General features: G+C 38.1%; 39 protein-coding genes (2 of these 39 running past the window's edge). 25 read left to right on the top strand and 14 right to left on the bottom strand.

Annotated features, from left to right (window positions below; translation table 11 throughout):
- The 3 genes in view from FJR04_RS05050 to FJR04_RS05040 are tightly spaced (at most 23 nt apart) and all read left to right on the top strand, a layout consistent with a single transcriptional unit that may run on beyond the window.
- A protein-coding gene (locus tag FJR04_RS05050) for a Uma2 family endonuclease (RefSeq protein WP_168492369.1) crosses the window boundary here: on the top strand, window positions 1-649 show its 3' portion. 5 nt of this gene lie to the left of the window's left edge; only the last 649 of its 654 coding nucleotides appear in the window; its start codon lies off the left edge, out of view; its stop codon occupies window positions 647-649.
- Window positions 650-672: 23 nt separating this feature from the next.
- Window positions 673-1119 carry a Panacea domain-containing protein gene (locus FJR04_RS05045; protein WP_168492367.1) on the top strand — a complete coding sequence of 149 codons (447 nt, stop codon included), beginning with the start codon at window positions 673-675 and terminating at the stop codon, window positions 1117-1119.
- Window positions 1112-1534: a hypothetical protein gene (locus FJR04_RS05040; protein ID WP_168492366.1), complete on the top strand. Its 423-nt coding sequence runs from the start codon at window positions 1112-1114 to the stop codon at window positions 1532-1534. The genes FJR04_RS05045 and FJR04_RS05040 overlap by 8 nt, the downstream gene beginning before the upstream one ends.
- Window positions 1535-1655: 121 nt before the next feature.
- On the opposite strand, the gene FJR04_RS26065 is transcribed toward FJR04_RS05040, so the two are convergent.
- From FJR04_RS26065 to radA, 6 genes are all read right to left on the bottom strand, one after another.
- Window positions 1656-7790 (bottom strand): choice-of-anchor I family protein, encoded by a 6135-nt coding sequence (locus FJR04_RS26065; RefSeq protein ID WP_254445199.1) that lies wholly within the window; start codon window positions 7788-7790, stop codon window positions 1656-1658.
- A gap of 428 nt (window positions 7791-8218) precedes the next feature.
- Entirely contained in the window at window positions 8219-10942 is a 2724-nt protein-coding gene (locus FJR04_RS05025; RefSeq protein ID WP_168492364.1) for a bifunctional metallophosphatase/5'-nucleotidase, read from the bottom strand.
- A gap of 247 nt (window positions 10943-11189) precedes the next feature.
- Entirely contained in the window at window positions 11190-19175 is a 7986-nt protein-coding gene (locus FJR04_RS05020) for a phytase (RefSeq protein ID WP_168492363.1), read from the bottom strand.
- Between the two features lie 401 nt (window positions 19176-19576).
- Window positions 19577-19900, bottom strand: coding sequence for a Txe/YoeB family addiction module toxin (locus FJR04_RS05015; protein ID WP_079290402.1), 324 nt, complete (start codon window positions 19898-19900; stop codon window positions 19577-19579).
- On the bottom strand, window positions 19893-20174 hold the full coding sequence (locus tag FJR04_RS05010) for a type II toxin-antitoxin system Phd/YefM family antitoxin (RefSeq protein ID WP_168492361.1): 282 nt from the start codon (window positions 20172-20174) through the stop codon (window positions 19893-19895). Before FJR04_RS05010 ends, FJR04_RS05015 begins: the two co-directional genes overlap by 8 nt.
- Window positions 20175-20706: 532 nt before the next feature.
- Window positions 20707-22251, bottom strand: a complete 1545-nt coding sequence (radA, locus tag FJR04_RS05005) for a DNA repair protein RadA (RefSeq protein WP_168492360.1) — start codon at window positions 22249-22251, stop codon at window positions 20707-20709.
- A 170-nt stretch (window positions 22252-22421) separates the two neighbouring features.
- Between radA and rpaB the strand changes: the two genes are divergently transcribed.
- The 3 genes from rpaB (at window position 22422) to FJR04_RS04990 (ending at window position 24477) form a co-directional block, all read left to right on the top strand.
- Window positions 22422-23150, top strand: coding sequence for a response regulator transcription factor RpaB (gene rpaB / locus FJR04_RS05000; RefSeq protein ID WP_015079764.1), 729 nt, complete (start codon window positions 22422-22424; stop codon window positions 23148-23150).
- A gap of 98 nt (window positions 23151-23248) precedes the next feature.
- Entirely contained in the window at window positions 23249-23890 is a 642-nt protein-coding gene (locus tag FJR04_RS04995) for a cofactor assembly of complex C subunit B (RefSeq protein WP_168492359.1), read from the top strand.
- Window positions 23891-23958: 68 nt separating this feature from the next.
- Window positions 23959-24477, top strand: a complete 519-nt coding sequence (locus FJR04_RS04990) for a DUF456 domain-containing protein (protein ID WP_168492357.1) — start codon at window positions 23959-23961, stop codon at window positions 24475-24477.
- A 107-nt stretch (window positions 24478-24584) separates the two neighbouring features.
- Here the strand turns inward: FJR04_RS04990 and FJR04_RS04985 are convergent, their stop codons facing one another.
- The 7 genes from FJR04_RS04985 to FJR04_RS04955 form a co-directional block, all read right to left on the bottom strand.
- On the bottom strand, window positions 24585-25259 hold the full coding sequence (locus tag FJR04_RS04985; protein ID WP_168492355.1) for an LEVG family PEP-CTERM protein: 675 nt from the start codon (window positions 25257-25259) through the stop codon (window positions 24585-24587).
- A gap of 496 nt (window positions 25260-25755) precedes the next feature.
- A complete protein-coding gene (nblB, locus tag FJR04_RS04980) occupies window positions 25756-26418 on the bottom strand; it encodes a phycobilisome degradation protein NblB (protein WP_168492354.1) in 663 nt (220 codons plus the stop codon).
- A 184-nt stretch (window positions 26419-26602) separates the two neighbouring features.
- Window positions 26603-27061, bottom strand: coding sequence for a CBS domain-containing protein (locus FJR04_RS04975; protein ID WP_168492352.1), 459 nt, complete (start codon window positions 27059-27061; stop codon window positions 26603-26605).
- Between the two features lie 325 nt (window positions 27062-27386).
- Window positions 27387-28676 (bottom strand): Glu/Leu/Phe/Val dehydrogenase, encoded by a 1290-nt coding sequence (locus tag FJR04_RS04970; RefSeq protein WP_168492350.1) that lies wholly within the window; start codon window positions 28674-28676, stop codon window positions 27387-27389.
- Between the two features lie 171 nt (window positions 28677-28847).
- The gene (locus tag FJR04_RS04965; protein WP_168492348.1) at window positions 28848-30320 is read right to left on the bottom strand and encodes a carotenoid oxygenase family protein; all 1473 of its coding nucleotides are present in this window, start codon (window positions 30318-30320) and stop codon (window positions 28848-28850) included.
- 66 nt (window positions 30321-30386) lie between these two features.
- The gene (locus FJR04_RS04960; RefSeq protein WP_168492347.1) at window positions 30387-31226 is read right to left on the bottom strand and encodes a class I SAM-dependent methyltransferase; all 840 of its coding nucleotides are present in this window, start codon (window positions 31224-31226) and stop codon (window positions 30387-30389) included.
- A 28-nt stretch (window positions 31227-31254) separates the two neighbouring features.
- Window positions 31255-32607, bottom strand: a complete 1353-nt coding sequence (locus FJR04_RS04955) for a folate/biopterin family MFS transporter (RefSeq protein ID WP_168492346.1) — start codon at window positions 32605-32607, stop codon at window positions 31255-31257.
- A 516-nt stretch (window positions 32608-33123) separates the two neighbouring features.
- On the opposite strand from FJR04_RS04955, the gene FJR04_RS04950 reads away from it, so the two are divergent.
- The 8 genes from FJR04_RS04950 (at window position 33124) to FJR04_RS04915 (ending at window position 46225) form a co-directional block, all read left to right on the top strand.
- Window positions 33124-34617 (top strand): mannosyltransferase, encoded by a 1494-nt coding sequence (locus FJR04_RS04950; RefSeq protein WP_168492344.1) that lies wholly within the window; start codon window positions 33124-33126, stop codon window positions 34615-34617.
- A gap of 48 nt (window positions 34618-34665) precedes the next feature.
- Window positions 34666-35862, top strand: coding sequence for a 1-deoxy-D-xylulose-5-phosphate reductoisomerase (locus FJR04_RS04945; protein WP_168492342.1), 1197 nt, complete (start codon window positions 34666-34668; stop codon window positions 35860-35862).
- A 260-nt stretch (window positions 35863-36122) separates the two neighbouring features.
- Entirely contained in the window at window positions 36123-36956 is an 834-nt protein-coding gene (locus tag FJR04_RS04940) for a DUF4007 family protein (RefSeq protein ID WP_168492340.1), read from the top strand.
- Entirely contained in the window at window positions 36940-37377 is a 438-nt protein-coding gene (locus tag FJR04_RS04935) for a hypothetical protein (RefSeq protein ID WP_168492338.1), read from the top strand. Before FJR04_RS04940 ends, FJR04_RS04935 begins: the two co-directional genes overlap by 17 nt.
- Window positions 37378-37441: 64 nt before the next feature.
- The gene (locus FJR04_RS04930; RefSeq protein ID WP_168492336.1) at window positions 37442-42139 is read left to right on the top strand and encodes a hypothetical protein; all 4698 of its coding nucleotides are present in this window, start codon (window positions 37442-37444) and stop codon (window positions 42137-42139) included.
- On the top strand, window positions 42132-44348 hold the full coding sequence (locus FJR04_RS04925; RefSeq protein ID WP_168492335.1) for a PglZ domain-containing protein: 2217 nt from the start codon (window positions 42132-42134) through the stop codon (window positions 44346-44348). Before FJR04_RS04930 ends, FJR04_RS04925 begins: the two co-directional genes overlap by 8 nt.
- The gene (gene brxL / locus FJR04_RS04920) at window positions 44338-45774 is read left to right on the top strand and encodes a BREX system Lon protease-like protein BrxL (RefSeq protein ID WP_168492333.1); all 1437 of its coding nucleotides are present in this window, start codon (window positions 44338-44340) and stop codon (window positions 45772-45774) included. Before FJR04_RS04925 ends, brxL begins: the two co-directional genes overlap by 11 nt.
- A 253-nt stretch (window positions 45775-46027) precedes the next feature.
- Window positions 46028-46225 carry a hypothetical protein gene (locus FJR04_RS04915; protein WP_168492332.1) on the top strand — a complete coding sequence of 66 codons (198 nt, stop codon included), beginning with the start codon at window positions 46028-46030 and terminating at the stop codon, window positions 46223-46225.
- 29 nt (window positions 46226-46254) lie between these two features.
- Here the strand turns inward: FJR04_RS04915 and FJR04_RS04910 are convergent, their stop codons facing one another.
- A complete protein-coding gene (locus tag FJR04_RS04910; RefSeq protein WP_168492330.1) occupies window positions 46255-46749 on the bottom strand; it encodes a thioesterase family protein in 495 nt (164 codons plus the stop codon).
- A gap of 171 nt (window positions 46750-46920) precedes the next feature.
- Between FJR04_RS04910 and FJR04_RS04905 the strand changes: the two genes are divergently transcribed.
- From FJR04_RS04905 to fabD, 11 genes are all read left to right on the top strand, one after another.
- Window positions 46921-48393, top strand: coding sequence for a leucyl aminopeptidase (locus FJR04_RS04905; RefSeq protein ID WP_168492328.1), 1473 nt, complete (start codon window positions 46921-46923; stop codon window positions 48391-48393).
- Window positions 48394-48519: 126 nt separating this feature from the next.
- Window positions 48520-50547, top strand: a complete 2028-nt coding sequence (locus FJR04_RS04900) for an N-6 DNA methylase (RefSeq protein ID WP_168492326.1) — start codon at window positions 48520-48522, stop codon at window positions 50545-50547.
- 4 nt (window positions 50548-50551) lie between these two features.
- Entirely contained in the window at window positions 50552-51241 is a 690-nt protein-coding gene (locus FJR04_RS04895) for a restriction endonuclease subunit S (RefSeq protein WP_168492324.1), read from the top strand.
- Window positions 51242-52168 carry a hypothetical protein gene (locus FJR04_RS04890; protein ID WP_168492322.1) on the top strand — a complete coding sequence of 309 codons (927 nt, stop codon included), beginning with the start codon at window positions 51242-51244 and terminating at the stop codon, window positions 52166-52168. It abuts the gene before it with no gap.
- 44 nt (window positions 52169-52212) lie between these two features.
- Window positions 52213-52698, top strand: coding sequence for a DNA-binding transcriptional regulator (locus tag FJR04_RS04885; RefSeq protein ID WP_168492320.1), 486 nt, complete (start codon window positions 52213-52215; stop codon window positions 52696-52698).
- A gap of 79 nt (window positions 52699-52777) precedes the next feature.
- A complete protein-coding gene (locus FJR04_RS04880) occupies window positions 52778-53167 on the top strand; it encodes a hypothetical protein (protein WP_168492318.1) in 390 nt (129 codons plus the stop codon).
- A 138-nt stretch (window positions 53168-53305) separates the two neighbouring features.
- Window positions 53306-53554, top strand: a complete 249-nt coding sequence (locus FJR04_RS04875; protein WP_168492316.1) for a hypothetical protein — start codon at window positions 53306-53308, stop codon at window positions 53552-53554.
- Window positions 53544-54362 (top strand): DUF4351 domain-containing protein, encoded by an 819-nt coding sequence (locus FJR04_RS04870; RefSeq protein ID WP_168492315.1) that lies wholly within the window; start codon window positions 53544-53546, stop codon window positions 54360-54362. The genes FJR04_RS04875 and FJR04_RS04870 overlap by 11 nt, the downstream gene beginning before the upstream one ends.
- A 289-nt stretch (window positions 54363-54651) precedes the next feature.
- Window positions 54652-55677, top strand: coding sequence for a phosphate acyltransferase PlsX (gene plsX / locus FJR04_RS04865; RefSeq protein ID WP_168492314.1), 1026 nt, complete (start codon window positions 54652-54654; stop codon window positions 55675-55677).
- Between the two features lie 215 nt (window positions 55678-55892).
- Window positions 55893-56894 (top strand): beta-ketoacyl-ACP synthase III, encoded by a 1002-nt coding sequence (locus FJR04_RS04860; protein WP_174763500.1) that lies wholly within the window; start codon window positions 55893-55895, stop codon window positions 56892-56894.
- 88 nt (window positions 56895-56982) lie between these two features.
- Window positions 56983-57671, top strand: partial view of an ACP S-malonyltransferase gene (gene fabD / locus FJR04_RS04855; protein WP_168492312.1) — the 5' portion only. Its footprint extends 193 nt past the window's final position; 689 of the gene's 882 nt are visible here — the first part of the coding sequence; it begins with the start codon at window positions 56983-56985; the stop codon falls past the right edge of the window.

Genomic DNA, 57671 nt, shown 5'->3' with positions numbered 1-57671 from the left:
TACTTTATCCCTTGTCATGAAACCCGTTAGCCAAATGCAGTTAGCACCGGGTAGTGTCGTGACTATTCAAGATGTCAGTTGGCAAGAATTTGAGACGATTTTGCAAGAACTGGGAGAAAAGCGGGCTGCGCGACTTGCGTACAGTAATTTTACTCTAGAAATCATGGTTCCCCTACCTGAACACGAAAAGCCCAAAGACTTAATTTCTGATATTGTCAAAATCTTACTGAAACAGATAGGCAAAAAATACGAACCTTTTGGTTCAACAACTTTCAAGGGGGAAAATACAGCCGCTGTAGAACCAGATGCGTGTTTTTATATTCAAAATTACCAAATAATGATCAATAAGCGGAGATTAGAAATAAATGATCCGCCACCTGATTTAGCTATAGAAATAGATGTAACTTCTAAAACAACTTTGGAAGCTTATCGAGTTATAGGTGTTCCTGAATTATGGATTTATGATGATGGGAAGCTGGCTATTTATTTATTCAGTGATGGAAATTATATTAAATCTGATAGCAGTAGCATTTTTCCTTATATTCCTGTAACGCAAATTATTCCTGCTACAGTTGCACGCGCTTGGGAAGTAGGAACTGTGCAAGCATTAGAGGAGTTTGTAATAAAGATTGGTGGAAGTAGTTTTTAATTTAAAGATGGAAGGAATTAAGTATGCTCAATTGTCATGATATTGCTAAATATTTTCTAGCTCAGACGGATGAAGATGCAGGGGATTTAATGTCTAATCTCAAGCTGCAAAAGTTACTTTATTATGCTCAAGGGTTTCATTTAGCATTGTATGATCAACCCTTATTTTCAGAATCTATAGAGGCTTGGACACATGGACCTGTAGTGCCTGAAGCTTATCATATATATAAAGATTATGGTGCTAACGCTATTCCTATTCCTGAAGATATTGATTTTTCAAAATATGATCAGCAAACTCGTGAACTACTAGATGAAGTATATGCTGTTTATGGTCAGTTTTCTGCATGGAAATTATTAAGTTTAATTCATGAGGAAGAACCTTGGAAAGATGCACGTCAAGATAATCTAATTATCGGTCATCAAGCTCTCAAGAAACACTTTAAGACTCAGCTTGTGATTGCAAATGAGTAGTAAAAAAAGATTTAAACCACCGACAAAGGAAAGAGGAAATAAACTAGCTACTCCACCTGATAAACAAGAAATTCCTCCAGAACAGCAACCTCCAATATTTTCTCTACGTTATCTAGAAGGTGAATATTGCATAACAAAATGTGAAAAAGATGATCAAGCTGCATTTTCACTAAAACTATATAGATTGAGTAAATTAACTTGGAGTCAAATACAGTCGCAAGATAGACATAAACTTGGTTATGAGAAAATTTCTAGAGATGCTATCAAAGCACCAATTCCTAATTTTATTACAGAAGATGTAAATTTTATTGCTTTTCGATTCTCTGGTATGAAACCAATGGTTGGCTATAGAGATGGAACTATATTTTATGTTATTTGGCTAGATAGGAATTTTACTCTTTACGACCATAGTTAATTAATGACTTTTAACGTAGTTAAATTTCTGTGAATTTCCAATTTTTACCTATCACTTGCCGCTCGGAAAGGGCGGATTAAAAAACCCACCCCTACCTAATAGCTAAACTTCTAAATGCTGGTTAAGCAAAGAGAAACTGGTTAGTATTAGTCAGACTCAAACTGCTGGCTTGAATGCCAGTGAGAACAGCGAGAGTTTGATTATTGAAGACAATCGTGGTATCAGCACCAATTTGATTTAAATTGAGTGTTGATGTCGTGATGCCTAAACTGACAGCACCATTAATACCGATGACATCAGTACCAACTTGGAAGTCAAGAATGGTATTAGCAGCTTTTGGTAATTCAGCATTGACAATCCAGAATTGATCAGCACCAGCACCACCGGAAATCAAGTTACTTCCACCTAGACTAACTCTGAAGATATCATTCCCGTCGCCACCTAAAGCCCTGTCATTGCTCCCTAACCAGAATTGGTCATCACCAGCACCACCGGAGATGCGGTTGCCACCTTGACCATCTCTAGCATCAAAGGTGTCGTTACCATCACTACCGAAAATGCGATCGCCTTTGTTGACAAAAACAGTATCATCACCGCTACCAAGATCAATGTTATTGTTACCTGCATCTGTAAATGCGGATACGGTAGTGATCTCTACAATGTCATTTCCTGCACCTGTAAAGAGGATGTCTTGTTTGCCATCAAAGCTTTGACCCCTAAAGGCTAAGATATCGTCATTGCCAGATGTACCAGCGATTAACGATTGAGCAGTGCTAGGAGTTATTTTCAGAGCAGCTAGGATGGGATCATGATCGCTGGCTCTTTGGGCGTTATCTACAAACTCACTATTAATGTGAACAATATCCACTTGGGCGGAATTACCCAAATTATTGCTCACCAAAATATGATCGAGGGATTGGGAATTACCATCGAAAATGTAGGTATAACGTTCGTTTTCTGGCAGAGTATTAGAAAGATTGGTAAGGTTGCCACCTGCGAGAATGCTTAAAGGAGAAATAAACTCAAATTCATTTAAATCACCCACAACAACCACATGAGGATTGAGTTTTGTGGCAAAAACAGAATCCACAAAATCCTTCACCGCTTCAGCTTGGGCGCGACGCTGATCTAAAGAGCCGTTAATGCTGTTATTTTCTTGTCCATTCCCTCCAGATTCACCACCAACTGAGGGTTGATTAACTCCGAACAGGGGGCTACTACCGCCTTTAGAGGAGAAGTGATTATTGACAACTGTCACCTCTTCACCGTTGAAAGTAAAGTCTGCAATTAGAGGTAGTCGGGTGTCTGTAAAAGCTGTAAAGGAAGATGCTGGAATGGTTTTGACAGAGCCTGCTACTAAACTAACGCGGCTATCATTGTAGAGGTAGGCATTACGGATGTTTGCGCCTGGTTCTCCGCCATTGGTGTTGTTGGTGATGAAAGTATTGTCAATGAATTTGTAAGTTGGACCACCTGCGGCAACGATCGCATCAATGAGAGTTTGTAAGGTGACGCTGGCACTGACAATGCCATTATTGGTACTACCGCTATTGTCTTGAATCTCCTGCAAACCGATGATATCAGGAGTTTTGAGATTATTGACAATTTGCTGGGCGATCGCTGTAAACCGACCATTGGCAATATCTGTATCAGCATCAGCATCATTAGGATCAAGGTTGAGGACGTTGTAACTAGCAATCACCAAAGTATCACCACCCTTATTCAGAGTCGTTACTTCCGGTTGCAAGGTAGAAGGCTGAATATTGCTGACAAAAGCTTGAGTAGGAATGATTTCAAAGTTACCGAAGTTGTAACCCACTACCCCCGTTACATCCCCCAACTTAGCCCCAACATTGACATTGGGGAAAGCAAAATCAAACACCCCATTGTCGGCATCAATTTGAATGCGTTCGGGGTTGAAGTCGTTGGGTGAGATATTGATTGTGCCACGTTGACTTAAACCTGTTGCTCCCACACCATTATCTACAACGGCGTAAATTTCCCCAAAACGATTGGTAGGACTAACTGCAACTAAGTTTTTGGCAGTGACGCGCATTCCTTCCAGAGATTCAAAGAAATCAATCCCGTCAGTGGTGGGGTCAAAGGATGTCAGTCCATCGTTGTCAATGACTTGTGTAGGTGGAATCCGTCCCCCCGCACCGATAATAGTGGCAGCAGGTAGAGAATTATTACTAGAAAGGATGGTAATTGTGGGATTGCCACCAATCTGAGTAGTTGATAAATTCCCTGTGCTGACACCACCAGGAGTAAATTCGCTGACTGTACCCGTGACAGTGATGGAGTCACCAACTTTAACCGTAGGGGCGCTACTGGTGAAGACAAAGATAGCTTCAGATGTGGCAATATTGGTGTCAGAGTGGGGATCTTGGAGATAAAACCCATTGGAATCTACAGCAGTAACAATACCGGGAACTGCCGTTACCACTTGACCGACAAAAGGTGATGTATGACTTGTACCTTGAATGTCACTAATGCGAGTCGGTGTATTGACTTCAAAAATGGCAGTAGTTTTGCTAATTTCGTTAGCAACAACTAACAAAGGTTTGCTGTTAGGGCTGTCGTTTGCAGAAATAAACGCTAGTCCTTCGGGTCCTGAATCAGTTAAACCGGAAGCAGCATTAACGCTGAAATCGCGGGTATTGACATATTGGACAAATTGGGGGGAGTTGGGATTGGTGACTTCATAGACCATGACACCGCCGACACGCTCTAAACCAATGAAAGCATATATGCGATTTGCGATCGCTCCAATAACTACACCTTCTGGTTCTGGTCCTTTGTTATCACTGCGATTATCGAAGTTGTTACTATCGTTGTTGGAATTGTAGTTTCCAGGTAAAGCCGCAGCCGTAATTCGCTCGAAATCTGCACCGCTATCATAAACCCGTTCACCAGCACTATCCCAAATTGTGAAGGAACGAGCGCCGAAGGTATAGAGTTGATCATAGTCCCCGTCGCCATCAGTATCGCCCAAGGTCTTCGTAACTAGCAAACGACCCAAATTTTCAGGAAGTTTGAGGGTAGCTGCATCAGAGAAAGCTATGGGGTCAAGATTGAGACTAGAAACGGTGGCTTCTTCACTAAAACCGTCATAGTCGCGGGTATCACCTTCATTGGCGGTGACATAGTAGGTTTGACCATTAACTGTGTAAGAGGCGATCGCATCGGGTTGATATAATCCGATTACGGGCTGGTTTTGAATATTGACTTTTCCACCACCACCAGAAGTACCATCCACATCGCGATCGCTCGCATCCAAGGCATTAGAGGTGATGTTATAATCTTTGACACCTAAAGGCAAAATTGACTCTACTGTGGCTGTGGCGACATTTACGACAGCGATCGCATTGTTTTCTTGCAGCGTTACCCAAGCTTTTGTACCATCGCCAGAAAAGGTAATATATTCTGGTTCTAAATCTTGGGCAACTGATGAACCCGGTCCAAAGATTCTCACGCCTGAAGCTTTGAGGGCATCAATTTGGCTATTGAAGGGAGTAAAGGATGCTTCTTGGACGCTAGGAGTCGCAACACCACCAGCTAAGTTAATGATGCTGACTGAACCGACAGGATCGGTGGTATAGGCATCGTTAGGCTGACCTTCATTAGCAGTTAAAACCTTTGTGCCATCGGGGGTAAAGGCGAGCATATCTGGCAAAAAGCCCACATTCACCTTACTAATAAAAGCACCGGTTGTGGCATTGAAAAACTGAACTTCCCCTGGATTGTTATCAGCCGTGGTTTGATTGGTAATAGCGATCGCTACAGCCACGATTCCAGCACTCACAGTCCCCGCTTTACCGACGGCGACACTGTTGGGAATCAGGGCAAAACCACCGGCAGTTGTCCCATCAGGATCACCCGTGGTATTAAATGCCAAATCACCGATTTTCGTAGGGTTAGCGGGGTTAGCGAGATTGAGAATTTCGACTACAGAACCGGAAACCACAAATAGGCGATCGCTAATGGGATCAAAAGCCGGAATTTCGCCACCATTGCTGCTAGTGAAACCACCAATTTTGGTAAGAAGACTCGAATTATTATTGGTAATAGCGATATTTTGGGTGGTGGTTGTACCCAGAGTAATTCCTGAAGCTGGGTTACTGAGGCTTAATACAGCAGTTTCTGTTCCTTCCGCGATTCCATCATCAGTGGCGACAAAGGTAGCTGTGGCGGTAGTTTGACCATTAGGAATGGTTAAAGTTCTGGTAGAGACAGAATAATCACCAGGAGTAATCCCAGTTCCCCCTACGTTTAAGGTAACGGTTTGATTACCTGATACCGCCGCCGAAGCTGTTGCTGTGACGGTGATTTGATTGCGGCTAGATTCCGAAGTTGTGTTACTACTGACAGAAAGATTGACTGTTGGTAATACTCCAAAGTCGTTATCAGTAATGGCGACTGTAATTGGGGCAATGGGAATATTGTTATATTGAGCATCGGCACTGGTGACAGTTTGGGTAATTGTCCCTACATGATTCCCTTCCACAACTGCATCATCTATAGCAGTTACTGTCACCACTTGGGCAATATTCCAATTAGCAGCAGTGAAGGTGAGGGAATTGGTACTGGTTGTCACCTGTGTGCCACCGTTTAAGGCAATAGTGACATCGGCCGTCGGTTGGACAGAAAGGACAAATACTAGGGAATCCGTTGCCCCACCTTCTGTAGCAGTCGTTGTCCCACCACTTTCCACAATTCTGACAGTGGGTGCAACAACTAGATTGGCATTGTAAGTACCGGGATTACCAACAGCACCACCAACGGAAGCACGGGAGTTTTGAGTGTCACCAACAGCAGAAAGTTGCCAATTTGGATTAATTGCTAAAGGAGCGAGGTTTGCTTTATCGGTGGAAGCACTAAATTCTTGGGTGCGGACAGTACCTGGGAAAAGTTCATCACCGTAGCTGAGACGATCAACCAGGACATTGCTGGCATCATAGATATTAATTTCATCGCCGCGTCCGAGTCCAGGGTTTGAATCACCAATAACTTTAACGGAATTCGCCAGACCCCAAGCAGTGCGGAAGGCAGCAACGTCAGCAGTTTCTGTAAAAATGACGGATTCCCCTGGTTGGACAATTCCGAAGGCACTCAGGGAGAAAGAGCCGGGGTTACGCCCACTATCAGAGTAACTCCAACCAGTCAGATCAATGGCATTAGGGCTGAGGTTTGTCAACTCCACAAATTCGCCATCTGCACCACTGTAAAGATATTCGGTAATTTGCATGGTGAAATTGGCAGGGGAGGCAACATCGTTATCAGTGATGTTTGCAGTCACGTTTGATATTGCCAATCCGTTGTAGTTAGCATCTGCACTGGTGACACTGTGGGTAATTGCACCACTATGAGAACCTTCTAGTACGGCATCATCAAACGCCGTCACTGTCAAATTTTGCGCCACATTCCAATTAGCAGCAGTGAAGGTGAGGGAATTTGTACTGGTTGTCACCTGTGTGCCACTGTTTAAGGCAATGATGACATCTGCGGTTGGTTGACTGTTTAAAACGATTGTATAGGTGTCCGTTGCGCCACCTTCGGTGACATTGGTTGAACCACCGGTCTGATTCAGGGTAATGCCAGCATTGGATACTGCACCTAATGTAAATGCTGTGCTACTAAATGGTACATCTGGGGCAATAGTATCAATACTCTGATCCCCTCCACCATCTTGAACAATCCAATTAGTAGGATTATTGATAATTGGCAAATATGCTGAGAAGTTAGCCTGTCCACTACGATCGCCATTAAAGGCTGCTACATCGGCATCATCATCTAAAGTAGATAAATCCAGCGCATTCAGTCCAGCCGTTAAGCCTGTATTGGTTAGTAATCCATTAGTAGCATTAAATCCGCCACTAGCGATCGCTGTAATAAAGGTGGGTGAAGCTGCACTTCCCTGATAAGCATAGATCACTTCATCACCTGCACTAATCCCGCGATTTGTACCCCGTGATGGTGATAGAACAGAAGCATCTATGACTGTTCCCTGGTTGGCTGTAATTGTTCCACTACCAATGTTATCAATGCGGACAATTGTTCCTGCGGTGACTAAAGATGTGGCTGTCCAACTAAAAGCACCTTCGTTTGTATCAACCCAAGCCGTACCATTCCACTCGTTATCTTCAAAAATAATTACTTCACCGGGATTAATGTCAACTAATGCCACAAAAGCAATGTTGTCATTACCATCTGCATTATATCCAACAAATGCGATATTTCCTGTTGTTAGTGCCATAATTTAAATTTTCCCTGTGATTTTAGAAAATCACATACAAATAATTGGTTATATCCTATCTAGTAGGATTCACTAAATAGGTTAAGATGCTGATAAGTGGACATTATCAAAACATTATTTAAAGGATTATTTTTGCCAGCATCAGTGTTGCTGAAAAAGTTTTCCTGTGATAATTGGTATCTGTTTAAAAATTCTGGCGTTGCTAAAACCAAGGATGAATTTAGTAGAGACTTTCCATGGAACGTCTCTACAAGAATGATAGAAAACAAAGATTTAATTTCTATCAGATGCAATACCTTCGCCATTTTTGTGTAGGTTGGGTTGAGCGGAGCAAAACCCAACAAATGCGTTGGGTTGCGTGCCTTAACCCAACCTACTACGAATCAAGAAATTTTTGAATTTGGCTACAATATTGAGATGGTTTTGAATTAACTCAAAATAAACTGGTTAGGGTTTGTTAAACTCAAACTATTGGATTGAACTCCAATCAGAATCGCTATGATGTTACTACCAAAGATAATTTCTGTATCACCACCAACTTGATTTAAGTTGAATTGGGATGCAGTAGAGCCTAAAATAGCGATTTTATCAACACCAATTTGGAAGTCCAGGATAGTATTAGCGGCTTTTGGTGGTTCAACATTAAAAATCCTGAATTCATCAGCACCCGCACCACCTGATAGCAGGTTGCCACCACCGAGGCCAACATAGAATTTGTCGTTACCATCGCCACCTAAAGCCCGGTCATTGCTACCGAGGAAGAAGGTATCATCACCAGCACCACCAGACATCCGGTTGCCACCTTTACCATCTCTAGCATCAAAGGTATCATTACCATCGCTACCGAAAGCGCGATCGCCCTTATTAACAAAAATAATATCGTCACCACTACCAGTATCAACATTGTTCTTACCCGCAAGCCCTAAAATAGGTGCAGTTGCTAGGTCTACTTCATCGTTTCCAGCACCGGTAAAGACAATATCACGGATACCATTAAAGTCAGTTCCAGCTATCAATATATCTGCACCGGGAGTTCCGGAAACGAGTTCTCCAGGAGCGCCTAAAACCGTATCTTCCCGGAAATTGAGGTTTTGGATTCTGGTATCTCCTTCTGGGGGTGTTTCCACAATATTGAAAGTTTTATTCCCACCTATGGGGAAGTTTGCAGCTAAAAATTCAGCTAGTGTATCCTGTTCCGAACCATCCGCAGCAAAGGTAGCAACACCAGTTCTAGTAGCATTATTAGGTTGGGTTAAATCAACGCGATTTTCACCAAATTCAGGAAATGGGTAGTTATCACCACCACCTGCTAAGAAATCAAGGGTAATTAGGCGAATTTGCCGATTTGCATCTCCTACCAACTGCCCATTTTCCACAATTACATCTAAGACTTGACCATTGTTAGGATCAACAATAGCTAAACTACGAATGCGATCGCCTTCTGTTTGTACACCAGTCACTCTACCATTGGCATTTCGTTCAAAGACAATAGCCTGTTGACTGGAGTCAAAACTAAACTGAATCCCACTAACCTGGGGAAATTGTCCAGGAGTCGCACCTTCAGCAGTTGCAGCTACACCATATTCTAAAATTTGCTCTAATTCTGCTGCGGTTACAGTCAACAAAGATAAGCCATTATTGAATCGCAAACTATCCAGAATATCTAGCTGGGAAATCTCCCCCGTTTGCTTACCAGAAAAAGGGTTTTCTTGGGTAGGAAGAAGTGTTCCATTTGCATCTACTTCACCAATAGCTGCCCGAATACCACCGCCATTTTTTATGGATACTTGCACAGTAGCATCAATCGTTTTAGCAAAGGACAAATTAGCATCCGCAGACAAATTACCCAAAGTTGTTTCTTGGGTTCTTACCTGTTCTCGACGACCTTCGATAAATACCTCACTCCGACCAAAAACATTACTATCTTGTACTGCAACCAATCCTTCAACAGCGTCGGTTAGCTGTTTAACCAGATTACCTTTTGTCCCTTCAGCAAAAGCAGCTTCTGTACTACCCCATAAAGCAATTACTTGATCCTCTGTAGTCGCAACTGGACCATTAATTACTAAATCTAAATCACTGACTTCATCCAGAGGACTACCATTAGCATCTACTAAAATGCCATTAGCATCAAAATCTACTACCAATCTTCCTACATAAGAATATTCGCCATCAGTGCTAACAATAACTGCGGGATCTCCATCTGCATTAGTAGTGACGATGGGATAGGTATTTGTCGGTGTATCTCCAGAACGCAAATTATCATCACCATTAGCCAGGATAGTATCAGAACCACCAGCTATAATTACATCTACACCCCTTAACTTGGTAATTAGTTGTTGTTCTAGGGCAATTTGTTGCAGATGTGAAACTACAATAATTTTATTAATGCCTTGGGTTTGCAATTGATTGATCACAGGCTGCAAAATAGCAGCTAAGGCATCCATATCATTTGCTTTTGTTCCCTGTACCTTTGTCCCGGTGGGAGAAGAAATACTTTCTAATAATTGGGTGGTAGCACCAACTACACCTATTTTTTCACCACCTCTTTCAATAATTGTCGCCGGGGCAATTTTTGGGGTGGTTGTTCCTGCTAGGGACGCTGTGGGATTTGTTTGAAAGGCTGTATTAGGGAGAATATTAGGAGTAAATAAACCAGATAAATTGCTATCTGCGGCAAAATCTAAGTTAGCGGATAGGTAAGGAAATTGAGTGCCTACCCATCTATCATCGGCTAAACCTGCACCCCGATATTCTGCTTCTATAATGGTTCTTAAAACTTCCGAACCCAGATCAAATTCATGATTACCAAGGGCAGAGGCATCAAAGCCAATGATATTCATAATTGAGATATCAACTCGACCACTACCTTCTCTTAAACTACTATAGCTATTATTGATGGTTGCATTGGGTAAACCGAAAAGTTGATTGTAGATATTATTAAATAAGCCACTGTTACGGAAAGTTATATCTCCTGCGGCGCTAAAAAATGGTCCAGCTAGGTAGTTATCTCCCGCAGATAGGGTAATAGAGTTGTCAACTGAGTCTTCTAAGCTATCAACAATTGCTGCAAAGTTAGGTGCATCAGAAATTGCATTTACACCACCTTCTAGGTCAGAAGCATGGAGAATTTGCAGTCTAAAATCTGTCATGGGATCACCTCAAAACCTTTTAGAACTAGGATTGAATAAATAACTTAAGATAGAATTAAGAAAGTATAGGTAAATAGTTAAATTTATTAAGGTCTCTAGAGGAAAAATTAAACGCAGATTATTTTTTAGATCATGATATTCAACATCTCCGGTAATTAAGTAGGTATCACCTGAAACTGTTGTAGGGACAATTCATGAATTGTCCCTACAATAATTTTGCAAGAGGTCTATTTAGGACTTGCTGATTTTATACAAAAGCGAAATTAGCAGCAGTCAAACTTGAGGTATTGACACCACTTAAAGTAGTAACGGTTGTTGTACCGATCGCAATACTATTACCATTGAGAGTTAGATCACTAAAGTCAAAACCTGCGCCTTGACCAGAAATACCTAAGACATCAGTACCGATTTGGAAGTCAAGAATCGTATTAGCAGCTTTGGGTAATTCACCATTGACAATCCAGAATTGGTCAGCACCAGCACCACCTGATAGCAGGTTGCCACCACCGAGGACAACATAGAATTTGTCGTTACCATCGCCACCTAAAGCCCGGTCATTGCTACCGAGGAAGAAGGTATCATCACCAGCACCACCAGACATCCGGTTGCCACCTTTACCATCTCTAGCATCAAAGATGTCATTACCATCGCTACCGAAAGCGCGATCGCCTTTGTTGACAAAGATACTATCATTACCACTACCAGCATCAATGTTGTTGTTGCCAGAGAATGGAGAATTTGCCCCAAAAACGGTATCTATTGTGTCATTGCTTGCACCAGTAAATACTATGTCGTTGATGCCGTCAATTCCACCATTGACAAATAGATCATCTATGCCAGTTGTACCTGCAACAACTTGGGCGGTTTCCGCAATAGCGGCAGATACACCTAAACGAGAATCGAGGTTTAGGGGTTTGTCTAGTTCCAAGACAACGATTTCATTATTATCAATCGCTGGGGGACGACCAATAGAGAAGGGATAGTTGTTATCATTGGCAACTAAAATGGTTTTGCTATCCAGTACCAAGACATCTTCAATGGTTTGGAATGGCATATCATAAGTAGTTTTGCCATCACCATTGAGATCGTTGGGATCTTGAATATTCAGCAAGTTGGCAATTTCCTCTTTGGAGACGAATCCATTAGCATCAATCTTGCTAAAATCAACTTTGAAAATTTTCTTGAAAGCCGCAGTGCTACCTTGTCCGTTATCCCGTTCAATAATTAGAAACTCGTTGTTATTGATGGGGGTAAAATCACCGATCGCATTACTAGGATTTGTTAATTGATAACGTCCTACTAATCCTTGATAGCTTTCGCTGGCTACATCGAATTTATAAATCCGTAATGAGCCAATAGGATCGCCGACAACAGTCCCTTCCAGCAGAGGATAAAGAGTTTGACGGTCAGGACTAAATGCCATGCCTTCAAAGCCTTGGGAACGGTTCAGATTGGCTGTTACTAAGTCGCCGTAGTAGGGTTGATTAGGATCGAAATAGTTGGGAGAAGTGGAGAAGTAAGGACTGTTAAGATTGGCGTTAGGATTAGCGTAGCCTGTACCAGCAAGGTAATCATTAACTAGAACTTGTCGCCCTGTTTTGGGGAAGTCGGTAAAGAAACCATCTACGCCCAAATCAATGAATCTACGGAACTCCGCACCAGGATCGTTTTTGTAAGTATCGGGAAGGAAGAACTCGTCATTTCTTAAAGTGTAGAGATGGACGATTAAACCTGCTGTGTGGGCATCTTGAATTAGGGTTGTAGGTGTGCCTAAAACGCGATCGCCATCACTAATTTGTCCATCACCATTCAAATCATCAGCCTGGCCGTCATTATTGGCATCTACCGTCAACTGGGGAATAATCCGCTGTTTATTTGGTCCAATACCTTGGGCATAAGTAGCAATTTCCGCTAAACCTGCGGGGGTGGAAAGATTGGTATAGGTGCGGGTATCACCAGCAACTACAAAGTCATAAGGTTGACCTGAACCGCCAAATAATTGCACCAGAGGAATATCAATCCCTGCTGTGGGCATAATCGTGTTGTTAAGTGCCTTGAGGTTAGCAACTTCAAAGGATTGAATGAAGATCCGGGATGGATCAGTAAAGTTTTCGGCTTTAAGGGTATCTACCAATAGTTGGCTAGTATTGATACCTTGTTGTTGGAAGAAAGTGGGATGTTTGGTTTCAGGATAAATACCGATTTTGCGTCCTGTTTCTTGTTCGACTTGTTTCACCAAATCAATTACTTCTGCCAGAGTGGGTACTTTTAGCCCGTCGTTGTTGAAAGCCGTACCACGTAAAGCAGGAATCCGCTCAATCGCATTTAATTCTTTAACTTCTGCTAGGGTAAAGTCTTCCGCATACCAACCTGCCACATTGCGACCATCTAAATTTTTGATTGTCAGGCGATCGGCAAATTTGTCACGCAAATAAACATCGGTACTGGTGTCAGTAGTATTGATAACTGGTTTACCATTGGCATCCCGTTGAATTGTGCCATCAGTGTTGAGAACTGCGACGGCTAATAAGGGTTCGTGACGGGCAATTAAGATACCGTCTTTTGTTACCACTAAATCGGGTTCAATGAAATCTGCACCTTGAGCGATCGCTAATTTGTAGGCTTCTATTGTATGTTCTGGGCGATCGCCACTTGCACCACGATGTCCGATCACAATGGGTGCTTTGCCTGTGAGTGTATCAAATTTAGGAGTAGAAAGCACAGTGGGATTTTGGGGCGATCGTACTTCATCACCAGTAATCTGATCACGGACTAAATCACCTGTCCCTGGGAAGTCGGTAAAGTAACCATCTACACCCAAATTAATGAATTGACGGAACTCCAATTCAGGATTGTTGTTGTAATTTGATGCCAGGTATTGACTCTCGTTCCGGAATGTGTATGGATGAACAACCAAACCTTCTTTATGAGCATCACCAACTAAGCTGGAGGGTGCTAGGGTAACTTTGTCAATATCGTTAATGACACCATCATTATTCAAATCGTCAGGTTGACCATCATTATTATTGTCTACCGTCTTCACGGACACAATCATCCGTTTCCAAGGACCTATCCCATCAGCATAAGCAGCAATTTCCGCTAAACCTGCTGGAGTTTGTAAATCTCCATAGGTGCGGGTATCACCTGCGACGGTAAAATCGTAAGGACGAGCATTGACATCTTGATATATCAATGTTCCATCATTTGCCACATCATAAGCATCAAGCAATTGTACCAAGGGCAAATTGGTGAGAGTATTCAGTTCTTTAAGATTACTGACTTCAAAGGATTGAATGAAGACTCGTGTTGGATCTGTGAAGCCTTTTTCATTAAGGACTGTAAGGAGCTTTTCTTCCAGTGACAAACCCAAGTTATCGTGGAAAGTGGGGTGTTTGGTTTCTGGGTAAATACCAATTTTCTTACCCGTTTGTGCTTCCACTTCTTTGAGTAAATCAATGATTTCACTCAGGGTGGGAATTTCCAGAAGACCATTGTAAACTTGATCACGGAAACCTTGAGGCATAATAGCGCGGAGGGTTTTGATTTCTGCCAAGGTAAAATCAGAAGCAAAGAAACCTTCTTCCGCAACACCATCTACTATCTTCGTGGTTTTCCGACTAGCAAATTCGGGACGACTAGCAACATCAGTAGTATTGATGAGATTGGGTTCATGACGGGCAATTAATATACCATCGCTGGTAGATACCAAATCTGGTTCAATAAAGTCTGCACCGCGTAAAATCGCCAGTCGGTAGGCTTCAATTGTGTGTTCTGGTAGTTCTCCACTAGCACCACGATGTCCGATCACAATAGGATCTTGACCGTTGAGTGTATTTAGTTGGACGGGGTTAGGAGTAGCGAAGGGTGCATCTAATAAAACGCCATTACTATTGAAATGCAGTAAGTATGTTCCAAATTCATCACCGACCCAAATATCACCTTTAGCATCAATGACAAAGGACTCTACATCAAAATCAGCCCCTGTCAATTCACGGTTGGCTGTGTTTTTATTGACAATATCAAAGGGGATTAATTTATTGGGGTCAGAGAGTTGAATAAAGCTTTGAACTGCTACACTACCATTACCGTTTTCTGTACCAGCAAAATTGGGGTCAACTTGGTAAAGTCGCAAGAGAAAATCAGCACTATTATTTTTCGCCCCAAAGCCATTATCTGCTAAAAACCAAAATACAGAACCACCACCATCAGGTGCAAACTGCACACCACTAAAACCTTGTACTGGTTGACCATTGAAAGGTGTAGGGCGACCATTTGTAGGGTTAGTCAATGCAGAACCGGATGCGGGTCCAGCAGCGAAGGTATCAGCAGGAAGAGAAGCAAAACCTTTGAGTGTCACCATATTAGAAGCAATATTTAAAGTAGTTGAAACTTGGTCATCTTCTTGGGCGTTGTTATTACCCGCAACAGAATCAAAGTCAGATTGATTTTGTCCGGTAATTTCGGCCTTGTTAATCACTGCACCACTTTGGGCGATTTTGGCGTTAATTGTCAGGGTGCGGGTGGTGTTACCAGCAATTTCTCCCACATTCCAAACACCAGTTTGACTGTTGTAAGTTCCCTGTTGTGGTGTCGCAGAGATGAAAGTTAATTGTTGTGGTAACAAATCTGTGACTTTAATGCCATTAGCCAGTAGAGAACCTTTGTTGGAAAGGGTTAAGGTAAAAGTTACCTGTTGTCCTACAACTGGGTTAGTGACATTTGCAGTTTGACTCAACTCTAAATCAACAAAATTAGGTTGAGGAGTGCGAGGATTATAGCTGGTGGTATCTATGTTTAGGGGAGTGGGGAAAGCATTGGCGATATTTTCCCAAGGTACTAACTTAAAGTTGCTGCTGATGTTCTCATCATCAACAATGGTGGCGGGATCATTTGAGCCATCTTGGGTGATAAATACACCATAAGGGAAGTTCGGACCCAAGGGCAAGTTAATAACATCTGCACCGTCGGATTCTTGAACGCTGTCAATTCCTCCATTGTTCCCAACTCCAAATCTTCCTAAAAATTCGTTGTTGCTTTCACGGGTATAAACTGCAAAGGTGTTATCGCCTTGACTTGAGGCTAAAAGGTATCCTGTACCGTTTTTACCGTAGTAAATTGTTAAGCCTTCAACGTCATTGATGAGATTTTTGCCACCTTCGGCTTTGACTTTCTCAATTAATGTTCCGGTTGTTCCCCCATTGGGTTCGGCTTTGAATTTCCAAATCCCTACATCTTCTTGACCAATGTACAGAAATCCTGTTTCTTGGTCTACAACCATTCCCTCTGTTTGGGCTGAAGCGTCTGGTGTGGTAGGGGCAGGAATCGTAAAGTTACGCACTAGCTCGTAACCGATTGTACCATTGCCTTTGTCTACTAATTTGAGTTGGGCTACATCTCCAGTTTGACGACGACTGGTGAAGACGTAGTAATCGTTGGTGACGGGACTGCGATAGATTGCTAATCCATAAGCACTGCGAGTAGATTCAGAATAAGGAGTAGCAAAAGGTAGACCTTGGAAAATTGTGGCTGCATTGCTATCAGTAATATTTTCTAGGAAATTGCCATTTGTGCTGTTGGGGTTAATTTTGAAGATGGCTAGTTTATCATTGTTGCGATCGCTCGCCACAGCAATATCAATTTTCTGACCACCTAATGTAAACCCATATTGCAAATCAACGTTGTTGTAACGAATATCTGGATTACTAGGATTAATGGTCTGCAACAGGTTTCCAGCTAAATCATAAATCCGCAAACCACCATTTTTGACGCTGGTGAAAACTAGGCTTTTGCTAGAATCGGTAGCATTTACATAAATTGCCGGATCATCAGCATCGGCTCTTTGACTAAAAGGTAAACTATCATCATCTAAAAGCGCCGGACGGGTTTCTACAATAGGGGTGACTGTGGGAACTACATCTGCACTCAAGTTGATAATTTGAGTAAATTGGGTAGCACCAAAGTTATTATCACTCACCAAAACAATGGATTGACTACCATCTGCCAATTTAGGACCAAAAGCTAAACCTTCAATATTGTCTGTTCCTGTGGGGTGATTTCCGTCACTATTCGGCAAATTCAAGGAATCCAAATTCAATATTAGGCGTTTTTGGGTTGGTTGAATTGCTGCTAATTGTTCACTACTTAACCCACTCAGAGAATCAATTGTATTGATGTCTGTTGCCCCTTGGAGACTAATTTCATAGATTTTGATGGTGTTTCCTTGTCCAACAGCAAAGGAACGTTCTAAAGCCAACAGAGTGCCACGATTATCAATTGCTAGTAAATCTACCAAACCGTTATCAGCAAACCCAGTAATAGGGTTAGGTGCTATAGCAATGGGGTCAGTAACATAGAGATATTCTTTCTCTGGTTGTCCTGTCACCAAATTGTATTGAATAATCCGAGAACGAGCGCCTGTGGTAGTTGTAGCAATTGCACCATCTTGAAATAGACCGCTTTCTGTCGCTGTGAATAGGGTTTTTTGGTCGGGTGAAATTGTTAAACTTTCAAATGCTAAGTTGTTCCGTATCCCTAATGTTTGTTCACCGGGATTTAAAACACCATTGCTGTTCAGGTCGTTAAAAATCGGTTTAAATTTAGTGGGAACAGCGAGTGATTTAATCTCCTGTCCGGTCGTCAGGTTAAACTCTTTGATGAAAGGATCAATAACACGATTAGCACTAACTTCTCCCTCAGAAGAAATAAACACTGTCCCATTTTTAGTTAATGCAATACCTTCTGGGTCAAGACTATTGGCTGCAAAAGGATTACCATTGCTATCCTTGAGTTGGACAACCTTAGTAAACGTGACTGCGTTAGTGACAGGATCGAGAGTAAAAGTGTAAAATCGGGCATTGGATGAGCGATCGTCGGCAATGGCATAATATTGATTATTAGCCGCATCATAGGTTACACCAGACAACCCACCAACAGGTACATCCACTCCATTAATTGATTGTGCTGCACCAGTGGGAATAAATCCTGTATTGAAGATTTTTTGTCCTGTAAATTCTGCACTGACAACGGTTTTACCTGCTTTTGTTGCGCCAACTTGTACATCTGCAAATACTAACCGATGGTCAGAACTAGGAAAACCACCGGGAAGACTAGAGTTAAATGTACCTACTAAGGGGAAATTTGCATCTGTATTGCTAGGCCAGTACACTCCTGAATTACTAATTTGTAAGTCTGTGGAGGGGAGTACATAGTCTGTTCTCAGGTTGCCAGGAGCAGTATCATTAAAGTCTGCGGTGTCGAAAGCAGGATTGCCTTTTTGACTGGTGTTTGCCCCACCTTGTGAGGTAGCTTGTTGAGGAGCGCCTAAACTTGTGGGGATAACATTGGTATTAATACTGGGATTCAGTAACAGTTGGTGAATGGCATTGTTATAACTATCACCATCCAAGGGATCAGCATTCTGATCACCCATAATTACAAAGCTTGAACCACTAGGAAGATTACCTGTTTTTCCCCCATCATCGTAGATATAATCACCTTTACCGGGAGTAATATAATCTGCCCAAAAACGGATTTCATCACTATTGCGTTTACCGTTGCGGTCTTCAGTTCCGTCAAAGGTGGGTGGTGTCGGGTGACTAACGAGAACATGAACGGTTTCCCCATTTACCTGAATAGGTACATCCCAATGACTCTTGGAAGATAAGCGCAGAACGTTAATTTCTTCCGGTGAATAAAAACCGTTTAAATTTTCATCAATTGCAGTAGTAGAATTATCTAAAGTTGGGTCATTTGTTAATAAGTTTCCTGGCATATCCTTCCACAAGAAATTTTGGAAGGTGCGAATATTAGTGGTATCAATGGGATATTTAGAAAGTAACAACATCCCAAACTGTCCAGGGAAATTCCCAAAGCCAAAAGCATCATCACCGTATCCTGTTGTGCCTTGAGTTGTAACTGTTGTACCATTATTATTTAAGTCAAAACCGGAAGCAATACCTGTGTTACTAGGAGCAATATAAAAGTAGGGGTAGTTAACTGGTACAACACCATTTTGGCTGATTTGGAGATAATTTTGTCTAAAAAGATTTACTGCTGTTGGGGAATAGTCAAATTCATTAATTAGTAATACATCCGGGTTGTTGCGTTGAATAATTTCCGCAACTGTTTTTGCTTGAGCGTTGTTAGGGGTAGATAAATCAGTGAGTAACTGACCTTCTGTGTTGCGATTTAGGGACGCATTAAATTGGGAAAAGCGGACTGTGGTAGATGCCATTTTTATTTCTCAAGTAAATGCAGAGTTGGCTTGAGTAAAGAAAATCTGGTAATTATAAATTCCAGATCATGGCATTAACATATCAGTCGAAAGTTAAGATATTATTGTCTATTGTTGAGATTTATTTAAGTCCTGATTAAGCTTCTCATAAGCTGTTAAATGCCTGATTTGACCTCACGCACTGGACAAGTGATAACAGTAACAGCTTTGGAGGAATTTTTTGATCGAGATTGCGATCGCTAGATTTTTTGCGCGAAATCTGGTATGGGAACAAAAAGTAGAACTCTTTGCTATTCTTGATCGTGCAATTGCATTAAAATTCAACGTGGTCATTTTCCATATCCGTCCTACCTGTAATACCTGATAAGATTACCACTACGATTCTTATTTTGATTTTAATTTTAATCTGATTCATAATGATAACGAGCTTGTAAAAAATAAACTTTATTTTGTGTTACTTTATAAACCAAACGATGTTCTAAATCAATGCGTCGTGACCAAGTATCAGGAGCAATATATTTAAGAGGTTCAGGTTTACCTAAGCCTGTAAACGGTTGACCATCAAGAATATCCGCTACTAAATCTAATATCTTATCTCCTTTTTTTCTATCATGATTATACCACCAAGCCAAATCTGCTTTAAAATCAGGACTGAAAACAGGAAAATAACCAGATAATTCTTTTTCTTCATTATGAGTATCTGGCTTTTTTTTCTTACTACTCAATTCCTAACTCCTCTTTTAATTCAGCCAATGTTTGAGGAGTTTCCGTTTCTGTTTGTGTCCATTCTAAAGCCCGAAATAAACGTTTAGCATTTTTAGGTGATCTTAATAAATAAACACATTCTAATAAACTGGAAAGTTCATCTTCGGCAATTAACGCCACGTTTTTCTCATTACGACGTTTAATTACTACGATTTCTCGTTGATCACACACCTGATCTAAGATAGTTGCTAAATTCAACCTTGCTTGAGAGTAAGTGGTTTCTTTGCTTAACATTCTCTTTTTTAAGAAGTTGTACAACTATATTGTACAATATTCTATTTTTGTTGTCAAAATTGCCTTTATTTATACATTAAAAAATAAGTATTTAGGGTTACAAGCAAAAACGGGAAATGATATGTAAGTCAATACTGTTCGGTTAAGGATTTTGGTAGGTTGGGTTAAGCGACAGCGCAACCCAACAAATGCTTATAAATGTTGGGTTTCCTAACGTCAACCCAACCTTGTATCTTAGAGGTATGAAATTCCTAAATTGAACCTTGAAAACTCTTACCTTTGCGTCTTTGCGCCTTTGCGTGAGACTAAAATTCATACCGTTAATCAGCAACGCCCATTTTTCCTTGTCGGATCTGGGAAATTGAGGATATCCAGATAGTTGAACCAGATAGTTAGTTGAAACTGTTCCCTGTTCCCTGTTCCCTCTCCTCACAGACAACTTTTATGGCTAACGCCACGCTACGCTATCAGCAAACCCTACTTAGCTTCCTAAAATCGTTATTTCCTGGAAGTCCCTTATTTTGGGTATATTTTACTCATCCTCATCTGGTTCTAAATCTTCTTCTGTCAATTCCTGATGAGGTACAGCGGCAATAATGGCATCTATGACTTTACCTACTGGTAATATCTCTATACCAAGATCGGGGAATTTTGTGCCTTTGGGGACTATGGCTCTTTTAAATCCTAGTTTTGCGGCTTCTTTTAATCGTAGTTCCATTTGGGAAACCGATCGCACTTGTCCCCCTAATCCTACTTCCCCAATTAAGACTGTCCCAGGATCAACTATCTTATCTCGGAAACTGGCAACGATCGCTACGGCAATTCCTAAATCTACGGCTGGTTCTTCTACGTTTAATCCCCCCGCAGAAGCTACATAAGAGTCTAGTTTAGACATGGGTATACCCACACGCTTTTCTAATACGGCGAGTATCTGCACTAAGCGGTTGTAATCTATGCCTGTACCAGCCCGTCGAGGAGATGGGTAACTGGTAGGACTAACTAAAGCTTGTAATTCCACTACGATTGGTCTTGTTCCTTCACAGGCAACAACAATAGCTGTACCAGGAGCGGGATCGTCACGGTTGCCTAAAAATAGCTCGGAAGGGTTATCTACTTCCTTTAATCCTTGGGATACCATTTCAAATATACCAATTTCGTGTGTCGCTCCGAAACGGTTTTTTACAGTTCTTAATAATCTGTGAGAGGCAAAGCGATCGCCTTCAAAATATAATACAGTATCTACTAAATGTTCTAATACTTTGGGACCTGCGATCGCTCCTTCTTTGGTAACATGACCCACGATTAACATGGTAATATCTTCGTGTTTTGCCACTTTCATCAAAGCTGCGGTACATTCCCTGACTTGAGCAACTGAACCCGGTGCTGATGTCAAAGCTGGAAAAAACACCGTTTGGATACTATCTATTACCGCTACGTTTGGCTTGAGGGAGTCTATTTCCCGCAAGATTTCCTCTAAATCCGTTTCTGGTAACACATATAAATCTGCACCTATACTATCAGGATCTATGGGTTTCTCAGTCTCTTTGGCTAGATTATCAGGATCTTTATTTTTATGATCTTGATCTTCCGTGATCACTAGAGGAGTGTTTGACATTCCCAACCGAGAAGCCCGTAATTTTACCTGTTGTCCTGATTCTTCTCCCGTGACATAGAGGATACGGTATTTTTGTGCCAATTGATGAGAAACTTGCAATAATAAAGTTGATTTACCGATACCCGGATCACCACCAATTAGCACCATCGAACCGGGAACTATACCACCGCCTAAAACTCGATCTAATTCCCCATAGCCGGACTCCCAACGGGCAATTTGGCGATCGCTAATTTGATCAAAAGTCAAGGCGGATCTGGCTTTAGCTGGTTTATTATGAGACTTACTATGACCTCCAGCTTGCCAATTTCCTACACCTCCCCGGCTGGGTATATCCCCTATGTAAGCACTAATGTTCTGTTCTACTAAAGAATCGTAAGTGTCGCAATTTGAACATTTTCCGAACCATTGGGAGAATTCCGCTGCACAATTACTACAGATATAAATGGTTTTTGGCTTTGCCATGCTGAAATTTTATTTAAGAATCTTAATTTTTTCTTAATTCTTGGAAAAAACGAAAATTTAATAATAGTAATAGTTAGAGCTTTTTCCAAATCAATTGAGAGAATGATATCTTACTATTATGATATTAAAAATTAATCATGAAAAATTTTACTTAAGGAGCATTACAAAACTTGGAAAGTCATAAAGAAAAAATCCTGGTAGTAGACGACGAAGCCAGCATTCGGCGGATTTTGGAAACACGCCTTTCCATGATTGGCTACGATGTGGTGACAGCAGGAGATGGTGAGGAAGCTTTAGAAATATTTCGTAAAGCTGAACCAGACCTAGTAGTTTTAGATGTCATGATGCCAAAGCTAGATGGTTATGGCGTTTGTCAAGAATTACGCAAGGAATCGGATGTTCCCATCATCATGCTAACAGCTTTAGGCGACGTAGCAGATCGTATTACTGGCTTGGAATTGGGTGCAGATGATTATGTAGTTAAACCATTCTCACCCAAAGAACTAGAAGCGCGGATTCGCTCAGTATTGCGACGGGTAGACAAAACAGGTGCAAATGGTATTCCTAGTTCGGGAGTCATTCATGTCAGCACCATCAAAATTGATACAAATAAGCGCCAAGTTTATAAGGGTGATGAGCGGATTCGCTTAACCGGTATGGAGTTTAGCTTATTAGAATTATTAGTTAGCCGTTCTGGTGAAGCTTTTTCCCGTTCGGAAATTTTGCAAGAAGTATGGGGATATACTCCTGAACGCCACGTAGATACGCGCGTTGTGGACGTACATATCTCCAGGTTACGAGCAAAATTAGAAGATGATCCTAGCAACCCAGAACTAATTCTCACCGCTAGAGGGACTGGTTATCTTTTCCAACGCATACTCGAACCAGGAGAAGAGTAAGAAGTTAGGTGACAGGGGACAGGTGACAGGTGACAGTAAGAAGTTAGGTGACAGGGAGCAGGTAGTAGGGAAAAGAATTTCTTAATGACAAATGACAAATGACAAAATCTGATCCCAATCGAGTTTTACGGCGTTTACCCTTAGTTATTGGGGGTTTAGGAGCTGTACTTTTGTTGATGAATCGGTTGTTAACACCGGAACTGACAAACTCCCAAGCACGAGGAGATGTGGTGGGGGTAATTTTGAGTGCGGTATTGATTTTAACTGGTTTAATTTGGCAACAGGTACAGCCGCGCACACCTGAGACAGTAGAATTAATTGGGGAAGAGGGATTTTTTTTAGCAGCAGATCTACCAGAAACGGCAAAAATAGAATTAGCCTGGGCATCGCGGTTATTATTAACAAATACAGTCACGCGATCGCTCATAGTTTACTATCAAGGTAAGGTTCTATTACGTCGCGGTATTCTGGCTGCTAAATCAGAAGTAACACCAGGAATTATCTTAAACAGAGTTCTGGAAACACAAAAACCAATTTATCTAGTAGCTTTATATGTATATCCTGGTAGATTTGAATTTGACTATTTACCAGAAAACACACAAGGTGTAATTTGTCAACCAATTGGCAAAGGAGGGGTGTTAATTTTAGGTGCAAATGCTCCCCGCAGTTATACTAAACAAGATGAAAACTGGATTGCCGGAATTGCGGATAAATTAGCTGTAACCCTTGGTAATGGATAGTTTTGTTCTTCCTTCTTCCTCAATGACTCCTGATTGGGCGCAGGCCCTGCGCCCCTACGAAATCAATTATGCAAATTATTTATTTACTCTTAGTCGCTGTAATGTTAGTAGGTGTGATTGGTGCTGTAGTTCCAGCCATACCTGGTAGCAGTTTGATTTTAATATCTATTATTATCTGGGGAATTGTCAGTAGTTCCTTTACAGCTATCAAAATTCCCCTAATTGTCACCATTATTGTTCTATTCCTGAGTATGGGTGTTGATTTCCTCGCTGGTTACATCGGAGCAAAACAAGCTGGTGCTAGTAAATGGGGACAAATTGGCGCTTTTGTAGGTTTATTACTGGGATTTTTTGGATTATTACCTGCTTTACCTTTTGGTGGACCATTATTAGGGATTCTATTTGGACCACTATTAGGAGCAATTATTGGTGAGTTCCTTTACCAGCGTCAATTATGGCCTGCTGTGAAAGCTGGGATAGGAATTACTGTCGGTACAGTTGTGGGGAATTTGATTCAAGGTGTTTTAGCTATCAGCGCAGTTGTCGTATTTTTATTGACAACTTGGCCGCAAGTATATGGAGGTTAAAATTAATTAGTGCTTGCTGAAAATCAGACAAAAAAACAAAGCCCGCATGAGCAGGCTAAACATCTAATTATTGAGTTTTAGTTAAAATCTCTCAGTGGAATTACAATCTAAGCTGCTTGTGAAGCTTTCTTACCTTTACGTAAACCAAATGCACTAGCTACACCTAAAGCACCTAAGCCAAGAATAGTTGTAGGTTCAGGTACTGATTCGATTTGGAAACGAACACCATCACCAGTATCGGGAAATAAATCACCACCGATTATACCTGCTTTAAGATCGAATGATGTAACGTTATCTAAGAACACATACTGGATGTTGCTGTCATCACCGGGAGCAACTGCTATGCTGCCAACACCACCATTTATGTTGTCAATCAAAGTGCCTACTTCTTCTACGTCAAAGAAAGTTAGCTTGAGTTTCTTTATTGTTGTACCGAAATCAAAGTTGAATTTACCAACTTCCAAGTGACCATTTTCAACGATACTACCGTTGACAGCTACGGGACGGAACCAAAGACCATCGGGGTTAGTTCCTGCATCTAACTTCGTAAATGTAAAAGGACCGTCAGTTGTTTTATCATCAACAAATAAACGGCTTGCTGCCATTCCGTCATAGGCTAAACTTTTTACTGTGTAACCCAAGGAATTTACAACACCAAAAGTAATTTCTCCTTCAGTAGATGGAACTAAAGAAGCGGCTTGAGCCTGAGATACTCCACCGAATAAGCTTAAACCTACAGCGGATGCTGCTAATGTTGCTGCTAAAGAGTTGAACTTTGTCATGACTTTTACATTCCTATTTTGTAAGTGTTATACTTGAGGCTGTTATCTTTTGCCTCTTTTTAATGCGTTTCTTATATAAACTATAACCCGGATATTTACCTAAGTAAATATAACTGAGGTTACTTTACACAATCTTTAAAAAAAGAAATAGTGTTCTTTATACTAACTTCATAATAGAAGTCTGTTCCTCCCAAAATATGGCATATATAAATAACTCGAAATCCTTATCCCACAAGACATTGATGTGAAATAGATATTTATAAAATTAGAGTAGTCTAAGTTAGTAAATTCAGCAGTTGTTATTTAAAGTTACAATAAAATAGGGATAAAGCCAGGCTGTATCCCTAAAACATAGATAGTATTTGCTGACTTTCCGGAAAACCAATATGAAGAAGCAAGTCCTGTTGGTTATTGTTATCTTTACTTATTATTTACAGTAAATACTGATCGCCAGTCAGTGGAGTAAATGCAAGTTGAAGGTATCATCAAGTCTTTATTAAGTTAATTGCAAAGCTTTTTTTGCTTCATTGGCGATCGCTTCTACTTCGTCATTCACCAAAGTTGCTAAGATAGATTTAGCTTCATCACCACCCAAACGAGTTAAAGCTTGCACAACCCTGTAACGCACTTGCCAATCTGCATTAGTGCTGTATGGAACTAAAAGCGGAATAGCTTGTATATCTCCCAACTCACCAAAAGAACTAATAGCCGCAGTTTGAATTAAGCCATTATCTGAAGCCAGAGCTTGTGTAAGTAATTCAAAGCCGCGGGGATCTCCTAATTCTCCTAATGTGGCAATAATGCTAAACTGCACCAACCATTCAGGACTTGTATGATAAAGTTCTTGTAAATCTTCAAAAGCTTCATGTAATTTTAGCGCACCTAAACAATCTGCTGCGGCGGCTTGAACATCAGCTTCCGGATCATTGAGTAAACGGCGTAAAATATCTAAGGATAACTGTAAATCCTGTGTTCCCAGAGTATCCATTTGACTTACCGCCGAATAACGTACACGCGCACTGTGATCACAGATGGCAATTTGCACTAATTCTAAACCGATTTTTGGCTCTAGTTCCCGAATTTGATTGACTGCACGTAGGCGATCGCCCAAATTTTCCGAACTCAGTAATTCTTTCACCGACTCAGCAGAAACACTCATTTAATCATCCTAATTTTCAAAATGTAATTGGTAAAGTCCAGAAATCTTCTCCCTATTCCCTTCTGACCTGTCCGTTGGCTGTCGTGTTCAAAAAAGAACTCAGCAATTAAAGTCCAGAAATCTTCTCCCTATTCCGTTCTGACTGTCACCGTGGCGTAGCACCTGTAACCTGTCACCTAATCTTCTACTCAGCAGCCATAGCGCGAATAATATCACCACGAGTCAGAATACCAATGACCTGACCTGCATTGTCAAGAACAGGAAGACGGTGAACCTTATGATCCTGTATCAATTTTGCCGCTTCTCTTAATGGTTTCTCAGGAGAAATAGTCAAAGGATTTTTACTCATTACCTCCCCTACCGTTTGTCCTAAAGCCTTATGTAAATCTCGATCATAAGTAGCAGGATTTTGCAAATAAATCACACTATCCAAAAACATGATGTATGCAGGTGGAGTCACACCAGTTTCTTGCCACATCAAATCAGTTTCTGATATAATACCGACTAATTTACCTGCACCATCAATCACAGGTAAACCGCTAATTCGTTTTTCTGCCAAAATTTGGATAGCTTCTTTCAAAGGAGTTTCAGGACGAACGAGAATAGGATCACGACTCATCACATCAGCAACAGTTTTAGACATTTTTTCTAAGGACACCTTTTATAAAGTCTTTTTCATTATTGTAGAAAATTACGGGTTATAACCCAAAACAGTTAATACATCGTTACTTTATAATTATAAATTTCCCGAAATAGAGACATTATATAAAATCTTTGGCATTGCTGATAGACTGCATGGCGATCGCTATATTGAAGTATGAAATTGAAAAATCAAAAATTGCGAATTCTTACTCTCTGTGACTGGAGCGCCTCTGCGTGAAACAAAATCATACTCTTAATCAGCAACGCCTCAAAACAAGAATCAAACAAATACATTTGTAGGGGTGGGGTTTCCCCACCCTTCATGACTAAGGATACAAACCCCTATCAGTTAAAGCTTGTGCGACTCTACCCACACCCAGAGTATAAGCAGCTAACCGCAGATTTACCCGCCGTGCTTTCGACTCGTTAATCACCTTATGGTAAGCCTGAACCATCAAATGTTCCATTTCTCTGTTTACGCGTTCCTCATCCCAGAACAGGTAAGAAAGACCTTGTACCCATTCCAAATAACTTACCACTACACCCCCAGCATTAGCTAAAATATCTGGCAACACAGTCACACCACGCGCTTCTAAAATTCGATTAGCCTCCAATGTCACTGGACCATTAGCAGCTTCCGCGACAAATTGCGCTTTGATCTGATGTACATTTTCCTCAGTTATTTGGTTTTCCAAAGCAGCAGGAATTAACACATCACAAGGTAAAGTTAGTAAATCTGCATTACTAATTGGTATAGCTTGGGGGAAACCTACCACACTGCGGCGATTTTCAGCAGCATAAGCTTTTAATGCCGGAATATCAAGACCAACTTCCGAAAAGACACCCCCAGCACCACTAGAAACAGCGATAATTTTCGCTCCCTCTTGGTATAATAATTCAGCAGCAGCCCCGCCCACATTACCAAAACCCTGAATCGCTACACGCACACCAGCAAGGGATTTACCATGATCTGCAAGTGCTTCACGGACAATAATCATTACACCGCGTCCGGTAGCCATTTCTCGTCCTAGCGAACCACCAATAGATAAAGGCTTACCAGTTACTACTCCAGGCACAGAATGACCGACATTGACAGAATAAGTATCCATCATCCACGCCATTTCCCGTGCTGAAGTTCCCATATCTGGGGCGGGTATATCCACCGATGGTCCAATGTCTTTAATTAATTCACTAATATAACGGCGGCTAATCCGTTCTAATTCCCCCACACTAAACTTTTTGGGGTCTATGGGAATTCCGCCTTTACCACCGCCATAGGGAATACCTAACAATGCACATTTCCAAGTCATCAGCATTGCCAGAGCGGAAACTTCCCGTAATGTGACTGCGGGATGATAGCGAATACCACCTTTATATGGTCCTAAAATATCCGAGTGTTGGACTCGATGTCCTGCAAAAACCCGCACGTCTCCATTATCCATTTTTATGGGTATGGAAACTGTCACAACTTTTCGGGGATGACTGAGTATTTCTACTATACCTGGATCTAATTTTAATTCTTTAGCTGCCCATTCTAAATAGCTACAAGCTTGATCATAAGGGCAAATGTAAGCTGGAGATTGATTTTCCATAAGTGGGAGAGACGTTAAAACCATAATATTCACTCCTCATCACGGTATATTCGTAAACCGGATTTATATGGTTAGCTTACCCTCTTTTTTTCAAAAAGACATCAATTTTGTAGTTTTTGTTACAGTTTTATTTTTGGGAGTATGTTTATGGAAACCGATGTTGGGTTTTCTTGCGTCAACCCAACCAACCTACATTTAAATAAATGTTTCGGGTGTAAAGCTCCCATGTAAACCATAGGGAATATGATGTTGAAGATGTAGTTTGGCGATCGCACCCTGTTCCAGATTTCCCGCATCTAAAATTACTACATCGGAACGATCATGTTCTGCATCATAAACTAAAGCTATTACCCAACCATCATCTTCTTGTTGAGAATTTGCACGAGGAACAAAAATTGGTTCACCGACAAAACCTCGTGGTGCAGCACTCCATAGTTGCTTTTGTTGTGACTCTAAATCAAGTTTAAGGATTGCTTGTAATGGTGCATTTCCAGTTGCTTGATGAGTCGCAGCAGCGTATAAGAAACGATATGATTTACCGACATTACGGGGGTGAATAGTTGGAAATTCACAAGATCGATCATCTATTAACTGATTCTGCACTTTATTTTCTTGTAAATTGAGATGAAATCGCCAAAGTTGTCCAGGAGAATTGGCATCAAAATCAGTTTCTCGATAATCGCTATTGGGTTCAACATCTGTTAATGATTCATAGCAAATAGAATCAATGATAATTCCATTCTCTATTTCAAAAGCATTAGCATGATGGAAAATAAACCCGGCTTGAGTTTCTAGAACTTTGACTTTTTCATCTTTGCTTTTTTCTGTGCGCGGAATAATGATAATTTTTGTAGGCTGATTTTTTTGAACCTTAATACATTGGGCTGCGCTAGATATTCCTAAAGCAAAAGGTATGGGATTAAATTTAACAGGATTTTGAAAGAAAATACAGTAATTTTCTGTAATTACAAAATCATGAATGAAGCAAAAACCAGGAACACTATGATTTTGTTTTTTAATAATTTCCCCGTTTGTGTTTAATTCAAATATCGTAATTGTTGTTGATGGTCCTGGTTTTACGGCAAAGTTAACTAATGTACCATTGGGATCAATACGAGGGTGGGCGCTAAAGGCTTCTTTTTTAGCTAAAACACCATTAAAATATTCATTTCCTAATGTTTCCAGCGTTTGGGGATTAAGTAAATAAGGTTCTGCTGCTTCCCATAATGCTAAAAGTTTACCACCCCAATAAATAACATTTGTATTTGCAATATGTTTGATTCTAAAATCAAAAGCATTCGCTAACCAACCTCCTGGTTTTTGAGTACCAAAAACACCACGATAAAGAATTTTACCTGCTTCCTTCTCTGCTAAATAACCTTCTGTTTGTACAAATCTATTCCGAAAATGGGCGCGTCCATTAGTAAATGTAATGCGGCTAATCATGCCATCTCCATCAAAGGGATGATGAAATCTTTGCCCGTTGATATCTAATAAACCGGGACCATTCCTAAATAATGTTCCTGTTAATTCTAGGGGAATTTCTCCTTCTATATCATCAATCCAATAATCAAATTCTTGGGTAAGAGATTCATATCCTCCTTGCCAATCTTTGAGGGTATAGGATTTTTCCGAAATTTGATGATCTTGAGGTTCTAATGTTTGCATAATATATTGTCCAGTTAAAGGTTAAATATCTCCAACTTATTAAAAAAGTCGAGGATCTAAATTAGTTTAGTTCTCAGCTATATTTAGATATGGTTTCTGACCACAAGCCATAAATCCCAATATTAATATAAATGGATTTTCTGAATTTAAAAACTTATTCATGGCAGCAATAGTATTTTCTGCTTCTTGTGCAGACAGCATCCCTAAACTAGCTAAATGTAAAAAGTGTTCTGGTTGAAATTGTTCAGAGATTGCTTCTATCCCTACATCATCACTATGGTAAGCAATAGTTTCTAAATCGAGATTTTCAAAACCTGCTGTTTGGAGAATGCGCCATAATTTACGCCCTAAGAAAGGATCTCCACCTCGATTAATTTGAAATTGTGCGGCTTTTTCATTAATCAAATCAAATTCTGGAAATAGTGGATCAATTAACATCATCATATTTCTATCACCACCAATAATTACTAACTTACCTCCGGGTTTAAGAACACGCAATACTTCTTTAACTGCACCAAGAGGATTAGATATATGCTCTAAAACTAATCGGGCAATAACAAAATCAAAACTGTTATCTGGTAAGCCAGTTTCCATAACAGAAGCTTCAATAATCTGTAAACGATGATCAGCTTTGTTTTGTAAATACTGTTGAGACTGTTTAACTAAAACAGGATCAATTTCTAAGGCTGTGATTTGGCTATTGGGGAGCAAATTCAGAAGTTGTTCTGTATAAAATCCGGGACCACTGCCCAATTCTAAAACAGACATTTGATCATTTAAACCAAACCAGCCTAATGTCCTGGCTTCTTTTTTCCAACTTAAAAGAACTTGTAAATGTAATCTTTGCAGTTCTTTAGCTAAATCAACATTCATGATGCTGGCATCATAAGAACCAGGAGTCGTCATATCATCTATTTTCCTAATAAGTTTTTCTCTATGGACTAATTACATCATTGATAAGTGGTTGACTATTACCAATATCAATTTTAGCATCTGGTAGCCATTTAATAAATAAGATCGGAATCAGGGAGCTACAGTTAGTAATGATGATTAATAACCACAGAGAATCAAATTGATTTTCTGTAATTCCCAACCATTTCATGATGATTGCCCCAAAGCCATAGGAAACTGTTCCTCCTAAATTAAATATAGACATTATTAAAGCAAAGAATGTAGCTTCTATACCAGGAGGACAAAGCTTTGTTGCTAATACTAATACGGGCATAAAGACAACTTGCCCAATAACGGTAATAATCAAACTATCACCTAAACTAAACCAATGATCATCTATTCCTAAAAGTCTGTTAGTGTGAGTGACTAATAATAAAGTTGTCATTCCTAAAGCTGTAGATATAAAAATCCCCCAAGTAAACATCACTCGAAAAGGGATAGTTTTAAAATAACGTTGAAAAGCCCACACCCCAACTAAGGAAGCAAAACTGGTGACTAAACGGACTCTCCCTAAAAATTCTGGTTCAAAGTGTAGTTCATTAGTTGTAAAATAGAAAAATGCTGATTCTGCATTTGGTGTAGCGTGCCAAATAAATATAAATGCTGTTGGTAGCCAAATTGCTTTTTGGCTGAGGGCTTGGATCAATTGTCCAATTTGATGTTTTGTATTATTGCTTTTTTTAGTATCTTTGTTAATTGGTTGTTCAGCAATTAACCAAGCTACAGATGAAATAATTAAAGGAAATAATGCTGTAATTAAAAATACTGTGCGTGTGGTGAAATATTCCAATAGTAACCCACTAAAGTAAGCTATACAAAGTCCCCCAATTGCTGAACTACCCCAACAAAGAGATTGTAAAGAACCTATTTTTGCTGATGATTCAGATCTGGCTCTTTCTACTACTATAGAATCAACTATCACATCACTAACAGCAACAGAAAGAGAAGAAAGTAGAATCATAATCGTTGCTGTTGAGCTAGTATGAACTACTGTTCCTAAGCTCACCCAAGAAATACATCCAAGGATTCCAGATAGCACTATGTAAGGTTTTCTGTGGTAGCCAAATAATGGTAAACTATCGGATATAAAACCATATAATGGCTTAATCATCCAAGGAATGGTACTGATGCCCACAATCGCTGACATCTGCACTGGGCTTAATCGCAATTCATCTTTGAGAAAAAAGCTCACGGCTAAACGCGATAATGCTAATATACCTTGGACAAAATAGATGGTAAGAATTGCTATTAACTCAGCACTAGGTTCGTTACCTAAGAGAATTTTCTGGGTTAGTGAATCTTTAACCTTGGGCAAGCTAGGGGAGTCATTTGGCATTTGGATAAATATTCTTTAAGTTTTGTTTACTTTTATATCATACCGATATTTAAGGTAGGGAGAAACTCATCCCAGATCATTAATGACAAGTTCAGGAAAAGGGGAAATTGTTAAACGAGGTTAGGACTTATGCTCAAGTCATGAAAGAACGAAGCACGAAGGGAACGAACCAGGATAGTCCAGTAATTGAGTCATTGCACATAGCCATGACTCTAAACAGAAACAGAAACAGCGACTACTATTAAGTAGGTGAACAGAAAAAATTAAAGGTATGTGAAGAAAAGTAAAATCGCCCAAAACTCTCTTCCTGTTCCCTGTTCCCTGTTCCCTATTCCCTGTTCCCTTGCCCCAACGACAATTTTTAACGCCCACCTACTTAGAAGATAAAGTAATTGTAGAGTAACTCATATAATATAGCTGTTATCTGTCTGATACCATACAAAAAAGCCGCAGACACTACACCCCTACAGTTTGCTAATTTGAAAACCGCTATAATTTTTTTAACCTAGAATTGCAATGAATCGCCAGTTAAAAATAGATAATTTATTATTGGGAATACTGATTATATTCGCATTAATACTTCGTGTTGGTGTAGCTTTAAAATTTCCCAATATATTTTGGGCTGATGAGATTTTCCAAACTCAAGAACCTGCACACCGACTTGTTTTTGGTAATGGGATAGTGACGTGGGAATTTAGAGACGGGATTCGTTCTTGGGTATTACCAGGAATTCTCGCAGGTATCATACGTCTTACTGCTTGGCTAGGAGAAGGTTCTTATGGATACTTACTAGGAATTAATATCTTTTTATCTCTACTTTCTCTCAGTAATATCTTAGTAGCTTATTTATGGGGAAAAAAGATAGGCGGAATAATTACAGCTTTTATTTGCGCGGGAATTTGTACTATTTGGTTTGAACTAGTTTATTTTAGTCCTAAAGCTTTTACCGAAGTTATAGCAACTCATTTATTTTTACCTGGTGTCTATTTAGGAATCTTCGGAAACCATTTTCAACTACGAAAGCGGTTATTTTTAGCAGGCTGCTTTTTAGGAATAGCATTAGCATTAAGAATACATTTTCTACCACTTATTGGCTTTGCAGTTATCTATATTTGTAGAAAAGATTGGCGGCAAAAATGGTTGCCAATGATAGCAGGGATGATAGTCCCTATACTTATCTTTGGTACTGTTGATGCTTTTACTTGGTCTTATCCTTTTCAATCTTTTTGGTTAAACATTTGGGTGAATGTTGTAGAAGGTAGAAGTAAACTTTATGGAATTTCTCCTTGGTATGAATATTTTATTTTCTTGCTGAAAAGTTGGTCTTGGTTCTCTATACCTATCTTAATTCTGGCTATTATAGGTTTACGTCGTAGCCCGATTCTAGGATGGTTGGTATTAGTTATTATTTTGTCCCATAGTTTACTGGCTCATAAAGAATATCGCTTTATTTATCCAGCATTACCAATGCTGATGATATTAGCAGGGCTTGGTACTGGAGAATTAGTTTTAAGTTTATCTCGCAGATGGAATTCAATCCCAAAATTACTAATCACTATATTACTTTGTCTTTTAGTTTGGACTTCTACTTCTGTGGCTTTATTGAGCCGCTTCAATATTTATAATCCGTTGACTTTTTCTACTTTTGGTACTAATTTAGAAGATACACATTTATATGGTGCAACTAATAATTTACTAGCTTTACAAAGTTTAAGTAAAGCAAATAGTATTTGCGGACTTGGGCTTTGGGGTATTCATTGGGCTTTATCAGGAGGCTATACCTATTTACATCAGAATGTTCCTATATATCCAGTAGAAGAAGCAGCAGATTTTGCAGAGTTAAAAGCAGGTTTTAACTACATTATTGGTAATCGTTCCATACCATTTCCATATCAAAACTATACTTTGCAAAAATGTTGGCAAGGAACTTGTATTTATAAGCGTCCGGGTACTTGTAGCCCAATTATAGAGCGTGATATTAATTCTGTTCTCAAAAAATCAGGAAATTAGTAGCCTCAGCAATTTATATTTAAAATTAGCGTTAATTATTAAAAAATTGTGAAAGCTATTACTCTCCTTGGTTCTACTGGCTCAATTGGTACTCAAACCTTAGATATTGTCGCTGAACACCCTGATAAGTTCCGAATTGTCGGATTAGCTGCGGGACGGAATGTGGAGTTATTCGCGGCGCAAATTCGCCAGTTTAGTCCCCAAATTGCGGCTATTTCTGCTGCGGACAAATTACCAGAACTCAAAGAAGCTATTAAAGACCTCTATCCTCAACCCATTTTACTCGCTGGGGAAGCAGGAGTGATCGAAGTTGCGCGTTATGGTGATGCTCAGTCCGTTGTAACTGGCATTGTTGGTTGTGCGGGTTTATTACCAACGATTGCTGCCATTGAAGCGGGTAAGGATATAGCTTTAGCAAATAAAGAAACTATCATTGCCGGCGCTCCTGTGGTGTTACCTTTGGTGAAAAAACACGGAGTGAAACTATTACCCGCAGACTCCGAACATTCAGCGATTTTTCAATGTCTGCAAGGTGTTCCTAAAGATGGTTTGAGAAAGATATTACTCACGGCTTCTGGTGGGGCTTTTCGAGATTGGCCTGTGGAAAAGTTACCAGAAGTGAAAGTTGCTGATGCTATTAAACACCCTAATTGGTCAATGGGGCGAAAAATCACTGTAGATTCGGCGACTTTGATGAATAAAGGTTTGGAAGTAATTGAGGCTCATTATTTATTTGGAGTAGATTATGACAACATCGAAATTGTCATTCATCCTCAAAGTATTATTCACTCTTTAATAGAATTACAAGATACTTCGGTTTTAGCTCAACTGGGTTGGCCAGATATGCGTTTACCTTTGCTTTATGCGTTATCTTGGCCAGAGCGAATTTACACTAATTGGGAAAGATTGAATTTAGTGAAATCTGGTGATTTAACTTTCCGTGAACCAGATCATCAAAAATATCCTTGTATGGGTTTGGCTTATGCTGCGGGTCGGGCTGGTGGTTCTATGCCGGCGGTTTTGAATGCGGCAAATGAGCAAGCTGTGGCTTTATTTTTAGAAGAGAAAATTCACTATTTGGATATTGCGAAGTGTATTGAATTTGTGTGCGATCGCCATCAAAATGATAACAAACAAAATCCCTCTTTAGATGACATCTTAGCAGCAGATAAATGGGCTAGAAAAGAAGTTTTCACAGCTATGGAAAAGGTAGCAACTCAGCCACAGATAATTTCTGTAGGGTAAACATCACAATAATCTTACACTCATCCTATCAGGTGCAGTGTAGGATTATTTTTTTTTAAATAATGTAAATTATCATAAAAAATAGAATATTCAACTAGTAGAATGTTATTATATACACTATAATCAAATCAGCATAAGCACTCACATCTGTCTGGGAATATTACAACCTCAGTCAAAGCCAAAGAGCGGTTTTTAGAGTGCAATTGATTTTTTTAAGTAAAATCACTGAAAAGTTCATATTATTCAATACTTGATAGACTATGGCTAAAATGCAACTGCATTTCAACGGTAATTTTTCTCTCAAAAAAGAAGAAATTAAGAGAATACTTGATGCTGCTTCTGAAAAGGAAGGCTTAAAAGATACTTTACCAAATCTGATGACAAAAACAGGCTTAGGTAATGCCAAAGTTGGCAAAATTAAAAGTTGGGCAATTAGAGCAGGTTTAGTTAAAGATAATTATTTAAGTCCAGAAGGAAAAATAATTTTAAAACATGATCCTTATTTAAAATCAATTACTACTGATTGGTTCATGCACTTTTATTTAAGTTTTGGTAATCAGGGTTTAAATAAAATCCCAGAAAATCCTGCTGAATGGGGAGGTTGGACTTATTTTATTTATACTTTTTTACCAGAAAATTCAACTTTTAGTAAAAATGATTTATTTCAAAATAGTATTCCTATATTTGAAGAACCAGATAAAGTCATTCCTGAAAGACTCAAGTATGTTTTAAGAGCTTATGTTGAACAACAAGCATTAGCTAATTGTCAATTTATCCAAGAAATCAAAACAGATACATATAAAATAGGGAATTCTAAGCTTCCTAATACCTATTTGATAGGTTATTTCCTAGCTAAACTGTGGGAACGAGATTTTAGTCAGGAAACTTCTGTATTAACTGATGATATTTTTTCTCAAAAGATGGGAATTATCCCTGTTTTAGGTATTCAATCTGAAACTTTACAAGACCATCTGAATAGGATGGAATCTTTAGGAATTATTGAACAAAGACGCACAGTTTCACCTTATCAAATTATCCGTCGTTGGGATAATCCTTTAACTTTATTGGAGAAAGCTTATGTTAACAATAAATAATCTCTATCTTAAAGATGCTAAACCAACTGATTCTCCTCATTTACTATTGTGGGATAACCCTAACGGTTTAGAAATTCAACAAATTTTATTTAACAATAATGCTCAACTTATAAGTTATAGAGATAACTTACTAAGTAGAATTAAACCTCAGCAAAAGTTTTTAAGTTTTCAAGATAAATTAGGGCAAGAATTAGAGGAGATTAAAAAATTTTCTACAGACACTACTAAACCAATTGTGTTGTTGAAAGATATGGATATTTTAATCACTTATCTTTACAGCTATCCTCAATCTCCTCTTAGTTTATTTTGGAATAATTTAGCAAATATGAGACATTTACAAAGTATTTTATGGATTATTTTACCTACTAAACTAAATCCCCCTACTTGGAATATAAACCGCTTTCAAAAAGTTGACCATTAGTTGACAATTAAAATAAATTACAACCAAACAAGAGAAAAATTTCAATAAAAAAGAGTTAAAAACTATGAAAATTAGAGAAATTGTAAAAGTTAATGAATCAGGAATGGTAGCTAATGCTGTTGATTTTAATATGATGGCTAATCCTGATAAAAATTTACGTTTGTGTGAAGGATTTGTTTTTAATTATGATACGATTAATCCCAAAGCTTTTACATTAGGTGTGCTTGATGCAATTTGTAAGAGTTATCATAGTCAAAATCAACCTAATATTCATTTATTTGTACAAGATTATGGTAAGGGAAAATCTCATTTTGCTTTAGTTACAGCTAATTACTTTAAATTACTACTAGATACTGCTGAAGTTGAAGGAATATTAAATCAAATTAAAATTGCATCAGGAAATAATCTAGTAGAAGATTTAAAAGCTTACAAAAGACGCAATAAGCAACATTTAGTAATTTGTATTAGTGGAGATTTAGGAACAGATTTAAGACAAATGTTTTTACGATCTTTACGTCAAACTTTAGAAATAGAAGGAATTACTAATTATTTAGCACAACAACTTTGTGAAAAGCCACTTAAATATTTAAAGCAATTAACAGAAAATCAAAAGAAAATTGCTAATGATTATTTAGAATTGCACAGCCATCAAAGAGATGTAAACAGTATTATTGAGTTATTAGAAGAAGACAACTATAAAATTATTTTTATTGTCAAAGAAATAAGTAGTGAATTAAACAATGGGTTTTCTATCGATTTTGAAACAGATTTAAGTATTGAGACAATTTTACAAGAATTAATTAATAAGTTATGTTCAGGAGATGCTGCCAAATATTCAGGAATTTTAATTTTATTTGATGAACTTAATTATTATCTTAAATCATGGGCAACAGATTCAAGTGCTGCCGGAGGAGCGTCGTTACAAAGTATTACTAAAGTTTGTGAGAATAATAAAGGGAAAATCGCTTTAGTTTGTTTTACCCAAATTCGTCCTTCAAAATCTATTCCTAGCCAATCAGCGGATGATTATAACAAACTAGTTTCTCGTTTAGAAATTGCTGAAAGCACTTATGAACCTGTTTCTAGTTTAGAATTAGTAATTAAAGGATTATTAGAACAACAAATTAATACTGATTCATGGAATCAATTTTTTCAAACATGGAGGGATACTCTATTAGCTGATAGTAGAAATTCTCATGAACACAGAATTAGTATTTATCGTGAAAGACAGTGGACATTACAAGATTTTCAAATAAATATTACTCTAGGTTGTTTTCCCCTTCATCCCCTTAATAGCTATTTACTTTGTAACTTAGATTTTACCCAAGGACGCACGGCAATTCAATATATAAAAGAAGATGTAAAAAAGTTTATTAATTCTCAATTCGTTGAAAAAAATAGTAAATTAAATTATCTTCATGCTATTTCATTAGTTGATGCTTTTTCTGAATTTTCTCATACTGAATTTTCTCGTCACTATTCAGAATATAAAAAAGCTTATGATACTATATCAGCATCAGCTACAGAAAACGAAATTGCAGTTTTAAAAGGACTTTTTCTATTTTATGTTAGTCAAAATAAACTTTATAAACCTGAATCAGAAAAACATGATGTTATTATTAGTGAATTAACAGGTCTGTCTTTAAAAGAAACTAAGGAGACTTTAGATAAATTAGATCAACAAAAACAAGTTATTCATCATAATACAGGAGATAATACTTATCGTTTTTATTCTGGTAGTAATTTACTAGAAGTTCGGCAAGAAATAGAAGAAGAAGCGAGTAAACAATCTGACAGAATATCTGTTAATTTAGCTGTCAAACATTGTAATGAGAAAATCGAAACTTATTTAAACAGTATAAATATAAATGGAACTCATTTCATTAATGAGAATCAGTTACTTAATGATGAATGGTTTTTTGAGTATAAGTTTTATAATATTCCTGATTTTAAACAACAAGTATTAAATGGTTATAAAACTTTAGATAATATAACAGGAAAAGGAATTTTTGCTTATATTTTATCAGATACTCTTGAAGAATTACAAAGCTTTCGTTATGAAATTAATGAACTATTATCCACTTCAAGAAATAAGGAATCTATTGTTGTAGCCATTCCTGAACAACCAGTTAATAATATTTGTCAAGATTTATTAATGATAGATATTATGCGAAGAAAAAGTACAATAGAAAAACAAGATTCAGGAACAGCTTTCACACAACTAACTAAGCAAATACAACAGAAACTTGAAAGAGAAATTAAACAAATAATTGCTCCTAATAATTGTAACTATTATTGCATCAGATTAGAAGAATTAACTACTCATCAACAAAAAAATCATCAAAGCATTGTTAGTCATCTTTTACAACAACTGTATCGCTTTGTTCCTCCAATTGCTAAAAATGATAAAATGGCTTTAAAAAGTCCTTCAGGAAGTACAATAATTGGTTATACTGCTAACCGTTTACTAGAAGATGATCTTAATTCTAATAAATTTCCTAATCAATCTTATAATACTTTAGTTGATCAAGTATTTCTCAATAATTGGGGCTTATTTAAAACTACTTTACAAAAATATTCAGTCCAAATTCCTACTAATAAAAATGTCAGAGAAGCATGGGACAAAATAGATCAATTAACAGCTTTGGGAGATAAAGCTAAAAAATATGTTCTGATTTCTAAAATTTGGCAAGAATTATCTGCGCCACCTTTTGGATATAATGAATATACATTTACCATGCTGTTTTCTGCATGGATAGTTTATCATCGGAGTGAAGTAATTTTAAAAGGAACTTTTGGGTTAATTAAGAAAAAAAATCCGTCCTATATTGAAGAAAAAGCAATTAAAGATTGGGTAGAAACTAATGTATTTGATAAACCCAAAGATTTTGTTAACAAATGGATTTTAGGCTCAAATACAAATCCTCAATTAATTCGGCTTCGAGCTATTGCTTGTCCTAAAATAGAACCAATATTAAGTTATAATCAAGCTAAAGAATTAATCTCCGACATTGATAATTTTATTAATTCCGGTGATCCAGATCAATCCAAAGTACAAGAAATTCAACCAAAAAGAAAACAAATTTTAAGCGAAATTGAGAAAATAAATAATTGGTTTAAAGCCGTAGAAGAGACAGAAAACTTATTTAACAATGGAGATGAAATTGAGCTAAAAAGTTTAACTGAAATCTATCCTCGTCTTCAACAAAAATTATCTAAAATAATTAATCTTACTCAATCGAATCAATCTGATAATATTGTAGTTAATCCTGCTCAAAAGCAACGCCAACGTCAAAATGATGCTTTACAAATTGTTCTGGATAAAATTGAAGAAATAATTATTGATTTAAGTGAAAAATCAGAATCTTTACAAACAGAAGAAGAATATGGGCGTTATCAAAGTGATATTGAAGCAGCAATTAAACAAATAACTGATATTTTTTCACCTACTCATAATTTAATTCACACATTAAACTATTCTCTTGATGTTGCTACGAGAAAATTTGCTGAAATTAAACATCAAGCTGAGATAAAAAACAGTTTAGAGAAAGTTGAACTTTTCTATAAATCTCTTAGTAGTAATGCTAGTCAAGATGATTATATTAAAGCTATTAGTGAAATAAAAAACTTAGCGAATAATCTTGAAATTGTCAAACAGCACAAGCTTTATCAGGGAATAATTAAAGATATTGAAACTCAACTAAATAATTTAGACATAAATCTTAAAATTTGGGCAGAAAGATTAACAGATATCACTAAAACTGAAGCTCTTCAATTATCTCAAGAAGTTAGTCAGCAACAAAATCGGTTTACTCAACCTAAATCTGCTCAAAAAGTTAAACAAATATTAGAACAATTAAATCCAATTATTTTAGAAATTCAAAATCAAGAAGAATTTGACAGTCGAAAGCAGCAACAAGATAATAAAATTATGGATGCACTACGTCAAAAAAATCCAAAATTCTTAAATACTATTATCTTATGTGAGCAAGGAATTGAAGAAATAGCTACTTTACACCTTCAGCTTAACTTTTCTGAGCGATTTTATACAGAAATTGAACAGCTAACTAATTCTATCAATAATAAAGTTTCTAGCTATATAAAAGAACTTGAGGAATTGACAGAAAATTTAGCTGAAGTTAGAACTAATCAAGAATTAAACCAGCTTTATACTAAGTTGGCTAAATTAGAGTTATTTTTTCAAGACTCTAAGCATTATCTAACTTGCCAGCAATTACAGCAAGAAATTGATGCTTTAAGACAGTTATTCCAAATTACTCAATCATCGCAATATAATACAATTGAAACTTATCAGAATCAAATACAACAGTTAACAGAATGGTACAAAATCATTAAAAATGATACTCCTAATTTACAAGTTAAATATGACCAAAGTAAATCTAAACTAGAACGAAAAATTAAAGCCATTGAAACTCAATATCAAATTGATACTAAATTATGGTTAGATAAATTACAAAAAGAATTTAATCAAATTGATCAAGAAACAGAAGATAAAAAACTCAACTTAATTGATGAATTACTTAAAAACATTAATAATACTCAAAATATAAATATTGATTATTTAAGTAATTCAGATAAAGAATTATTAGAAACAATTAAAAATCAATGCCAAAATATACAAAATGACAGTCAAGAGAATCAAATTATTAGTTTATTTACACAACTTTCTCCTGAAAGACAACAAGATTTATATTTAAAATTAAAAGAATATTTATCTATACAAGAGGATATTAATGAGTAAAATTATATTAGATCCTACTGGCTTATATCAACCTCTTTCTGACTATATTGTTATCACTACAGAAGTAGAATGGGTACAATATTTCACCCTTGAACATGATAATTATTGGATTAAAGGTAAAACCCTTTGTAATTGGACAGAAGAATGGTTAAGAGTATGGAAAAAATCAGATTTAGTAATTGAGAAAAAACAACACCCACGTCCAAAATTAGCAGCTATACTTGATCCTTTATCTATCCCCTGTAATTGTGATGATCAGTATATTTTAAAATTAGCTACTCAGCTTGATAATTATGCTTCAAATCATCCTCTTGAATCTTTATTAGCTGATATAACTAATACTGAAGAAAATTTTTGGTTAATTAATCAACTATCAATAAAACATTTAGCTGAATGGTTATGTGTTCAAGTTCCCCAAGACTATCAAATATTTGAGGATGTTTGGAAATATCAAATTAGTCAAAATCATAATCATGATCATTTACTTAGTTATTATCAAACTGAGAATAAAAATCAACTTTTAAAGAATTGGTTAGGTTTAACTATAGATTTGAATTTTATTAATATACTAGGTAAATATCCTCTAAATATTCCTAATTCTTGTTTAGAGGAATTTAGAAACTTTTGGGAACAAAAAATTTATCAAACAGAAGCTAAAATTTTAGATAATTTGATTTTACATCAAGAACCTGGTAATAAAATAATTGCTTCCATTGCTTATGATTTTTTATTAAAACAACCAATTTGGATAACTCAAGAAAGAATTAGTAAAATTAGTTTATATTTAAGTAACATAGAAAAATCTCAATTAGAGCAAAAACTACCTCCACTTCAACCTTTACCCTTATCCATTAATGCGACTCCTGAAGATACTTTAAAATGGGTAACAGAATCTTATTTACCCTTTAGACGTTGGGAGACAACAATTAACGATACTCCTAGAGAACAACAAATTAGCGAACAATTAGCAGATAGTTTTGTTAACTGGATAGTAAAATATTACCCAGAATTAAAAATTGATAATGTAGAAAATTCATGTTTGAATTATAGTGTAGCATTTCAAGTTCAAGAATTAGCTAAAGACAATCCTATTCTTTGGATAGTTGTTGATGGTTTAGGATGGTTAGATCATCAGCAACTAATTGCAATTTTAACTAAGAATAATCAACTTTCACTAGAAACAGATATGAAACCTTATTTTAGTATTCTCCCTACTAAGACTGAATATGCAAAATGGAGTCTTTATTCTCAACTTTTACCGGAACATTCGTCTTGGACACCTAATGCAAAAGACGGTTTTTCTATGGTAAAATCAGGAAATCGTTATACAGATAATAATAAACATGAGTTAAATCAAGATTTAAAAGAAAATAAATATCAAATTTATTGCTGGGATACTGATCAATTAGATGAACTTTATCATCAAGAAAAAGATTGGAACACTCTATATAAAGTAGAAAGGGTCAATCGTTTAGAAGGAATTGCTAGAAACATTCAGCACTACTTAGAAGAATATAACAGTTCGGAAGAATTAAAAATTGTTATTGCTAGTGATCATGGACAAATGATGGGAGAAGTACAAAAATTATCTAATTGTCCAGCAGAATTAAAATCAAAAGGTAGAATGGGAATTGGTAAAACTGATGATCCTCGTTTTGTAGTTCTTGAAGCTAGACGTTTTGGACTTCCCCATGATATTAGTATTGTGAGAAATTCCGATTGTATTAGTGCGTTTTTTTATACAAAAGATAAAGAAATTATTGGTTCTCATGGGGGATTATTTCCCGAAGAAGTTGTAGTAGGATTTTCAGTTTTAAGTAAATCATTAAAACGTTATCCAGTTATAGTAACTTGTAGTGGAGAAGGTAAACCTAAACAACCAGGAGAATTAATAATTACTATTCATAATCATAATTTAGCATCCTTAACGCATCTTTCTTTATATATTAATGAATTACGAGAATTTAAAACAGGAAAAATCTTAGATATTACTATTAAACCTCATGATAAAATTACTCATAAAATATTTATTAGTGAATATCCAGAATTACCACCACACAAGAATGAAACAACTATTAAATTATCCGGTAAATTAACTTTTCTTTTTGCTAATAATCATTCAGGAGAATCAAATATTGATTCAGAATCATTCATTAGCATTCAACAAATCTTTAGTAGCGGTTTTCAAGGTGATTTAGATGACTTTTAATTACGACAATGATTTAATCACTCAAATATTTCAATCATTAAGTATTGATAAAAAACGTTTACCATCAAGTGGACTAACCACTTTAGGTATTCCTAGTTTTGTGGGTGAATGGTTACTAGATAAAATCGTTCCGGGAATGGGAATTTTAGATAATTTAGAATTAGAAAAAATTAATAATTTTGTCCAAAAAGCATTTCCTAGAAAAGATGATCAAGAAGTTATTAAATTTAAACTCACACAACAAGGAGAAATATATAAATTAATCGCACTACTTCAAGTAAGAATAAAATTGGAATCAAACTCTAAACAAATACCTGAACCATTAGCGAATATTCCTGTTTTGAATTTCTCAGATTGTGAAATTTCTACAGATATTGTCGAACGTTATCAGATGCTACTTAGACAAGGAGTATGGGGTAAGATTACTTTAAGATATGGTAATTCTCAAGTCTCAATTATTGATTTTGATCCTTTTCAGTGTTCTGAAGTTAACCTGAAAACTTATGCTGAATATCGTTCTGAATTTACCACAGAACAATGGCGAAATTTGATGTTTTGTTCAATGGGTTTTAATCCCGAACATCCAAATTATAATTATCGCTCAAAAACCTGGATGTTAACTCGTTTAATTCCCTTAGTTGAACCTAATTATCACATCATAGAACTAGCACCTAAAGGAACAGGAAAAAGTTTTGTTTATGAAAACATTAATAATAAAGTTTCTGTTATTAGTGGAGGAAAAGTAACTCCTTCACAATTATTTATTAATGGAAAAACTAAAGAAGTTGGTTTATTAGGACGTTATGATGTAGTTGTTTTAGATGAAATTCAAAGTTTAACATTTGACAATCCTGATGAAATTATTGGACCGTTAAAAACTTATCTTGCTAACGGACGTTACAACCGTTCAGGATTTGCTGATATTGCTAGTGATTGTTCCTTGGTGTTATTAGGTAACATTGAACTTGATGAATATCAACGTCCTAAAGATAAATATAATTTAATGGCTAAGTTACCTAAATTTTTCTCGGAAACAGCTTTTTTAGATCGTTTTGCTGGTATTTTACCTGGTTGGGAAATTCCTAAATTTAAAAGGGAGATGATTGCTAATCAAATCGGTTTAAAAATGGACTTTTTTGGGGAAGCATTATTATCTTTAAGGAAAGATGGTAGTTTTTACCAATATGTTCAACAACATACTCAATTTGATGATCATACTACCATTAGAGATCAACAAGCAATTCTCAAAACAGCATCAGGATTTTTAAAATTACTTTATCCTCATCTTGAATTAACTTTACAAGATTATCAACGTGATTGTTTAGAACCTGCTAGAGAACTTCGTCAACAAATTAGAAATTTACTCTATAACCTAGATGATGAATTTAAGCAATCTGAAAAAGATATTTATGTTGATGTCAAATGATTTTATTAATTTAAATATAAAAGCCAATTTTCATCAAATTATGGGTATATTTTCAGTAAACTTGATTAACTTTAGACTAAGGCATTGCTAACTTACCTAAGTATCTTAATGGGTTCGCAGCAAGGGATACAAAAATCAAATATTAGTCCTATATGTCTGTAAAAATTTCTTAATAAAGTGAATTATTTTTTGATTCTGAGATATAATTTACTCTTTATTCAAACATAAGAGTCAATTTCAAGGATTTGAATATATGATCATTACTTTAATAGTAGCTTGGATAGTATTTGTCATCCTCTGGAAATTAGTAAAAACTACCGTCAAAACGGCAGTTACCTGTGGCGCTATCGTTGTTTTATTATACTTTGGATTTGGTGTTACTCCCCAAGATATTTGGCATCAAATCACCCAGTTTGCTCAAACTTTCTCACAAACACCAGTAAGTAGATAATTAATTCAAGTGATTTTAAATGCCTAATCTTACTTGCGAGATGCTGAAATTTTCGCCAAAGCATCTTGAACCGCAGGTGGTAACTGTCGCATGATTTTACCTTTTTCCCGATCTAAAGCCACTAACGTCACTTGGGCAGTAACATATAAATCCTGACCATCAGTAGAAACAATAGTATAGTCCCAGTTAAGCCGTACTCCTGTCACTTCAGCCATGCGTGTTTTTACTATGACTGGCATACCTAATTGCACCGACCGATGATAACGGATTGATAACTCCACAACAGGTAAATCACAACCTAAAGCCACTAAATCAGCAAATTCAATGCCTATAGAGCGCAAGCATTCTACCCGTGCTTCCTCCATCCAAGTTAAGTATGTACCATGCCAAACAATACCAGCATAGTCTGTGTGGTGTGGTTGCGCTCTGACTGGATATTCAAACCAATTTTCAAAGGTAACATTAGTAACACTTTCAATGGCACTAGTGGGTGGTAATTTGGGTTGGTTTATTTCTTGAGACATCTGAATAATTTTTTGAGCAATACAATAAAAAACTGATAAAACTTTGTAAATTGGTCATTTGTACACCATCGTTAATTTTACCAGATTGTCAAGACGTTGCATGAAAGGTCCATGATTAAGAAAATTTGAGCAATACTTGTACAAGAAGGATGATAGACAGAACTTACAAAAATGATGATTCAACTTACAAATACGGCATTATTAGACTGGACTGGTGATACTTTGGCGATCGCCTTATTTGAAGATGCAGTCGAGTTAACGGGCGATTTAGCGACTCTAGATGATAAATGCGGCGGAATTCTCAAAGAATTGATTGCTGAAGAAGAATTTACTGGAAAAGTCAATAGCACCATCTTCACAAGAGTCTCTGCTGGTAATTTAGTGCGGAAGGTGATTTTAGTCGGTTTAGGTAAACCAGATGGGCTGCAACTAGAAACCTTACGCCGTGTGGCGGCTACAATAGCGCGGACTGCTAAAAAGCAAAAAACTAAAACTCTGGGAATTAGTTTACCACTGTGGAACAATCACCCAGCCGCCACAGCCCAAGCCATAGCCGAAGGTTTAGAATTAGCACTTTACCAAGATACGCGCTTTAAATCCGAGCCAGAAGATAAAGGTCCCAACGTTGAAACAATTGACTTATTCGGTTTAACAGGACAAGAAGCAGCTATTACCCGCGCCAATCAAATTGTGTCTGGGGTAATTTTGGCACGGCAGTTAGTAGCAGCCCCAGCTAATAGTGTTACACCTATTACTATGGCAGAAACTGCTCAAGCGATCGCTCACGAATATGGCTTACAACTGGAAATTCTCGAAAAAGAAGAATGTGAAAAACTAGGTATGGGAGCATTTTTAGGAGTCGCTCAAGCTTCTGATTTACCCCCGAAATTCATTCACCTAATCTACAAACCAGCCACCACACCCAAACGCAAACTCGCAATTATCGGTAAAGGTGTAACCTTTGATTCCGGCGGTTTGAACATTAAAGGTGCTGGTAGTGGCATTGAAACCATGAAAATGGATATGGGTGGTGCTGCGGCTACTCTCGGCGCTGCTAAAGCTATCGGCCAATTAAAACCGGATGTAGAAGTTCACTTTATATCAGCCGTTACTGAAAACATGATTAGCGGTAAGGCTCTGCACCCAGGAGATATCTTAACAGCATCAAATGGCAAAACCATCGAAGTCAACAATACCGACGCAGAAGGGCGTTTAACCCTGGCTGATGCCTTAGTTTATGCTGATAAATTGGGTGTAGATGCGATCGTTGATCTAGCTACTCTTACAGGTGCTTGTGTGGTGGCTTTGGGTGACGATATTGCCGGTTTATTTACACCTGATGATGCTGTTGCTTCCCAACTACAAACAGCCGCTGAAACCGCTGGTGAGAAAATCTGGCGGATGCCTATGGAAGACAAATATTTTGAAGGGATGAAATCGGGTATTGCGGATATGAAAAACACCGGACCCCGTTATGGCGGTTCTATTACTGCGGCTTTGTTCCTCAAGCAGTTTGTTAAGGATACTCCTTGGGCGCATTTAGATATTGCAGGTCCTGTTTGGGCTGATAAGGAAAATGGCTATAACGGTGCAGGTGCTACCGGTTTTGGTGTCAGAACTTTGGTTAGTTGGGTTTTGAGTTAATTTAATTTCACCTAAACAGGGCGGGGAAACCCCGCCCCTACGGTTTCTGTATGGGAGCTAGATAAAAGTGCGATCGCTCAAAATAGCATATTATTAGGCTAGGTGTAACCTGTATTCCATAACTTCATGCCTTTCTCTGATTTCACTAATCCTTATAAAAATCCGGCTGACTTACCAGAAAAGTATCGTCAGGATATAAATCTACAGAAATTATTTAAAGCTGATGGTTCTTATGTGCGTCCAGCAGAAGACCCTGTGACAATGTGGGCGCTTCAGATTCTAGTAGAAGAGTACGGCGTTCCACTAGAAGCAATGGAACTAGAAATAAGTGCAGATTTTGCCGAGGGAACTTATCAAGGTGGACGACGCTATCTAGGACGGGCAGACGTTGTAGTTTATGATGACCGTTATGCTGACTCTGTAGGTAATTTGGATGTAGCCTTTATTATGGTAGAGGCTATGGAACCAAATAAAAAAGTTGGTGGAACTGAAGCGGAAGGTTGGGTAGAACATCTTAACCGACTCAATGCTTACATGAGTGCTTCACCTTTTGCCCGTTATGCAATTTTAACCAGTGGTAAACACACAGATATCTATCATCGTGATCTTGACTACCCACGGAAGTTAGAAATAATTGGTAACTTACCTAAATATGAAAGCACCCGTGAAGCTGCAACCCATAGTCCTTATACTGTAATTTTAAATCCTAGTGAAGCAGATGGGATTCAAACCGGACTCACACCTCTATCCCGTGATAAGTTTCGTGAGGTTTTGGGAGATACCCGTTCTGGATGTCATTCTATTCTCAGAGATAACGAGGGTTTGCAACCACAAGAAGCAGTTGATGCAATGGTTAAATTTTTGTTTGCTAAGTGGTATGACGAACAAGCAACAATTGACTTGGTAAAGCAAACAGGAGAATCACGGGCTTATGTATTTAGTGTCAGTAATGAAACTGACCCAGAACGTTTATTAGTTCAAGTCAGAGAAACTTTTGAAAAAGCGAAGCAGTGGGAACGGGACACACTAGCGCAAAAATTTGGTGATGATTTGGGTGTGAGGTTGGCTTTTAATGAAGCTGATGTTTTGCAATTCAAGCCTCATACGACAATGGAAATAGTTAAGCGTTTACAGCCTTGGAGTTTGCGGAAATCTTCAGCAGATGTCAAAGGTGGAGTATTTGAGGACTTTTTAAGTAAGACTTTCCGCGATGATTTGGGGCAATATTTCACACCTACACCTGTAATTAATTTAATGGTGGGAATTTTGCAACCAACAGTAAATGATTATGTTGGTGATCCTGCTTGCGGTTCAGCGCGGATGCTAACTCACGTTTTGGATTATGTGCGTAAACAGGAATATACAAAAGCAATAGCAAATAATGGTGGTAGTGCTGAAGGGATAAATCCTGAAGAACCAACGGAAGAGTTTATCAAGTTTCGAGATAATCATTTATTTGGGGCTGAATATTCTCGAAATGTGATGCACATAGCGCGAGTTAATACTTTAATGAATGGCGCACAATATGCCGATTTAAAAGTAATGGATTCGCTGGAAAGATTGGGTAGTATTACAGGAGGAATTACGGAGGGACTTCCAGAACGTCCTGGTTTTTATCTGGGAGGTTTAACGATGATTTTAACTAATCCTCCATTTGGTTCTAAGTTGACAAATGAAAGTGTTTTAAAGGACTTTGCTTCACGGGATGGAGTGACAAAGAAAAATGGCAAACTTGTTAGAAGTATTCCTGAAGAAGTCGCTTTTATTAATCGTTGTCTTGAATTTTTAGCACCAGGGGGAAAATTAGCAATTGTTTTACCTGATGGAGTGTTGGCGAACAGTTCAATGCAGGACGTTAGAGATTGGATTTTACGCTGGGCAAGATTAAAAGCAATTGTGAGTTTACCACAAGAAACATTCAGACCCTATGGTGCTGCTGTGAAAACTAGCGTGGTTCTTCTAGAAAAGCGTGATATAGCTTTGACAGCAGAAAGTCAGCTAGAAATTGAGCAGGATGATAAGATTTACATGGCTAGGATTGATGATATTGGCTATGACGCATCTGGTCGTATTTCTGCCGCAAAAGATGAAGTTAATGAACCGCCAGAAGTAAAGAAAGCAATTACAGATTTAGCTGGGTTATTAGGAAGGTAGTTAAATGGAAAAAACTATAGTTAATCTTTCGCAGTTACGTCAAAAAGGTGTCTGGAACTTTGAACCTTACTCACAAGTTGTGACAGGTGCAATGGCTCAGTTAGAGAAAAGCCCCTTTCCAGTGGTTAAGTTGGTAACTGTAGTTGTTGAAGGAACTACTAAGCGTGGTTATTCCGTGACTGGGCTTGAGAATGTTGACGGTATTCCTTTACTCTCAATACGTAATATTTCAGCACAGGGTATTAATCTTAATCATGTACGCTATCTAAATCCAGATGATCATAAGAAACTTGAAGCAACTCAAGTTCATAAGGGTGATGTGCTGGTTAGTTTAATCATGCGTCCAGGGATAGCTGCTGTTTACGAATCTGACGAACCAGCCAACATAGATACACACCTTGCAAGATTGCGCTTAACAGACAAGATTGATCCTGCTTACCTAGCTTTCTATCTTAATTCAGATGTTGGTCAAACCCTGGTTCACTCCCTTTCAACTGGTAGCATTCAACCTATGTTAACTATTACTGCTCTAAATGATTTGCCTGTGATGCTTCCCTCTCTAGATGAACAAAAACGAATTATTTCAGAAGCACAACGATTGACACAAGAGGCAGGGAAATTATCTAAAGCTGCTGAGGATTGCCGTGCTGAAGCCCATAAGCTTTTTGGAAAGCTATTTCAAGGGGCAGTGTAAATGATTCATGCTTGCTACTTGACTGTTTTTGAACAGCCACAGGAGGAATTAGAAAGAGCCTTGTATGATCTTTTCGATGACTTGGGTGCTGTATACGACGAATATGAGTCAGTACCTGTAAATCCATTAAATAATCAATATGAATTGCAAGCAGCAGTTACCCAAAATTTTGAGTTTCTCTTAAATGTACATTGGCAATCCGATATCAATTCTCATACTTTAATAACTTTTGACGTTGAAATGGCAGTTCCGGTTGAACCTATCGAACTTGAGAAGGTTTTAGCACAGGCAGCAGAAACGTATTTTCCTAAATTAATACTTGTTTATAACTCTTATGGGGATGAGAGAAGTGAGAGATTATTCCCTTTAGTAATGAATTTTGAAAACGCAGTCAGAGAGTTTATTATATCTGTAATGCTCAAAAAGTATGGTTCTTTCTGGGAAGATACTCTTGATAGATATATAGAAGATGCTGAACAAAATCTTGAAAAATATAAAATGAAATATGGCTATAAATGGGAAGATAGACTTAAAAAATATAAAGAATGTAAGAGTGAAGCATTAAAGAATAAGGAAAATGAAGCTAACTACCAGCAACATAATCCTCTACTTATGCAGTGGCTTTATTATGCAGATTTTACAGATTTATCAAAAATGATTAGTATAGTTGATGACTTAGAAGGAGGTTATAAGCTATCAAATTCACCTCAGTCAATTTTTGCTAATACTGTTAATAAAAATACACGAGATACAATCACGAAAAAAATTAATGACCTCCGTGTATTAAGGAATAGGCTGATGCACGGACGTTATCTAACAGGGGAGAATGAAGAGTTAATTAGATTGATTTGTAAAGAGTTTCAAGAGCTAATTATTCAGCCAGGATATATTAATAACTTTGAAAGTCGTAGGCTAACTGAAAACTAACTAATTGATAGAAGATAATAGATGTTAGTAGAGGAAGAGGTAACATGAAGGAGGGTAGTAAATACCAGCCACTCCTAGACTTTTTGTATAGCAGTGAACAAAATGAAATAACTTTATCATTTGTTGAAATCGAGAGTTTAATAAAAGATTCCTTACCCAATTCAGCAAAAAGTAAACGGGCATGGTGGAGTAATCGCAGCAAAGGCGCATTACAAGCTTCTGCCTGGATAGAAGCAGGATATCGGGTTGAAAATGTTGATTTTGATCAGCAATGTGTTACTTTTCGCCAATTTACTAATAGCAAACAAGTGCAACTTGTAGATGGGCAAGTGGTATGGAATAGCAAATCAATCAAGGCATTACGTCTCCAAATGGGTTTAACACAAGCAGAATTTGCAGCACAATTGGGTGTGCGGCAAGCAACAGTGAGTGAATGGGAAAACGGAATCTATGAACCAACTCGCTCAACGTCAAAACATTTAGAATTAGTTGCTCAGATGGTTGGATTTACACATCAGGAGGAAAGCTAAACTTTCTAAGTTAATGTTTGACATTTATTCGGTTAACGTATATTGTCAGAATAGCATCTGCTTCTGGCAACTGTCAAGCATGAATATAAAAAACACCAAACCCAAAGCCCTCTTCCTCTCCCCCGACGGCAAAGTATACCCCGACAGCCTAATTTGCACAGGTATCATGCCCGCAGAACTAGACGGTAAACCCTGCCCCTATTCTCAAAACAGTCAATTTCCTGGCATCAAACCCCTAAAATCTGAAGACGCAAATTACACCATAGACAAAGGAAAACCAGGCGACCTTTGCCCCACCTGTGCCAAACAACAACTTGCAAACCTGGGACACTGGCAAGGTTACAGAAATCAAAAATTCCCTGAAGAACTACTATTACTGCGCTTGTTCAAGTGTCGAATGTGGCTATGGCTAGTCGTCCCCGGACTGCATGACCATGACGCAACCCAGCTTTTACCGCCACGGCTATGAAACGAGAGTGTTTATAAGCGATGAAAACACACTCACAGCAACCCGCCAACAAAACTACAAATATTGTCAGAAGCCAGCAAATAAGTTTCCGACGCTTGCTGCTGACTTCCGGCTTCCTAAGATAAGGAGACATTCACCATGATAAAACCAGTTGTTACCCAAAATCATCCTTGGGTCATAGTCAGAACTGTAACAATTACCGAATCTTACACCGTCGCCCGTTTTGCTAACCGCCAAGATGCAGAAGACCATTTAAGATTTTTGCGTCGAACTATTCCCAACGGTGGCTTTGAGATCATGTTTGAGTCGCCAGAAGATGTAAAAGAAAACCTGAATATTGAATTACTGACTATCAGCCAAAAAAAGGGTGTAAATCGTGAGTTTTGATAATGTTTGTAAAATCCTAGCTGAAAAATATCCCCTTGATTTTGCCAACTGGTTGCTACCGGAAACAGTTGAAACAATCAAAGTCTTAAAAACCGAACTTAGCATTGAACCAATTCGCGCAGATTCTGTTATTTTGCTGCAAACGAAAAACAGAATCCTACATCTAGAATTTCAGACTAACACCAAATCAGACACTCCCATTCCGTTAAGAATGTTAGATTATTTTGTCAGATTAGTTAGACAATATAATCTGCCTGTCACCCAAGTAGTGATTTTCTTACAAGAAACAAGTAATGAAATCGCGTTTACCGAAGCTTATATTGATGAAATGACAAATCATCGCTATCGAGTAATCCGGATGTGGGAGCAAGATTCAGATTTATTTCTCCATAACCCAGCATTGCTTCCATTAGCACCATTAACAAAAACCAATTCCGCACCAGGGTTATTATCCCAAGTAGCCACAGAAATTGCTAAAATTGCAGATGTACCAGCCAGACAGAATACCGCTGCTTACACAGAGATTTTAGCAGGTTTACGATTCGAGAAAAATCTAATTCGTCAATTATTGAGCGAGGATATTATGCAAGAATCTGTAATTTATCAGGATATTTTGGAAAAGGGAGAACAAAAAGAAGCTTTTCGTTTCTTGAATCGCCAATTAAATCGTCGCTTTGGTGAAATGGATTCATTCATAGTTGAACGAATTCGCTTATTATCTACCGAGCAATTAGAAGTATTAGGAGAAGAGTTTTTAGATTTTTCTGAAATATCTGATTTGGTTGCTTGGTTAGATCAAAACCATTAAATAATTACGGATAAGTCAGTGGGCAATATAAATTTAGATGTTGCCCTTTTTTGTCAGCATTCTTGGTAAGATTATAAATCTTATCAAGAATATGTCAAATGATTCTAGAGTAATCGCTTATTTGTATAATTTAACTTAATTGCTTTGTAGCTAGTTTATGCGAGAGTAATAGAGTTATAGATTATCTAGTTGCGATAAAAGTCTAGTTTCTTATGGTTTTTTTTAGAATTTTCAAATTTTAAGTATTGCAATCTGATAAAATTTGTAAGGTTTCTATAAGCTCTGAGCAATGGGATCGACTGGTGTAAGGATCGCAATTGACGCAATGGGGGGAGATCATGCACCCACTGAAATCGTCGCCGGCGCACTGCGGGCGCGCGAAGAATTGGGTGTAAAAATATTATTGGTTGGTGATCCCCAACAAATTGAGGCTGTGATGCCGCCAAAAACTAATATGGCGGATTTAGAGATTGTTCCTGCCGAGGATGCGATCGCTATGGATGAAGAGCCTCTCAACGCAGTTAGACGTAAGCGAAAAGCTTCCATCAACATAGCGATGGATTTAGTGAAAACGAAACAAGCAGATGCTGTATTTTCTGCCGGTCATTCTGGGGCGGCGATGGCATCAGCTTTACTGCGTTTAGGAAGATTACCGGGAATTGACCGCCCAGCAATTGGCACAGTATTCCCTACCATCAAAGCCGGTAAACCAGTAATGATCCTGGATGTCGGCGCTAATGTAGACTGTCGCCCTAAATTTTTAGAGCAGTTTGCAGTTATGGGTTCAATTTACAGTCAGTATGTTTTGGGAACAGAACAACCCAAAATAGGTTTATTGAATATTGGCGAAGAAGATACTAAAGGTAACGAAGTAGTTCTCCGCGCCCACCAATTGTTAAGGGAAAATACTCAAATTAATTTTACTGGTAATGCGGAAGGGCGTGATGTATTATCCGGTGAATTTGATGTGATTGTTTGCGACGGCTTTGTGGGTAATATTTTATTAAAATTTGCCGAAGCAGTCGGCGGTGTAATCCTGCAAATTCTGCGAGAAGAATTACCCCAAGGGCTACATGGTCAAATCGGTACAGCGATTTTAAAACCCAATTTAAAGCGCGTTAAACAGCGCATGGATCACGCTGAACATGGAGGCGCTTTGCTTTTAGGTGTCAGCGGAATTTGTTTTATTGGTCATGGTAGTTCCCAAGCACCATCTATTTTTAGCGCCATTCGTATGGCTAAAGAAGCTGTAGATAATCAGGTGTTAGAAAGACTCCAATCTCAATATCAAATTCTCCAGAATGAAAGCAGTTAGCTATTTGTTCTCAAAAGTAGAGATACTACGCTAACAGCCATTTGTCATTTGTCATCCGATTTGAGATTTCGGATTTTAGATGAAAAATTACGATTTTTTATAAATCTAAAGTCCCCCGTCTCAAATTGGAATTGTCATTGGTACTCGTTATTAATGCTTACAAACAAGACAACTGACAATTGACAACTGACAATTGACAACTGAGGAGATTAAGAGTGCAACATTTTTTGAGCAGCGGCATAGCAATCATCGGCAGTGGTTCAGCAGTCCCAGCAAATTGTTTACATAACCAGGAACTAACTCAATTAGTAGAAACATCAGATGAGTGGATCACCACAAGAACAGGCATTCGTCAACGGCGGTTAGCATTGCCCCCCGACTCACTCACATCATTAGCTACTGCTGCTAGTCAAAAGGCTCTGGAATCCGCCGGAATTACAGCAGCAGATATTGATTTAATTTTGCTGGCCACTTCTACCCCTGATGACCTATTTGGAACTGCTTGCCGTGTTCAAGGTGAATTAGGTGCTATCAAAGCAGTCGCCTTTGACTTAACTGCCGCCTGTTCTGGTTTTGTGTTTGGTCTAGTTACCGCAGCACAATACATCAGAACAGGTGCTTACAAAAATGTACTCTTGATTGGGGCAGATATCCTCTCCCGGTGGGTAGATTGGCAAGATAGACGCAGTTGTGTATTATTTGGTGATGGCGCTGGAGCAGTTGTATTACAGGCCAATAAGAGCGATCGCTTATTAGGATTTTGCCTCAAAAGCGACGGTTCTCAAAATCATTTTCTCAACCTCCCCTATAATGCTTCCACCGAAGAACTAACACCAGATATTCACGTATCTACAGGCAAATATCACCCGATTACCATGAACGGGAAAGAAGTCTACCGCTTTGCTGTGCAGAAAGTTCCAGAAGTTATAGACAAAGCCTTATTTGCAGCTAACCTGAAAATTGAAAACATAGATTGGCTCGTATTACATCAAGCAAATCAACGCATTATCAATTCCGTTGCTGAACGCTTACATATTCCAGAAGATAAAGTCATCAGCAATGTCGCCAATTATGGTAACACCTCCGCCGCATCTATTCCCCTAGCCTTAGATGAAGCAGTCCGAGAAGGCAAAATTAAAGCAAATGATATAATTGCTACATCTGGCTTTGGTGCAGGACTCTCCTGGGGTGCAGCCATTTTTCAATGGGGAAGATAAACAATTGATAATTGACAATTGACAATTGACAATTGACAACGAACAACCGACAACTGACCACTGACAACTGACCACTGACAACCGACAAATGACTAAAACTGCATGGGTGTTTCCCGGACAAGGTTCTCAAGCACTGGGAATGGGAATAGACTTGTTAAATCTACCATTAGCCAAAGAAAAATTTATTCAAGCTGAGGCAATTTTGGGCTGGTCTGTCACAGATATATGTCAAAGTGACATTGAAACTTTATCAAGGACACTTTATACCCAGCCTAGTTTGTATGTAATCGAAAGTATAATTGCTGATATATTGCGGGAAAAAGGACAGCGACCAGATATAGTTGCAGGTCACAGTTTAGGAGAATATATCGCTCTTTATGTAGCTGGTGCCTTTGAATGGTCTACGGGTTTACGCTTAGTCAAACGCCGCGCTGAATTAATGGATAGTGCTGTTGGTGGAATGATGGCCGCGCTCATGAATTTTGACCGAGAAGAATTGGAAAAAGTCATTAGCGAAACACCTAATGTAGTTTTAGCAAATGATAATAGTGCTGCTCAAGTTGTAATTTCTGGAACTCCAGAAGCTGTACAGATTGTTATGTCTCAAGTTAAAGCTAAACGAGCTATCCCCTTAAAGGTTTCAGGAGCATTTCATTCACATTTAATGAAAGCAGCCGCAACGGAATTTCAAGAAGTTCTAGACTCCGTTGTTTTTCAGTCAGCAACTGTCCCCGTTTTATCCAATGTAGACCCAGTTCCCGCAATAGGAGCAGAGAT

The sequence above is a fragment of the Anabaena sp. UHCC 0204 genome (genome assembly GCF_009711975.1).
Lineage (GTDB): Bacteria > Cyanobacteriota > Cyanobacteriia > Cyanobacteriales > Nostocaceae > Dolichospermum.
This window is presented reverse-complemented; position numbering and strand designations above follow the sequence as displayed.

Coding starts and splice junctions, on each gene's coding strand:
- FJR04_RS05045 (WP_168492367.1), top strand. CDS start 673: ATGCTCAATTGTCATGATATTGCTAAATATTTTCTAGCTCAGACGGAT.
- FJR04_RS05040 (WP_168492366.1), top strand. CDS start 1,112: ATGAGTAGTAAAAAAAGATTTAAACCACCGACAAAGGAAAGAGGAAAT.
- FJR04_RS26065 (WP_254445199.1), bottom strand. CDS start 7,790: ATGGCACTAACAACAGGAAATATCGCATTTGTTGGATATAATGCAGAT.
- FJR04_RS05025 (WP_168492364.1), bottom strand. CDS start 10,942: ATGACAGATTTTAGACTGCAAATTCTCCATGCTTCTGACCTAGAAGGT.
- FJR04_RS05020 (WP_168492363.1), bottom strand. CDS start 19,175: ATGGCATCTACCACAGTCCGCTTTTCCCAATTTAATGCGTCCCTAAAT.
- FJR04_RS05010 (WP_168492361.1), bottom strand. CDS start 20,174: ATGTTAAGCAAAGAAACCACTTACTCTCAAGCAAGGTTGAATTTAGCA.
- radA (WP_168492360.1), bottom strand. CDS start 22,251: ATGGCAAAGCCAAAAACCATTTATATCTGTAGTAATTGTGCAGCGGAA.
- FJR04_RS04995 (WP_168492359.1), top strand. CDS start 23,249: ATGACAAAATCTGATCCCAATCGAGTTTTACGGCGTTTACCCTTAGTT.
- FJR04_RS04990 (WP_168492357.1), top strand. CDS start 23,959: ATGCAAATTATTTATTTACTCTTAGTCGCTGTAATGTTAGTAGGTGTG.
- FJR04_RS04985 (WP_168492355.1), bottom strand. CDS start 25,259: ATGACAAAGTTCAACTCTTTAGCAGCAACATTAGCAGCATCCGCTGTA.
- nblB (WP_168492354.1), bottom strand. CDS start 26,418: ATGAGTGTTTCTGCTGAGTCGGTGAAAGAATTACTGAGTTCGGAAAAT.
- FJR04_RS04975 (WP_168492352.1), bottom strand. CDS start 27,061: ATGTCTAAAACTGTTGCTGATGTGATGAGTCGTGATCCTATTCTCGTT.
- FJR04_RS04970 (WP_168492350.1), bottom strand. CDS start 28,676: ATGGTTTTAACGTCTCTCCCACTTATGGAAAATCAATCTCCAGCTTAC.
- FJR04_RS04965 (WP_168492348.1), bottom strand. CDS start 30,320: ATGCAAACATTAGAACCTCAAGATCATCAAATTTCGGAAAAATCCTAT.
- FJR04_RS04960 (WP_168492347.1), bottom strand. CDS start 31,226: ATGACGACTCCTGGTTCTTATGATGCCAGCATCATGAATGTTGATTTA.
- FJR04_RS04955 (WP_168492346.1), bottom strand. CDS start 32,607: ATGCCAAATGACTCCCCTAGCTTGCCCAAGGTTAAAGATTCACTAACC.
- FJR04_RS04950 (WP_168492344.1), top strand. CDS start 33,124: ATGAATCGCCAGTTAAAAATAGATAATTTATTATTGGGAATACTGATT.
- FJR04_RS04940 (WP_168492340.1), top strand. CDS start 36,123: ATGGCTAAAATGCAACTGCATTTCAACGGTAATTTTTCTCTCAAAAAA.
- FJR04_RS04935 (WP_168492338.1), top strand. CDS start 36,940: ATGTTAACAATAAATAATCTCTATCTTAAAGATGCTAAACCAACTGAT.
- FJR04_RS04930 (WP_168492336.1), top strand. CDS start 37,442: ATGAAAATTAGAGAAATTGTAAAAGTTAATGAATCAGGAATGGTAGCT.
- FJR04_RS04925 (WP_168492335.1), top strand. CDS start 42,132: ATGAGTAAAATTATATTAGATCCTACTGGCTTATATCAACCTCTTTCT.
- brxL (WP_168492333.1), top strand. CDS start 44,338: ATGACTTTTAATTACGACAATGATTTAATCACTCAAATATTTCAATCA.
- FJR04_RS04915 (WP_168492332.1), top strand. CDS start 46,028: ATGATCATTACTTTAATAGTAGCTTGGATAGTATTTGTCATCCTCTGG.
- FJR04_RS04910 (WP_168492330.1), bottom strand. CDS start 46,749: ATGTCTCAAGAAATAAACCAACCCAAATTACCACCCACTAGTGCCATT.
- FJR04_RS04905 (WP_168492328.1), top strand. CDS start 46,921: ATGATGATTCAACTTACAAATACGGCATTATTAGACTGGACTGGTGAT.
- FJR04_RS04900 (WP_168492326.1), top strand. CDS start 48,520: ATGCCTTTCTCTGATTTCACTAATCCTTATAAAAATCCGGCTGACTTA.
- FJR04_RS04895 (WP_168492324.1), top strand. CDS start 50,552: ATGGAAAAAACTATAGTTAATCTTTCGCAGTTACGTCAAAAAGGTGTC.
- FJR04_RS04890 (WP_168492322.1), top strand. CDS start 51,242: ATGATTCATGCTTGCTACTTGACTGTTTTTGAACAGCCACAGGAGGAA.
- FJR04_RS04885 (WP_168492320.1), top strand. CDS start 52,213: ATGAAGGAGGGTAGTAAATACCAGCCACTCCTAGACTTTTTGTATAGC.
- FJR04_RS04880 (WP_168492318.1), top strand. CDS start 52,778: ATGAATATAAAAAACACCAAACCCAAAGCCCTCTTCCTCTCCCCCGAC.
- FJR04_RS04875 (WP_168492316.1), top strand. CDS start 53,306: ATGATAAAACCAGTTGTTACCCAAAATCATCCTTGGGTCATAGTCAGA.
- plsX (WP_168492314.1), top strand. CDS start 54,652: ATGGGATCGACTGGTGTAAGGATCGCAATTGACGCAATGGGGGGAGAT.